The sequence below is a fragment of the Streptomyces odontomachi genome, assembly GCF_024435355.1.
Lineage (GTDB): Bacteria > Actinomycetota > Actinomycetes > Streptomycetales > Streptomycetaceae > Streptomyces > Streptomyces odontomachi.
The window spans coordinates 346,028-403,545 of sequence record NZ_JAMJWG010000006.1 but is presented as its reverse complement, the minus strand read 5'-3'; the positions used below and the strand labels follow the sequence as shown (position 1 = coordinate 403,545).

General features: G+C 71.3%; 48 protein-coding genes (1 of these 48 cut by a window edge). 21 read left to right on the top strand and 27 right to left on the bottom strand.

The features are described 5' to 3' along the window. Window positions 1–188: 188 nt before the first annotated feature. Window positions 189–494, top strand: a complete 306-nt coding sequence (locus NQO67_RS16325; protein WP_255950705.1) for a 4a-hydroxytetrahydrobiopterin dehydratase — start codon at window positions 189–191, stop codon at window positions 492–494. Between the two features lie 31 nt (window positions 495–525). Here the strand turns inward: NQO67_RS16325 and NQO67_RS16320 are convergent, their stop codons facing one another. After that, window positions 526–1,314, bottom strand: a complete 789-nt coding sequence (locus tag NQO67_RS16320; protein WP_374119005.1) for a phytanoyl-CoA dioxygenase family protein — start codon at window positions 1,312–1,314, stop codon at window positions 526–528. Between the two features lie 155 nt (window positions 1,315–1,469). Between NQO67_RS16320 and NQO67_RS16315 the strand changes: the two genes are divergently transcribed. Then, window positions 1,470–2,354 carry a class I SAM-dependent methyltransferase gene (locus NQO67_RS16315; RefSeq protein ID WP_255950703.1) on the top strand — a complete coding sequence of 295 codons (885 nt, stop codon included), beginning with the start codon at window positions 1,470–1,472 and terminating at the stop codon, window positions 2,352–2,354. A 1-nt stretch (window position 2,355) separates the two neighbouring features. Here the strand turns inward: NQO67_RS16315 and NQO67_RS16310 are convergent, their stop codons facing one another. From NQO67_RS16310 to NQO67_RS16295, 4 genes are all read right to left on the bottom strand, one after another. Next, window positions 2,356–3,057 (bottom strand): glycoside hydrolase family 75 protein, encoded by a 702-nt coding sequence (locus NQO67_RS16310; RefSeq protein ID WP_255950701.1) that lies wholly within the window; start codon window positions 3,055–3,057, stop codon window positions 2,356–2,358. Window positions 3,058–3,314: 257 nt separating this feature from the next. Next, on the bottom strand, window positions 3,315–4,106 hold the full coding sequence (locus NQO67_RS16305) for an aldo/keto reductase (protein ID WP_255950729.1): 792 nt from the start codon (window positions 4,104–4,106) through the stop codon (window positions 3,315–3,317). Between the two features lie 312 nt (window positions 4,107–4,418). Next, complete coding sequence (locus NQO67_RS16300; protein WP_255950700.1) at window positions 4,419–6,251, bottom strand: AMP-dependent synthetase/ligase; 1,833 nt, start codon at window positions 6,249–6,251, stop codon at window positions 4,419–4,421. Window positions 6,252–6,505: 254 nt separating this feature from the next. Continuing rightward, window positions 6,506–8,005 carry an MFS transporter gene (locus tag NQO67_RS16295; RefSeq protein WP_255950699.1) on the bottom strand — a complete coding sequence of 500 codons (1,500 nt, stop codon included), beginning with the start codon at window positions 8,003–8,005 and terminating at the stop codon, window positions 6,506–6,508. A gap of 234 nt (window positions 8,006–8,239) precedes the next feature. Between NQO67_RS16295 and NQO67_RS16290 the strand changes: the two genes are divergently transcribed. Both NQO67_RS16290 and NQO67_RS16285 read left to right on the top strand, forming a co-directional pair. After that, window positions 8,240–9,247 (top strand): Lrp/AsnC family transcriptional regulator, encoded by a 1,008-nt coding sequence (locus NQO67_RS16290; RefSeq protein ID WP_374119004.1) that lies wholly within the window; start codon window positions 8,240–8,242, stop codon window positions 9,245–9,247. A gap of 135 nt (window positions 9,248–9,382) precedes the next feature. After that, on the top strand, window positions 9,383–11,602 hold the full coding sequence (locus NQO67_RS16285; protein WP_255950698.1) for an NADP-dependent isocitrate dehydrogenase: 2,220 nt from the start codon (window positions 9,383–9,385) through the stop codon (window positions 11,600–11,602). A 109-nt stretch (window positions 11,603–11,711) separates the two neighbouring features. Here NQO67_RS16285 and NQO67_RS16280 read toward each other — a convergent pair whose 3' ends face one another. Continuing rightward, on the bottom strand, window positions 11,712–12,581 hold the full coding sequence (locus NQO67_RS16280) for a LysR substrate-binding domain-containing protein (RefSeq protein ID WP_255950697.1): 870 nt from the start codon (window positions 12,579–12,581) through the stop codon (window positions 11,712–11,714). A 218-nt stretch (window positions 12,582–12,799) separates the two neighbouring features. Between NQO67_RS16280 and NQO67_RS16275 the strand changes: the two genes are divergently transcribed. Further along, window positions 12,800–13,873 (top strand): bile acid:sodium symporter family protein, encoded by a 1,074-nt coding sequence (locus NQO67_RS16275; protein ID WP_255950696.1) that lies wholly within the window; start codon window positions 12,800–12,802, stop codon window positions 13,871–13,873. Here the strand turns inward: NQO67_RS16275 and NQO67_RS16270 are convergent. Together NQO67_RS16270 and NQO67_RS16265 are read right to left on the bottom strand one after the other, a co-directional pair. Next, window positions 13,857–15,824, bottom strand: coding sequence for a sialidase family protein (locus NQO67_RS16270; RefSeq protein WP_255950695.1), 1,968 nt, complete (start codon window positions 15,822–15,824; stop codon window positions 13,857–13,859). The two genes, NQO67_RS16275 and NQO67_RS16270, sit on opposite strands and share 17 nt — an antisense overlap. 254 nt (window positions 15,825–16,078) lie before the next feature. Next, a complete protein-coding gene (locus NQO67_RS16265; RefSeq protein WP_255950694.1) occupies window positions 16,079–16,996 on the bottom strand; it encodes a quinone oxidoreductase family protein in 918 nt (305 codons plus the stop codon). A 187-nt stretch (window positions 16,997–17,183) separates the two neighbouring features. Here NQO67_RS16265 and NQO67_RS16260 point away from each other — a divergent pair, with 187 nt between their 5' ends. Then, the gene (locus tag NQO67_RS16260; protein ID WP_255950693.1) at window positions 17,184–17,624 is read left to right on the top strand and encodes a MarR family winged helix-turn-helix transcriptional regulator; all 441 of its coding nucleotides are present in this window, start codon (window positions 17,184–17,186) and stop codon (window positions 17,622–17,624) included. Window positions 17,625–17,732: 108 nt separating this feature from the next. On the opposite strand, the gene NQO67_RS16255 is transcribed toward NQO67_RS16260, so the two are convergent. The 4 genes from NQO67_RS16255 to NQO67_RS16240 all read right to left on the bottom strand — a co-directional run bounded on the left by NQO67_RS16255 (window position 17,733) and on the right by NQO67_RS16240 (window position 23,432). Next, window positions 17,733–18,998, bottom strand: a complete 1,266-nt coding sequence (locus NQO67_RS16255) for an MFS transporter (protein WP_255950692.1) — start codon at window positions 18,996–18,998, stop codon at window positions 17,733–17,735. A gap of 150 nt (window positions 18,999–19,148) precedes the next feature. Further along, window positions 19,149–19,850: a flavoprotein gene (locus tag NQO67_RS16250; RefSeq protein ID WP_255950691.1), complete on the bottom strand. Its 702-nt coding sequence runs from the start codon at window positions 19,848–19,850 to the stop codon at window positions 19,149–19,151. After that, a complete protein-coding gene (locus NQO67_RS43830; RefSeq protein ID WP_305125905.1) occupies window positions 19,847–22,033 on the bottom strand; it encodes a B12-binding domain-containing radical SAM protein in 2,187 nt (728 codons plus the stop codon). Before NQO67_RS43830 ends, NQO67_RS16250 begins: the two co-directional genes overlap by 4 nt. A 1-nt stretch (window position 22,034) precedes the next feature. Continuing rightward, window positions 22,035–23,432 (bottom strand): radical SAM/SPASM domain-containing protein, encoded by a 1,398-nt coding sequence (locus NQO67_RS16240; protein ID WP_255950690.1) that lies wholly within the window; start codon window positions 23,430–23,432, stop codon window positions 22,035–22,037. A 468-nt stretch (window positions 23,433–23,900) separates the two neighbouring features. Between NQO67_RS16240 and NQO67_RS16235 the strand changes: the two genes are divergently transcribed. Beyond that, complete coding sequence (locus NQO67_RS16235; protein WP_255950689.1) at window positions 23,901–24,854, top strand: NAD(P)/FAD-dependent oxidoreductase; 954 nt, start codon at window positions 23,901–23,903, stop codon at window positions 24,852–24,854. Here the strand turns inward: NQO67_RS16235 and NQO67_RS44275 are convergent. From NQO67_RS44275 to NQO67_RS16205, 6 genes are all read right to left on the bottom strand, one after another. Further along, on the bottom strand, window positions 24,847–25,467 hold the full coding sequence (locus NQO67_RS44275) for a helix-turn-helix transcriptional regulator (RefSeq protein WP_255950688.1): 621 nt from the start codon (window positions 25,465–25,467) through the stop codon (window positions 24,847–24,849). The genes NQO67_RS16235 and NQO67_RS44275 overlap by 8 nt on opposite strands. Window positions 25,468–25,860: 393 nt before the next feature. Further along, window positions 25,861–26,721: a formate dehydrogenase accessory sulfurtransferase FdhD gene (gene fdhD, locus NQO67_RS16225; RefSeq protein ID WP_255950687.1), complete on the bottom strand. Its 861-nt coding sequence runs from the start codon at window positions 26,719–26,721 to the stop codon at window positions 25,861–25,863. A 16-nt stretch (window positions 26,722–26,737) separates the two neighbouring features. Then, a complete protein-coding gene (locus NQO67_RS16220; protein ID WP_255950686.1) occupies window positions 26,738–27,652 on the bottom strand; it encodes a 2Fe-2S iron-sulfur cluster-binding protein in 915 nt (304 codons plus the stop codon). After that, window positions 27,649–29,505: an NADH-ubiquinone oxidoreductase-F iron-sulfur binding region domain-containing protein gene (locus NQO67_RS16215; RefSeq protein ID WP_255950685.1), complete on the bottom strand. Its 1,857-nt coding sequence runs from the start codon at window positions 29,503–29,505 to the stop codon at window positions 27,649–27,651. Before NQO67_RS16215 ends, NQO67_RS16220 begins: the two co-directional genes overlap by 4 nt. A 19-nt stretch (window positions 29,506–29,524) precedes the next feature. Beyond that, entirely contained in the window at window positions 29,525–31,483 is a 1,959-nt protein-coding gene (locus tag NQO67_RS16210) for a molybdopterin oxidoreductase family protein (protein ID WP_255950684.1), read from the bottom strand. Beyond that, the gene (locus tag NQO67_RS16205) at window positions 31,480–32,457 is read right to left on the bottom strand and encodes a 2-dehydropantoate 2-reductase (RefSeq protein ID WP_255950683.1); all 978 of its coding nucleotides are present in this window, start codon (window positions 32,455–32,457) and stop codon (window positions 31,480–31,482) included. The genes NQO67_RS16210 and NQO67_RS16205 overlap by 4 nt, the downstream gene beginning before the upstream one ends. A 356-nt stretch (window positions 32,458–32,813) precedes the next feature. Between NQO67_RS16205 and NQO67_RS16200 the strand changes: the two genes are divergently transcribed. The 3 genes from NQO67_RS16200 to NQO67_RS16190 all read left to right on the top strand — a co-directional run bounded on the left by NQO67_RS16200 (window position 32,814) and on the right by NQO67_RS16190 (window position 35,237). Beyond that, entirely contained in the window at window positions 32,814–34,187 is a 1,374-nt protein-coding gene (locus NQO67_RS16200; protein WP_255950725.1) for an OFA family MFS transporter, read from the top strand. Then, window positions 34,180–34,323, top strand: coding sequence for an MFS transporter small subunit (locus NQO67_RS16195; protein ID WP_255950731.1), 144 nt, complete (start codon window positions 34,180–34,182; stop codon window positions 34,321–34,323). The genes NQO67_RS16200 and NQO67_RS16195 overlap by 8 nt, the downstream gene beginning before the upstream one ends. Before the next feature lie 227 nt (window positions 34,324–34,550). After that, window positions 34,551–35,237: a GntR family transcriptional regulator gene (locus NQO67_RS16190; protein WP_255950682.1), complete on the top strand. Its 687-nt coding sequence runs from the start codon at window positions 34,551–34,553 to the stop codon at window positions 35,235–35,237. Between the two features lie 151 nt (window positions 35,238–35,388). Here NQO67_RS16190 and NQO67_RS16185 read toward each other — a convergent pair whose 3' ends face one another. Beyond that, the gene (locus NQO67_RS16185; protein WP_255950681.1) at window positions 35,389–36,189 is read right to left on the bottom strand and encodes a FadR/GntR family transcriptional regulator; all 801 of its coding nucleotides are present in this window, start codon (window positions 36,187–36,189) and stop codon (window positions 35,389–35,391) included. Between the two features lie 404 nt (window positions 36,190–36,593). Between NQO67_RS16185 and NQO67_RS16180 the strand changes: the two genes are divergently transcribed. Next, window positions 36,594–37,913 (top strand): NAD(P)/FAD-dependent oxidoreductase, encoded by a 1,320-nt coding sequence (locus NQO67_RS16180; RefSeq protein WP_255950680.1) that lies wholly within the window; start codon window positions 36,594–36,596, stop codon window positions 37,911–37,913. A gap of 36 nt (window positions 37,914–37,949) precedes the next feature. Here the strand turns inward: NQO67_RS16180 and NQO67_RS16175 are convergent, their stop codons facing one another. From NQO67_RS16175 to NQO67_RS16165, 3 genes are read right to left on the bottom strand one after another with little or no spacing between them, the layout of a single operon-like run. Then, window positions 37,950–38,969 (bottom strand): amidohydrolase family protein, encoded by a 1,020-nt coding sequence (locus NQO67_RS16175; RefSeq protein ID WP_255950679.1) that lies wholly within the window; start codon window positions 38,967–38,969, stop codon window positions 37,950–37,952. Then, window positions 38,966–39,718 (bottom strand): 4-carboxy-4-hydroxy-2-oxoadipate aldolase/oxaloacetate decarboxylase, encoded by a 753-nt coding sequence (locus NQO67_RS16170; protein ID WP_255950678.1) that lies wholly within the window; start codon window positions 39,716–39,718, stop codon window positions 38,966–38,968. The genes NQO67_RS16175 and NQO67_RS16170 overlap by 4 nt, the downstream gene beginning before the upstream one ends. Next, window positions 39,715–40,845, bottom strand: a complete 1,131-nt coding sequence (locus NQO67_RS16165) for a zinc-dependent alcohol dehydrogenase (RefSeq protein ID WP_255950677.1) — start codon at window positions 40,843–40,845, stop codon at window positions 39,715–39,717. The genes NQO67_RS16170 and NQO67_RS16165 overlap by 4 nt, the downstream gene beginning before the upstream one ends. Before the next feature lie 185 nt (window positions 40,846–41,030). Between NQO67_RS16165 and NQO67_RS16160 the strand changes: the two genes are divergently transcribed. Both NQO67_RS16160 and NQO67_RS16155 read left to right on the top strand, forming a co-directional pair. Beyond that, window positions 41,031–41,954 carry a substrate-binding domain-containing protein gene (locus tag NQO67_RS16160; protein WP_255950676.1) on the top strand — a complete coding sequence of 308 codons (924 nt, stop codon included), beginning with the start codon at window positions 41,031–41,033 and terminating at the stop codon, window positions 41,952–41,954. 26 nt (window positions 41,955–41,980) lie between these two features. Continuing rightward, window positions 41,981–42,442, top strand: coding sequence for an RpiB/LacA/LacB family sugar-phosphate isomerase (locus NQO67_RS16155; protein ID WP_255950675.1), 462 nt, complete (start codon window positions 41,981–41,983; stop codon window positions 42,440–42,442). Between the two features lie 36 nt (window positions 42,443–42,478). Here NQO67_RS16155 and NQO67_RS16150 read toward each other — a convergent pair whose 3' ends face one another. From NQO67_RS16150 to NQO67_RS16130, 5 genes are all read right to left on the bottom strand, one after another. Continuing rightward, on the bottom strand, window positions 42,479–43,327 hold the full coding sequence (locus tag NQO67_RS16150; protein ID WP_255950674.1) for an alpha/beta fold hydrolase: 849 nt from the start codon (window positions 43,325–43,327) through the stop codon (window positions 42,479–42,481). 505 nt (window positions 43,328–43,832) lie between these two features. After that, window positions 43,833–44,696 (bottom strand): 3-methyl-2-oxobutanoate hydroxymethyltransferase, encoded by an 864-nt coding sequence (locus NQO67_RS16145; protein WP_255950673.1) that lies wholly within the window; start codon window positions 44,694–44,696, stop codon window positions 43,833–43,835. Window positions 44,697–44,736: 40 nt separating this feature from the next. Continuing rightward, a complete protein-coding gene (locus NQO67_RS16140; protein WP_255950672.1) occupies window positions 44,737–45,246 on the bottom strand; it encodes a 3-methyl-2-oxobutanoate hydroxymethyltransferase in 510 nt (169 codons plus the stop codon). Between the two features lie 11 nt (window positions 45,247–45,257). After that, entirely contained in the window at window positions 45,258–46,544 is a 1,287-nt protein-coding gene (locus NQO67_RS16135; RefSeq protein WP_255950671.1) for an aromatic ring-hydroxylating dioxygenase subunit alpha, read from the bottom strand. A gap of 165 nt (window positions 46,545–46,709) precedes the next feature. Then, the gene (locus tag NQO67_RS16130; RefSeq protein WP_255950724.1) at window positions 46,710–47,024 is read right to left on the bottom strand and encodes a 2Fe-2S iron-sulfur cluster-binding protein; all 315 of its coding nucleotides are present in this window, start codon (window positions 47,022–47,024) and stop codon (window positions 46,710–46,712) included. Between the two features lie 407 nt (window positions 47,025–47,431). On the opposite strand from NQO67_RS16130, the gene NQO67_RS16125 reads away from it, so the two are divergent. The 8 genes from NQO67_RS16125 to NQO67_RS16090 all read left to right on the top strand — a co-directional run. Next, window positions 47,432–48,556, top strand: a complete 1,125-nt coding sequence (locus NQO67_RS16125) for a cupin domain-containing protein (protein ID WP_255950670.1) — start codon at window positions 47,432–47,434, stop codon at window positions 48,554–48,556. Window positions 48,557–48,809: 253 nt separating this feature from the next. Continuing rightward, a complete protein-coding gene (locus tag NQO67_RS16120) occupies window positions 48,810–50,390 on the top strand; it encodes an ethanolamine ammonia-lyase reactivating factor EutA (RefSeq protein ID WP_255950669.1) in 1,581 nt (526 codons plus the stop codon). 204 nt (window positions 50,391–50,594) lie between these two features. Then, complete coding sequence (locus tag NQO67_RS16115) at window positions 50,595–51,698, top strand: ABC transporter substrate-binding protein (RefSeq protein WP_255950668.1); 1,104 nt, start codon at window positions 50,595–50,597, stop codon at window positions 51,696–51,698. 40 nt (window positions 51,699–51,738) lie between these two features. Continuing rightward, window positions 51,739–52,851 carry an ABC transporter substrate-binding protein gene (locus NQO67_RS16110; protein WP_255950667.1) on the top strand — a complete coding sequence of 371 codons (1,113 nt, stop codon included), beginning with the start codon at window positions 51,739–51,741 and terminating at the stop codon, window positions 52,849–52,851. Between the two features lie 4 nt (window positions 52,852–52,855). Further along, window positions 52,856–54,652 (top strand): ABC transporter permease, encoded by a 1,797-nt coding sequence (locus NQO67_RS16105; protein WP_255950666.1) that lies wholly within the window; start codon window positions 52,856–52,858, stop codon window positions 54,650–54,652. 20 nt (window positions 54,653–54,672) lie between these two features. After that, window positions 54,673–55,854: an ABC transporter ATP-binding protein gene (locus tag NQO67_RS16100; protein WP_255950665.1), complete on the top strand. Its 1,182-nt coding sequence runs from the start codon at window positions 54,673–54,675 to the stop codon at window positions 55,852–55,854. 57 nt (window positions 55,855–55,911) lie between these two features. Beyond that, complete coding sequence (locus tag NQO67_RS16095) at window positions 55,912–57,240, top strand: MFS transporter (RefSeq protein WP_255950664.1); 1,329 nt, start codon at window positions 55,912–55,914, stop codon at window positions 57,238–57,240. Window positions 57,241–57,263: 23 nt separating this feature from the next. Next, on the top strand, window positions 57,264–57,518 hold the 5' portion of the coding sequence (locus tag NQO67_RS16090; RefSeq protein WP_255950663.1) for a cupin domain-containing protein. It continues 813 nt past the right edge of the window; only the first 255 of its 1,068 coding nucleotides appear in the window; the start codon lies at window positions 57,264–57,266; the stop codon falls past the right edge of the window.

The window sequence follows — 57,518 nt, the reverse complement described above, 5'->3', positions numbered from 1 at the left end:
CCGCACACGGAGTACCCGATCGGCGGAACCGGATGGGGTGTCGCCGGTGCACCGGATGCCGTACGCGCCGAGACCGACGCGCGGTCCCTGTGGCAGTCTGGATCACGGTCGGCCGGGCGGTCCTGACCCGCCTCAGGCCGGCCCGCCGAGGCCGGAGCGGGCACCGGGCGTACGAGAGGAGTGCGGGCATGGCCGTCGAAGCGTTGTCGCAGGAGGAGATCACGGACCGGCTCGCCCGGTTGCCCGGCTGGACCCTGGACGGCGACCGGCTGGCCCGTTCCTACCAGCTCGGTTCGCACTTCGCCGCGACCGCGATGGTGGTGCACATCGCGCAGGTGCAGGAAGAGCTGGGCCACCACTCCGAGTTGACGCTCGGTTACAATACCGTCGCCCTGACCGTGAACACCCACAGCGTCGGCGGCAAGGTCACCGAACTCGACTTCGGCCTGGCCGGGCGCGTCGAGGAACTCGCCTCGAGCCATGGCGCGCTCTGACCCGTACGCCGCCCTGCCGGCCGGGTGCCGCTCACCGGGCCCCGGCCGCGAGACCCCTGCGGATGGCCCGCTCGACCGGTGAGTAGTCCCCGTCGGGCCGGTCGAGCTCGTACGGCACCGCCGGGTACAGCGGCGGCTGCGCCATGAACCGCGGCCGGGTGCCGTGGTGCGGCTGCGCGGCGTGCACCAGGAACGGGTGACAGAGGTAGACGTCGCCGGGGTGGCCGGTGGCGTGCACGACGGGCCGGTGCGCGGACGCGGCGTCGATCCGTGCCGCGATCCTGAGCCCCGAGACGCCCGCCTCCCCGTACGGCTCCAGCAGCGGCGGTATGTCGATGTGCGAGCCGACCCGGATGCGGGTCGGTGCGTCCTGCTCGCGTACCTCGCTGAACAGGAACAGCATCAGCAGGGCGCGGTCCTTGGAACGGAGGTTGGTGTAGTACCAGTTCGCGCCCTCGGGCTGGTAGCTGCCCTCGATGTGCCACCCCGCGTCGTCCGGTTCCTCGGGGTGCGGGAAGCGCAGCGGGAAACTGCCCAGCGAGTACCGCGGCTCCCAGCGGCCCGGGCCGACCAGGACGTCGTACGCCGCGTGCAGGGCGGCCGAGTTGGGTGCGGCTGCGAACGGGCCGTCGGACAGGCCGCCGATCCAGTGCACCGGGCGGTTCCAGGTGGCCGGATCCTCCGGGTCGCAGCCGGTCTCCCGCCAGAGGAGCCGCGCCGCGTCCGCGGCGACCCGGGTGGGGAACGCCTGCTCGATCTTGACGAAGCCGTCCCGGAGGAACCGCTCGGTCAGTGCGGTGGCGTCGATCATGTCGTCCATGGCCGCCATCGTGGGGGAGGGGGCGGGCCGACCGCATGCCGTTTTCTGTCCGCCGGGCGTGTACGGGCGTGCGGGGGCGCGTGCCGGCCGAGCGCTGCTCCGGACGGCACCTCGTTATCCTCGTCTCTCCTTCTCTCCGCACGGAGGCGGCGACCATGGGACACGGGCACCACCACGACCACACGCAACCCGACTGGGCCGCCATGGCACCGATGCTCGAGCGGCAGGCCGAGATCGCCGCGCCGGTGCACCTGCAAGCGGCCACCTGGCTGCGTGAGCTACGGCCGCATCCTCGGCTGATCGTCGACGCCGGCAGCGGTCCGGGCGTCGTCACCTGCCTGCTGGCGCAAGTCTTCCCGGACGCCGAGGTGGTGGCCGTGGACTCCGCCGCACCGCTGCTGGAGCTGGCCGCGGAGCGCGCCGCCCGTGCCGGGCTCGCCGACCGGGTGCGCACCCTGCACACCGAACTCCCCGCTGGTCTGGAGCGCCTTGCGCCCGTGGACATCGTCTGGGCCGGCCGCTCGCTGCACCACATCGGTGACCAGCAGGCCGCCCTGGCCGCCTTCGCGGAGCACCTGGCCCCCGGCGGGGTGCTGGCCCTCCAGGAGGGCGGCCTGCCGACCCGCTGGCTGCCGCGTGACATCGGCTTCGGCAGGCCGGGGTTGCAGAGCCGGCTGGACGCCGCCGAAGAGAACTGGTTCGCCGAGATGCGCGCGGCGCTGCCGGGCAGCGAGAACGTCACGGAGGACTGGCCGGCGCTGCTGGCCGCCGCCGGACTGCGGCACGGCGGCACCCGGTCGTTCCTGCTCGACCTGCCCGCCCCGCTCACCCACGACGCGCGCAGCCACGCGATGGACGTCTTCACCCGGATCCGTGAGGCGCTGGCCGAGCAACTGCCCGCCGACGACCTCAGCGCACTCGACCGGCTGCTCGACCCGGCCGACCCGGGCGGCCTGCGGCTGCGCCCCGACGCGTTCGCGCTGGGTGCCCGGACCGTGCACCTGGGCGTGCGGCCGGGCGCCGAGCCACCGGTGGCGTGAACTAGTTGTTCGCCACGAACTGCTTGGCCAGCGAGTCACCCAGGGACACCGCTGCGCTGTGGCTCTCGATGGGCTTGACCTGGGAGCCGGTGAAGAGGATGTAGGTGACACCGGATTCGGCGCCGCCGAACTCCGGGTCGGGGTCGATGCCGAGCGCGTTCGCGGTGGCGTAGGAGGCCTCGCCGATGATCGCGGTCGGGCCGGTGTCGCCCACCACGGCGTACTCGACCTTGTTGTTGTAGATGACGGCCACCACGCCGCCGCCCTTGATGCCGGCCTGCTGGTAGTTCCAGGTGCTGCTGGTGCTCGGCACCACCACGTACGGCAGCTCCGAGGCGGTCAGCGGGTCGTCGCCCGAGGTGTGGAAAGCGGTGTCGTCCTGGAACCACGGGTCGGTGTCGCCGTTGCACTCGTCGGTGACCTGGCCGTCGCAGTCGATGTCCATGTCGGCCTTCCAGAACACCGCCCCGGTGGCTCCGCAGACCGGGATCGTGGCGCTGGTCTCCTCGTCGGTCCGGTACTTGCCGTTGGAGACCTGGTTGCAGCTGGACACCTTGGCCAGCAGGTCGGCGGCGCTCACCGAGCCCTCCCGTACGGACGCCGGGGCGGGGGATCCGGCCGGCGAGGCCAGGGCGGGAAGGGTGGCGGTGGCCAGCAGTGCGGCACTGGCTGCGGCGGCGAGCGTCAGGGTGCGAGCACGCATGTGGGGGGTCGCCCTTCTGTTAGGAAAGTTTCCTTACTGGGTCAGCCCAATGTGGCGCGCTCTCATGTCCACGTCAAGACACCGGACGGCGGGGGACGGCGCACTTTCGGTCATGGGCCCGCCATCCTGGTGCGGACCCGCAGATGGCCCGCAGCCCGCCCGCAGGACAGGCGGCAGCCCCGCACCCGGGAAGGGGTGCGGGGCTGCTCACGCGACGGGGACCGGGATCGAGCCCGGAGCCGGGGCGAAGGGGACGCTCAGGCCACGTTCATCGACGCCGGGTCGGACCCGATGCGGCGGTTCTCGTTCAGCGCGCTGATAGCGGCGATGTCCTCGTCGTCCAGCTGGAAGCCGAAGACGTCGATGTTCTCCCTGATCCGGGACGGGGTCACGGACTTGGGAATGACGACGTTGCCGAGCTGGAGGTGCCAGCGGAGCACGACCTGGGCCGGGGTCTTGCCGTGCTTCTGGGCGATCGCGGCGAGCGCCGGCACGTCGAGCAGGCCCTTGCCCTGGCCCAGTGGCGACCAGGCCTCGGTGGCGATGCCCTGCTCGGCGTGGAACTCGCGGGACTCGCGCTGCTGGAGGTGCGGGTGCAGCTCGATCTGGTTGACCGCCGGGATGATCGACGTCTCGTCGAGCAGTCGCCGCAGGTGCTCCGGGAGGAAGTTGGAGACGCCGATGCTCTTGGCACGGCCCTCGGAGTGGATCTTCTCGAAGGCCTTGTAGGTGTCGACGTACTTGTCCCGGGCGGGGGTCGGCCAGTGGATCAGGTAGAGATCGACGTAGTCGAGGCCCAGCTTCTCCAGCGAGGCGTCGAAGGCACGGAGCGTCTCGTCGTACCCCTGGTCGCCGTTCCACAGCTTGGTCGTGACGAAGAGCTCGCCGCGGGCGACGTCGGAATCGGCGATCGCCCGGCCGACGCCCTTCTCGTTGCCGTAGATGGCTGCCGTGTCGATGCTGCGGTACCCGGCGTCCAGAGCCGTGCTGACCGCTGCGACGGCCTCGTCGTCGGGGACCTGCCACACGCCGAAGCCGAGCTGGGGCATCTCGACGCCGTTGTTCAGGATGATCGGGGGGACCTTGCTCACGAGCTCTCGATCCTTCGGTGGTTGATGAGTACTGCCCTCCTCAACGATCACGACCTGGCCTGCATTCCTCTGCTGGTCGTGACCGAGTGAGGCAAAGGTCTCAGCTGCCGGTCGGCCGTGCGGCGACCGAGGGCCGCGCGTCCGGATCGTGCGGGTGCCGCGGAGTCCGGCAGCGCACGACAGGACCCAGCCTGCCCCGCCACGCCGTGGGCACACCCCGGCGGGCCGCACCGCGCCGCCGGCCGGTGCGGTGGGAAGGCGGGCGCGACCTCAGGAGTGGTACAGCGCCTCGACCTCCGTCGCGTACGCCTGCTCGATGGCCTTGCGCTTGAGCTTCAGCGACGGCGTCAGGAGGCCGTGTTCCTCGGTGAACTGGTGCGCGAGTATGCGGAAGGTGCGGATCGACTCCGCCTGCGAGACGAGCGTGTTGGCGGCCACCACGGCACGCCGCACCTCGGTCTCCAGGTCCGAGTCCCTGACCAGGTCGGCCGGTGCGGGCATCGATCTGCCGCGCATGCCGAGCCAGTGCTCGACGGCCTCCGAGTCCAGGGTGACCAGGGCCGCGATGTACGGGCGGTCGTTGCCGACGACGATGCACTGCGCGATCAGCGGATGCTCCCGCACCCGCTCCTCCAGCGCCAACGGCTGCACGCTCTTGCCGCCGGAGGTGACCAGGATCTCCTTCTTGCGGCCGGTGATGGTGAGGTAGCCGTCCTCGTCCAGCGAACCGAGGTCGCCGGTGGCCAGCCAGCCCTCGTGGAGCGTCCCGTCGGTCGCCTTGGGATCGTTGAGGTAGCCCTGGAAGATGTTTCCGCCGCGCAGCCAGATCTCGCCGTCGTCGGCGATGTGCACCGTCGTACCGGGAATCGCCCGACCCACGGTGCCGAACCGGATCCGCTCGGGCGGATTGGCGGTCGCGGCCGCCGACGACTCGGTCAGCCCGTAGCCCTCGAAGATGGTCACGCCGGCGCCCGCGAAGAACAGCCCCAGCTTCCGCTCCATCGCCGAGCCGCCGGACACCGCGTAGCGTGCCCGGCCACCGAGCGCGGCCCGGAGCTTGCCGTAGACCAGCTTGTCGAAGACCTGGTGCTGCATCCGCAACGCGGCCGAAGGCCCGGGCCCGGTGCGGAACATCTTGGCCTCCACGGCCTCCGCGTAGCGCACGGCCACCTCGACGGCCTTGTCGAACGGGCCGCCCTTGCCCTCCCGCTCGGCCTTCCGGCGCGCCGCGTTGAAGATCTTCTCGAAGATGTACGGCACGGCGAGGATGAACGTCGGCCGGAACGCCGCGAGGTCCGGCAGCAGCGCCTCCGCGTTCACCCGGGGCTGGTGGCCGAGCTTGACCCACTCACGGATGGCGGCGACCTCCACCATCCGGCCGAAGACATGGGCGAGCGGCAGGAAGAGCAGGGTGCTCCCCTCGCCGTTCTTCGTGAAGAACGCCGACTCGAAGGCCTTGAGTACCGTGTCCGTCTCGAAGATCAGGTTGGCGTGGGTGATCACGCAGCCCTTGGGGCGGCCCGTGGTGCCCGAGGTGTAGATGATCGTGGCGATGGAGTCGGGGGTGACCGCGGTGCGGTGGCGGTGCACCACGTCCTCGTCGAGGTGTGCGCCGGCCTCGGTCAGTTCGGGCACCGCGTCGGCGTCGAGCTGCCACAGCTTGCGCAGCTGCGGCAGCCGGCCGATGACCGACCCGATCGTCATCGCGTGGTCCTCGTGCTCGACGATCGCGGCGGAGACCTGGGCGTCGTGCATCATCCAGCAGACCTGCTCGCCGGACGACGTCGGGTAGATCGGCACCACCTGGCAGCCGATGGTCCACAGGGCGAAGTCGAAGAGGGTCCACTCGTAGCGGGTGCGCGACATGATCGCCACGCGGTCACCGAACCGCACGCCCTGCGCCAGCAGGCCCTTGGCGAGCGCCACGACCTCGTCGCGGAACTCGGCCGCGGTCACGTCCTGCCACTTGCCGGCCTTGTCCTTGCGGCCCAGTACGACGCGCGTCGGGTCCTCGAGGGCATGTTCGAACACGACGTCGGCGAGACCGCCCGTAAGTGGCGGCGTCGACGCGGTGGCCAGGGGTGGATTGGTGAACTCGCGCAATGGTGCTCCTCGTGGCGCTCCCGCACAGCGCCGGTGACGGTACCCCACCGGTGGCTGTGGCGGGAGGGGTGCCCACGGTGCCGGAACCGTGGGCGTATGCACTGGTCAGCGGGGTAAATGTGGCCACAAGGGTAAGGGTCGGACAGAATTACTTACGGCATAGTAAGTTTCGCTGCCGTAATCTCCACCGAATCTGTACGACCTGGTCACGGTGGAGTGGCGTCATATGCCCCGGTATTCCCGCTGCTTCCGTTTCACCCTTGGGTGACCGTCGCATCCGCCTGGGAAGGCTGCGCCCCGGTGGGGGCCACCACCGCCGCCGGCTCGTCCGTGCGGCGCACCAGCAGCAGCACCAGCACGCCTGCCACCAGTGCCGTCACGCCGGCCGCCAGCGCCGCCGCGTCCAGACCCGCGGCGAAGGCGGAGCGCAACAGGTGCGCGGGCATGCTGGCGCGCAGTTGGTGTCCGGCGCCGCCCGCCAGGGCGTGTGCCGCACCCGACGGCAGGGTGTGCTCCATGCGCGCGGTCAGCACCGTGCCGTACGCCGCCACCCCCAGCGCGTAACCCAACTGCCGGAAGGTGTTCACGGCGCCGCCCGCCATGCCCGCCCGGGCCGCCGGCACCGCCGCAAGCGCCGCACCCGAAATGGCCGGAGCGACCAGGCCCGTACCGACGCCCATCAGCACCAGACCGGGCGCCAGCGCCGTCCACGTGGCGTCGGCGTCCAGCAGTGCGAGGCAGAAGGCGCCGGCGGAGGTCAGCAGCAGGCCGCCGCCTATGGTCAGCCGAGGCGACACCCCGTGCAGCAGCCGGCCGCCCGCCCCGGCCACCACGAAGGACGCCGCCGACAGCGGGACCACCGCGAGACCGCCGCGCACCGGCGACATGTCCAGCATCGTCTGAAGCCATATGGAGATGTACGGCAGCACGCCGAACGCGGCACCGTTGAACGCCACCGCAGCCACCAGCACCCCGACGAACGACGGCCGCCGGAGCAGCGACAGGTCCAGCAGCGGATCGGCGCGCCGGCGCTCCACCGCCACGAACGCCACCAGCGCCAGTGCCGCGACCGTGAACGCCGCCGTGGTCTCCGGCGTGGTCCAGCCGTCCTCGCCGGCACGCACGAACCCGTAGGTGACCGCCGCGGCGAACACCGCGAACGTGACCGTGCCCGCCGTGTCGATCCGGCGTCCCCGCGGCATCCGCGACTCGGGCACCACGGCCAGCGACAGCCACACCGCCGCCACGCTCACCGGCAGGTTCACGAAGAAGATCCAGCGCCATCCGGGCCCCTGGGTCAGCAACCCGCCCAGCACCGGGCCGACCGCCGCCGCGGCGCCGCTGACCGCGCCCCACACCCCGAGCGCCACCGAGCGCTGCCGTCCTTGGTACACCGAGCCCAGCAGCGGCAGCGTGGTCGCCAGCATCGCCGCACCACCCGCCCCCTGCACGGCGCGCGCGGCCACCAACGCGCCCGGACCGGGCGCGAGGCCGCAGGCCAGCGAGGCCGCCGCGAAGAGCACGGTGCCGACCACGTAGATGCGGCGCCGGCCCAGCACGTCGGCGGCGGCGCCGATGGCCAGCAGCAGCGCGGCCAGGGCCAGCGCATAGCCGTCGATGACCCACTGCAGATCGCTGAGCGAGGCGCCCAGCGCCCGCGCCATGTCCGGCAGCGCCACGACACAGATCGTCACGTCGACCAGCAACATGAACGTCCCCAGGCAGACCGCCGTCAACGGCCCCCATGCACGCATGCGTTCCCCGTCCCCTCGTCATTCCACGTCGTTGCTTCACGGCGTCCTCGGTGCGCCCGGTGTCCTGGACGCGCTCGGCGTGCTCGGTGTCCGTCACCTGCCCGTCGTGCCCGTCGTGCCGCGGTCCGGCGGCACCGTTCCGTCTCCGCCGGATCGTAGGATCGGGGATGCGGCGGCCGAAGTGCCGACCCCGGCCCGGTTGGGCGGAGGAATCCGACAGGAAAGGGCCGTCTGGTGGTGGAATTCGACATCGCGCAGCTCGCTGACGGGTTCGATCGGCTGGACGCCAAGCTGCTGCACGCCCTGGAACTCGACGCCCGCGCCCCCTTCAGCCGGATCGCCGCGGTGCTCGGCGTCTCCGACCAGACCATCGCGCGGCGCTACCGGCGGCTGCGGTCCAGGGCGGGGCTGCGCGTGGTCGCCGTCCGCGACCTCGACCCGCTCGGCCGGTCCCAGTGGACGCTGCGGCTGCGCTGCGCGCCCGAGGCCGCCCCGGCGATCGCCGCTGCGCTGGCGCGCCGCCCGGACACCGCCTGGGTCGAGCTGACCTCGGGCGGCACCGAGGTGGTGCTGCACGCCAAGCCGCGCAGCCGCGGTGACGAGCAGGACCTGCTGCTCGGCAGGCTGCCGCGCACCCCCCGCATCGTCGAGATCCGCGCTCACCAGGTGCTGCACCGCTTCTACGGTGGCCCGTCCGGCTGGTTGCGCAAGAGCGGGGCGCTGAGCGAGGCCGAGGCGGCGGCGCTGACCGGCCCGGCACGGTCGGACCCGCCGTCGGGCACGCGGCCGTGGCGCATCGCGGCCGAGGACGAGCCGCTGGTGAGGGCCCTGGAGGAGGACGGGCGCGCGAGCCACGCGGAGCTGCAACGGGCCACCGGACGACCGGAGGCATCCGTCAAACGCCGGCTGGCCGCGCTGCTCGGCTCCGGCGCCATCTACCTGGACGTCGAATACGACCCCGAAGTGCTCGGGTACCACGCCGCGTTCCTGCTGGGCATCACCGTCCGGCCCAGCGCCCTCGACGAGGTGGGCCGCGCCCTCGCAGAGCACCCGGAGATCGCCCATGCGGTGGCGACCACCGGTCCGTCCAACCTCATGGCGACCGCCGTCACCCGGGACACCGCCGACTTCTACCGCTATCTGAGCACCCGGCTCGGCACGCTCAAGGGTGTCCAGCACGTGGAGACGGCCCCTTTCATGAGCCGCGTGAAGCAGCTGACGTATCCGCGGCCGCGGAGGTAGCCGGCGAAGGTGGGGAGCGCCCCGTGCGGCGGGGCGTGCGAACGTCATCCGGCCAGGGAGCGGGGTGAGTGTCCGGGCGGGACCTGCCAGGGGTATCTTGATGTCGAGAAGAATGTAGACGTGAGCGGAGTACCGGTGACTGACTCGACCATCATCTACACGCAGACGGATGAGGCCCCGGCCCTGGCGACGTACTCGTTCCTGCCCGTCGTCCAGGCGTACGCCCGGGCGGCCGGTGTCGGCGTCGAGAGCCGCGACATCTCGCTGGCGGGGCGGATCATCGCCGCCTTCCCGGAGTACCTGGACCCCGGCCTGCGCATCGGCGACGCGCTCGCCGAGCTGGGCGAGCTGGCCCAGCGTCCCGAGGCGAACATCATCAAGCTGCCGAACATCTCGGCCTCGGTCCCGCAGCTCAAGGCGGCCGTAGCCGAGCTCCAGGCGCAGGGCTACGCACTCCCTGACTACCCGGACGACCCGAAGACCGACGAGGAGCGGGAGGTCGGCGCCCGCTACGACAAGGTCAAGGGCAGCGCCGTCAACCCGGTGCTGCGCGAGGGCAACTCCGACCGGCGCGCCCCGGCGTCGGTGAAGAGTTACGCCAGGAACCACCCGCACACCATGGGCACCTGGGAGCCCTACTCGAAGACCAACGTGGCCACCATGGGCGTGGACGACTTCCGCTCCACCGAGAAGTCCGCCGTGGTCGCGGCGGACGACGCCCTGCGCATCGAGCTGGTGGGCGACGACGGCACCACCACCGTGCTGCGGGAGTCCGTGCCGGTCAAGGCGGGCGAGGTCGTCGACGCCTCCGTCATGCGGGTGGCGGCGCTGCGCGAGTTCCTCCAGCGCCAGGTGGCCCGTGCCAAGGACGAGGGCGTGCTGTTCTCCGTCCACCTCAAGGCCACGATGATGAAGGTCTCCGACCCGATCATCTTCGGCCATGTGGTCCGGGCCTTCTTCCCGAAGACGTTCGCCGCGCACGGCGACGCCCTCGCCGCTGCGGGCCTGACCCCGAACGACGGGCTCGGCGGCATCCTCAAGGGCATCGAGGCGCTGCCCGAGGGCGCCGCGATCAAGGCGTCCATCGAGGCCGAGCTGGCCGAGGGCCCGGCCCTGGCGATGGTCGACTCCGACCGCGGCATCACCAACCTGCACGTGCCCAGCGACGTCATCGTCGACGCCTCCATGCCGGCGCTCATCCGCACCTCAGGACACATGTGGGGCCCGGACGGGCAGGAGGCCGACACCCTCGCGGTGCTGCCCGACAGCTCGTACGCCGGCATCTACCAGGCCGTCCTCGACGACTGCCGGGCGAACGGCGCCTTCGACCCGGCCACCATGGGCACGGTGCCCAACGTCGGCCTGATGGCGCAGAAGGCCGAGGAGTACGGCAGCCACGACAAGACCTTCGAGATCCCGGTCACCGGCCAGGTGCGGGTCGTCGACTCCGCCGGTCTGGTGGTCCTCACGCAGGCGGTCGGCGCCGGTGACATCTTCCGGATGTGCCAGACCAAGGACGCGCCGATCCGCGACTGGGTGAAGCTCGCGGTCACCCGCGCCCGTGCCACCGGCGACCCGGCGGTGTTCTGGCTGGACGCCACCCGCGCCCACGACGCGCAGCTGATCGAGAAGGTCAGGGCCTACCTGCCCGAGCACGACACCGAGGGCCTCACGATCGAGATCATGGCCCCGGTCGACGCGATGGCCTACTCGCTGGAGCGCATCCGCCGCGGCGAGAACACCATCTCCGTCACCGGCAACGTGCTGCGCGACTACCTGACCGACCTGTTCCCGATCATGGAGCTGGGCACCAGCGCCAAGATGCTCTCGGTCGTGCCGCTGATGAACGGCGGTGGTCTCTTCGAGACCGGCGCCGGCGGCTCGGCGCCCAAGCACGTGCAGCAGCTGGTCAAGGAGAACTACCTGCGCTGGGACAGCCTGGGCGAGTTCCTCGCGCTGGCGGTCAGCTTCGAGCAGTACGCGAAGGTCACCGGCAACGCCGGCGCCCAGGTGCTGGCCGACACCCTCGACCGTGCGACCGCCACGTTCCTGAACGAGAACAAGTCGCCCAGTCGCCGGGTGGGCGGCATCGACAACCGCGGCAGCCACTTCTACCTGGCGCTGTACTGGGCGCAGGAGCTGGCCCGGCAGTCCGACGACGCCGAGCTGGCCCAGAAGTTCGCCGCTCTCGCCGAGACGCTCACGGCGCAGGAGCAGACCATCTCCGACGAGCTGATCGGGGTGCAGGGCACCCCGGTGGAGATCGGCGGCTACTACCGTCCCGACCCGGCCAAGGCCGCGGCGGTCATGCGCCCGTCGAAGACGTTCAACGAGGCCCTCGCGGTGCTCGACTGACGGGTACACCGACGGGCAAGCGTCGCTGACGGCCCCGCATCCCCGGTCGATCTGCCGGGATGCGGGGCCGTTCGCCGTCCGCGTGCGGGTCGTCGGGTGCCCCGGCCGGTCAGCTCCGCCCCCGGTGCAGCCGGTCACCGCCCGCAAGGATCGCCGCCGCCAGGGCGTCCGCGGCTCCCTTGGCCGGCGTGGGGCGGGGGCCGTGCAGCAGCACGAAGTCGACCTCGCCGAGGTCGGGGAGCCCGGCGCGCTCCGGTACCAGGGTCAGGCCCGGGGGGATCAGGCCCCGCGCGTGCGCCATCACGCCCAGGCCGGCGCGTGCCGCCGCGAGCAGGCCGTTCAGGCTGGCGCTGGTACAGGCGATCCGCCAGGGCCGGCTCTGCCGGTCCAGGGCCTCCAGGGCGCGTGCGCGGGTGATCCCGGGCGGCGGGTAGGCGATCAGCGGCACCGGCCGGTCCGGGTCGAGCCGGAGCCGCTCAGCGCCGATCCACACCAGACGGTCGTGCCAGACCGGCTGGCCGCGCGGACCGTTGGGACGTCGCTTGGCGAGCACCAGGTCCAGCTTGCCCGCGGCGAGCTGCTCGTGCAGCGTGCCGGAGAGCTCGACGGTCAGCTCCAGGTCGACCTCGGGATGGTCGTGCCGGAACGCCTCCAGGATGTCGGTGAGGCGGGTCAGCACGAAGTCCTCGGACGCGCCGAAGCGGAGCCGGCCGCGCAGCCGTGTCCCGGTGAAGAACGCCGTGGCCTGCTCGTGCACCTCGACGATCCGGCGCGCGAAGCCGAGCATCGCCTCGCCGTCCTCGGTGAGCTCCACCGCGTGCGTGTCGCGCAGGAAGAGCTGCCGTCCCGTGGCGGCCTCCAGGCGCCGCACGTGCTGGCTCACGGTGGACTGCCGCAGGCCGAGCCGCCGGGCGGCCTGGGTGAAGCTGAGCGTCTGGGCCACCGCCAGGAACGTACGCAGCTGCGAGGGGTCGTACACGCTCCTGACCCTAGGCCCTGTCGTCAAACTCCCGTCTGCCCGGCGACGTCGGATCGCCCAGCACGACGCCTATCACGATGTGCGATCACAGTGAGTTCCGTATGCAGGATTCCCGATCATGAGGGTGAGGAGGATGATGGAACGGGCACGTTGCGTGCCCGCCCGGTGGCTCACCGCCGCCCGTGCCGCAGCACACCGATCTCGTTCATGAGGAGCGCATGCGTAAGCGCCTGACCTGGCCGTCCCGGCTACCGGTCGACCCGTTCATCCTGCTTCTGCTCGCCACGGTCGGTGTGGCGGCACTGCTCCCGGCCCGGGGTGTGGCGGCGACGGCTGCCACCGACACCTCGACCGCGGCGGTGGCGCTGCTCTTCTTCCTCTACGGGGTACGCCTGTCCACCCGCGAAGCGATGGCGGGGCTGGCCCACTGGCGGCTCCACATCACCGTACTGGCCTGCACGTTCGTGCTCTTCCCGGTGCTCGGCATGGCCGCGCGCGGGCTGGTGCCGGTGCTGCTCACCCCCGCCCTGTACAGCGGGTTCCTGTTCCTGACGCTGGTGCCTTCGACGATCCAGTCGTCGATCGCCTTCACCTCGATCGCGCGCGGCAACGTCTCCGCAGCGATCTGCGCGGGCTCCTTCTCCTCGCTGGTGGGCATCGTGGTGACCCCGCTGCTCGTCGCCGTGCTGCTGGGCGGTGGGGCGGAGGGCGCCGGCGGGTTCTCCGGGGCTGCGGTGGCCCAGATCGTGCTCCAGTTGCTGGTGCCGTTCGTGGCCGGGCAGGTGCTGCGGCGCTGGCTGGGCGGGTTCGTGCTGCGGCACAAGAGGGTCCTGGGCCTGGTGGACCGCGGCTCGATCCTGCTGGTGGTCTACACCGCGTTCAGCGAGGGCATGGTGCGCGGCATCTGGCACCAGGTCACCTGGGGCCGGCTCGTCGCGCTGCTCGCCGTCGAGGCGGTGCTGCTCGCCGCCATGCTGGCCCTCACCTGGTACGGGGCCCGGCGGCTCGGCTTCGGGCGTGCGGACCGGATCGCGATCCAGTTCGCCGGGTCGAAGAAGTCGCTGGCCGCCGGGTTGCCCATGGCGAGCGTGCTGTTCGGCGCGCAGGCGTCGCTGGCGGTGCTGCCGCTGATGCTCTTCCACCAGATGCAGCTGATGGTGTGTGCCGTGCTGGCCCGGCGCCGGGCCCGTGACACGGAGCCCGCGCAGCCGGCGCCCCGGGACCCGGTGGCGGGCCCCAGGACGCCGGCCGAGGACGCCGAGGACGCGGTCCGGGTCAGCGCCGTCCGCTGACCCGGTCGAGCGGCAGCCAGAACACCAGGTCCCGGTCCTGCCCGCGGTGGTCCAGCGGTGAGCCCAGCGCGGCCAGCTCGGTGTCGTCCAGGGCACGGTCGTAGACGCGCACGTCGTCGAGCGCGCCGGTGAAGAACGCCCTGCTGTCCATCCGCTGCCCGATGTGGATCCCGAAGGGCGAGTTGCGGCTCACCGAGCCCGGCACGTCCGGGCCGCTCACCGCGGTGCCGTCCACGCTCAGCGTGAGCGTGCCGGCGCTGCGGCGCAGGGCGAGGTGGTGCCAGCGCCCGTCGTTGTGGGCGGCCGTGGTGCGCAGGTAGGCCGTGGCGGGCTTCGCGGCACCGTCGCGGGTGGTGATCAGCCCGGTGATGCGGTGCGAAGCGGGCTCGGCGCGCAGCCACACCTGCGGTTGGGTGTCGCCGATGCCGCCCATCCACAGCAACGGCTGTTCTCCGGTGGTGGCGGTGTAGCGGAACCACAGGGACGCCGTGAAGTCCTTGCTGCCCAGCCGCAGCTCCTCCCGGTACGGCAACCGCACCGCGTCGTCCTTGCCGTCGAAGGCGAGCGCGTCACCGAACACCCCGGACGTCTCCTCGGGCCCGCCGAGCACCTGGGCGCCCGGTGCGCGCCGGACCCCGTCGGTGGTCGTGGGGTAGCCGCCGTGCCGGTCGGCGAGCCAGTCCCCGGTGAAGCGTGCGAAGCGGATCTCGTCGCGGGCGTCGACCGCCCCGCCCTCGTACTCCAGGCCGACCGTCCGGGAATCGGCCTGGACCAGGTCGGAGTAGCCGGACCAGTCGGTGGTGACGGTGCTGCCGCGGTCGACGGCGTCCCAGGTGCGGCCGCCGTCCCAGGAGGAGCGGATCATCATGGTCCTGCGCCGGTCGGGGTCGGCCGGGCAGGACATCAGCAGGTGGTCACCGCCCACGTTCAGGATCGCGCCCTGCACCATCGGCGCGTACAGGTCGGGGATCGCGCGGAACGGTGCGACGAAGCTGTCGCCGCCGTCCCGGCTGACCGCCTCGGTGCGGTGGCCCAGGTCGCTGCCGTCCTGCTCGCGACCGCTGACGTAGACGGTCCCGTCCGCGCGCTCGGCGAGCGTCATCTCCGACGGCTTCTGACGGAACGTTCCGTCGCCGGCGATGGGCCAGGAGTCGTGTGCGCCGATCCGCCAGTGCCCGCCGTCGTCGTCGCTGACGATGAGCGCCGCGTTGTTCGCTGTGACCCGGCTGCCGTCCCAGGTCTCGGTGTTGACGGCGAAGAGCAGCCGGCCGCGGTGCCTGCCGTGGGTGAGCTGGATGCCGTGCACCGGGCCGGTGGCGTACCAGGAGTTCCAGTTCGCGGGCAGGATCTCGCTGCTCAGGTCGCGCGGCTGCGACCAGGTCAGGCCGTCGTCGTCGCTGGACTGAAGGTGCGGGGTGCGGTCGCAGGGCACGTCGCAGCTCTTGCCGTCGGTGCGGCCGGGGTTGTACGTCTCGGCGACCAGGATCCGGCCGGTCCTGCGGTCCACGACGGGCGCCGGGTTGCCGTGCGTGTCGCCGCCTCCGTGGTTGACCACCGACAGCGGGCTCCAGGTGCGCCCGCCGTCCGTGGAGCGCTTGACGACGATGTCGATGTCGCCGGCGTCACCGCAGTCGTGCACCCGGCCCTCGGCGAAGGCGAGCAGGGTGCCGGCGTTGGTCCGTACGACCGCCGGGATGCGGAAGCACGCGTAGCCCGGGTCCTGGGAGGCCTTGAAGAGCACCTGCTGCGTGAAGTCGGCGGCGTCCGCGGCCTGCCGGGGCAGGCCGGCCGCCGGCGCGGTGGCCACAGCGACGGTGGCGGCGAACGCGGTGACCAGGAGCGCGATCCCTTTCGCAGGTCTGCGGGCCCGCGCGAAGGCCGCGACCTTCGGCAGCCCCCTGGGGCCTCCGGCCCGGGAGGATCTCAGACGTGCACGGAGACTGGACGGCATGGTGCGACTCCTGCCTTGGTGACATCCGGGCATCTGAACATCCGAGCGTGGGACGTTGGACATCCCACGTCCGACATTCATAAGAACAAACGCTACGGGTGCGGGAGCGCCCCCACAAGGAGCGCGCGGTGCGAAGCGGGATCGTCTCTGGTGGCGTCCGGGAGCCGAGGGGGTGTCAGGGCGCGGACAGGCGTGCGGGGTTTGCGTCCGGTGGTGGGCGTGGGGCGGTGCGCGGCGTGGAGCAGAGGGGTGGGTCACGGGATGAGGACGACTTTGCCGAGGTTGCCGCGTGACTCGATGGCCGCGTGTGCCGCCGCCGCGTCGGTCAACGCGAACTGCCCGTGCACCCTGGGCCGTAGCGTGCCGTCGAAGAACAACCGCCACAGCTCGCCGCGCCACGCCTCGTACCGTGCGGGCTCCTCGCGTGCGATGCGCGCCATCTGAAAGCCTGTCACCGTCTTGGCGCCGACCAGCAGGTCGTACGCCTGGACGGTGCCGCCGCCCGAGCTGTAGGCGACGAGCCGCCCGCCGGGTGCCAGGGCGGCGAGTGCCGGGCCCAGCAACTCGCCGCCGACCGCGTCGAGGGCGTAGTCGGCCGGCTCGCCCCAGGACTCCTCCGCATACGTCACGACCTCGTCGGCGCCGAGATCGTGCAGGAACGGGGCCTTGGCCGCGTCGGAGACGGCCGCGACGACACGGGCCGCGCCGTGCGCTCGGGCCAGCTGCACGGCGAGGTGTCCCACGCCGCTGGCCGCCGCGGTGACGAGCGCCGTCTCGCCCGGCTGGGGGCGTGCTGCGCTGAGCGCGCCGAGGGCCACCAGACCGCTGCGGACCAGGGCGACCGCGTCGACGGCGGACGCGCCGGGTGGCACCGGGGTCGCCATGGAGGTGTGCAGCAGGGCGTGGTCGGCGTAGCCGTGGCCGAAGCAGAGGCCGGTGACCCGCTCGCCGGGTGCGAACGCGGTCACGCCCTCGCCCACCTCCGTCACCTCGCCCGCGATCTCGCCGCCGAGCGGGATCGGTTCGGCGGCCTCGCGGACCTTACGCACCACGGGCAGCGTCACGCCGATCGCCTCGGTGCGCACCAGTAGCTCGCCGGGGCCGGGGGAGGGTGCGGGAACCTCCTCGGCCAGTAGGGGGCCACCTGGCTTTGCGTACCGGATGCGACGCATCCGCACCTCCCGGGAGTTGGATCCGATCCGTACGTGCGGATCCACACGTGCATGGGTTTCACAAATCATTGGAGTTCCCAACGATCTGGGAGGCTTATACAAGCATGGAATCATGGGGGAGTCCAACGGTTTTGGTCACGACTTCTTCGCTCTCGTCGTCTCCCCGGTCCCTGGAAGGTGCCGTCGTATGCCCGTCACCCCGCCCGCGCCGCGCAGCATCCGAACCCTGCCCAGCTGGCTCCTCGGCCGGGCGGCCGCGCGCGGTCGCGGCCTGGTCGCCGAGGCGCTGGCGGCGGAAGGGGTGCGGATGTGGCATCACGTGGTGCTGGCCGCGACCCATGACCTCGGGCCCGTCGCCCAGGCCGAGCTGGGCCGCAGCATCGCGCTCGACCCCAAGGACCTGGTCGGGATCCTGAACGACCTCCAGGACGCCGGACTCGTGGTGCGCGCGCCGGACCCGGCGGATCGCCGCAAGAACGCGGTGACGCTCACCACTGAGGGGCGGCGGGTCGTCGAACGGTGCGCCGAGGTGGCGCGGCGCGCCAATGACGCCCTTCTGGCGCCGCTCAGCCCTGCCGAGCGCGAGCGGTTCCTGGAGATGCTGGGGCGCATCGCCATGTCACAGTGAGGGCGCCGGTGGTCGCGCGAAGCGGGCCGGGAGCGTGTTCCGTCCCCGGGGGTCTCGCGCCGTTCCTGGCGTCGGCTCGTCAGGGTGGCTGCGGCGGCTGCTCCGGTGTCAGGAGGCCCGTCGGTCCGCCCCGCCGGGCCGTGGCAGTTCGGCACGGCGAACGGTGGGGGACGCCAGGCGGACCGCAGCGCCCAGAGCGGTGATCAGCGCGGAGGCGAGGAACGCGGGTCCGGTGCCCCAGAGCCCGACGGCGGCGCCGAACACCGCGTACGTGAGGGGCCCGAGGCCGAAGGTGGCCAGGCTGATGACCGACATGACACGGCCGAGGAACGCCGGCTCGGCGGCGGCCTGGACGAGCGCGGAGGTCAGGCCGCCCGCCACGCCGAACACCAGCCCGGACACGGCGCCCAGACCGGCGGCGAGGGGCAGCGCCCCGGTACCGGCCAGGCCGCCGACCGCCACGGCACCGATGGCCAGCGCGCCGACCTGCACGGCCCCGGCCCTGGGCAGTCGGCCCACCACGGTCAGCAGCAGAGCACTGGCACCGGCCCCGCCGCTGAACGCGCCCACGATCCAGCCCACCCCCGCGGCTCCCCAGCCCCGCTCCCCGGCCAGCAACACCAGGCCGACGTTGAGGGGGCCGCTGGTTCCCGCGGTCACCAGGAAGCTGCCCGCGGCAAGAGGGCCGATCAGCGGATGGCGGCGGATGTAGCGGAAGCCGTCGGCCAGACCGCGGCGGCCGTCGGCCGGGGCGCCGGCGGACGGCCCGGCGGCGACCCGCACCGTCACCAGCAGGGCCAGCGACAGGGCGAACAGCCCGCCCGCGAGGGCGAACGCGGCGGGCGGACCGCTCACCGCCATCGCCACCCCCGCGGCCGGCGGGCCCAGCGTGCCGCCCAGCCGCATCCCGAGGGCGTACATGCCCTGGACACGGGAGAGTTGGGACGGCCGCGTGATGCGGGGCGGAAGGGCGCTCACCGACGGGATGAACACCGCGTCGACCACGCCGAAGACCAGCGCCACGACGAGCAACAGCCATACCCCGGGCGACGTCAGCGCCAGCGCGGCGGCCACCGCGAGAACGGTCAGACAGCGCACCGTGTCACTGGCGATGACGACGCGACGCAGCCCGAACCGGTCGGAGACCAGGCCGCCGCCCAGCATCAGGACCGCACGCGGCAGGGCACCGGCGGACATCACCAGCCCGACTTGCGCAGGACTGGTGATCTGGTGGGCCGCCCAGCCCAGCGCGAGGAAGTAGACGCTGTCCCCGACGGCCGAGGCCGTGTACGCGGTCAGCCAGCGCAGGACGTTCGCGTCGCGGTAGGCGGGCTTCGCGGTGTCCGCCGGTGCGGCTGTCTCAACGGGCGGCACGTGGCTTCCTCCTTCGGCCGTTCGTTGGCGGGACCGTTAGTGCGGGGGACGGGGCCCGTCGTGCGGGGGGCCTCGGCGTGCGTGGGGACCTGACCCGGCCTGCGGGCGAGCCCGCCGGCCGGGGTTGCACCTTCGGTTCAGGCGGCGGGTTCAGGCGGATCCTTCGACGGCGGGAGCCGGAGCCGGGCGCGCCCCGTCGGGTCCGGCGTCGGCCTCGGCGGCAGCGGCGCCGTCGTATCCGGCGTCGGTCCCGGCGGCGGCATCAGCCGCGGCGCGGGCGCGCAGCGCCTTGCCCGCATAGCGGGCCACGGCGTCCGGGCCGGGCAGGCTCAGCGCGTCCTGGTAGGTGCCGCTCGCCGCCTCGAAGGACAGGGCGGGGCGGGGCAGCACGATCTGGTGGCCGTCCTCCCGCACCGTCCTGATGTTGCGCTGCACGGCCGGGTTCCTCAGCATCTGCTCGTTCATGCTGGGGAAGAAGGTGACGGGCCGTTCGTGGGCCAGTAGCGTCGTGGTCAGGAAGCTGTCCGCGACCCCGTGCGCGGCGGCGGCGAGGGTGTGAGCGGTCGCCGGCAGGACGAGCAGCAGGTCGGCCCAGCGCGCCCAGGAGACATGGTTGTGCGCCAGCCGGTCGTCCTGTGGGCCCGCCACCTCGCTAACCAGCAGCCGGAGGGCGTCGGCCGGCAGGAACGCACCGGCGCTCGCGGTGAGGACCACCCGGATCTCCGCCTGGCACGCGTGGGCGAGCGTTGTCAGGTACGCCGGCAGGTTGAGGACGTTGGCCGATCCGCACGCGCCGACCAACACCCGAGGCCGCCGGGCGCCGATCCCGGTAGCTCCCGTCGCGCCCGTCATCCGGCCCCCACCGCCAGCCACTCCGGGGCGCGGGGCCCGGCGACCCGTACCAGGATGTCCGCCTCCAGCGCCCTGGCCAGCCACGCCGGTACCGCCCCGGCGCCGGTCGGGCCCGCTCCCGGGTCCGCCACGGCTGCCTCCTGGCCCGTCCCGTCGGACTCCGGCGCCCCGGAGGGAGGAGCGGCTACGTAGGTGCGCAGCTTCTCGGCCAGCACCCTCGGCAGCGCGAACACCGCGCCGTCGCAGCGGACGAACGGCACCTTGGCCACCTCATCGGGCGCGGTGGGGCGCACGGCGGGGGTGCCCGTGGCGGGGAAGCCGTCCACCGTCCACCCCGGCGGCAGCGCTGCCAGGTGCCCGTTGAGCAGGTACCGGCCGGGCGCCGTCAGGTGCCGGCCGGACCGGTCGGCGATGACGTCGAGCACCCGCAGGCCGTACCGCCGGTGGTAGAAGTAGGAATGCGGGGTGTCGGTGCCCCCCACCCAGGGGCGGTCGAACTCGGCCCTCTGGAGCGCGCGTTTGCCCTGCCTGACCCGGGCGTGCTCCTCGTCCGACCACTCCACCTCGTGCCGGTAGCGCAGCAGCCGGTGGATGTCCGTACCCGGCACCGGCGACACGTCCCGGAGGCCGAAGCGCTCGGGTTCCTTGGCGATGATGGCCCCCGAGGTCAGGTCGAAGCTGCCGAGGCCGCCGAACGTCCAATCCTCGCGCACCTGCGACAGGAACCGCACGGAGTCCAGCGCCTCCTCCGCCGACTCGTCGGGGAAGCCGGTGAACCCCATCATCTGCACGGCGATGCCCGCCCGGGCGAGGTTGTGGACCGTTCGGCGGGTCTGCTCGACGGTGACGCCCTTATCGATCAGCTTGAGGACGCGGTCGTTGCCCGACTCGAAGCCGACCGACACGGCCACGCACCCGCTGCGCCGCAGCACCTCGCACTTCTGTGGCGACCAGTACTTCTCCAGCCGGATCTCCGCTCCCCAACTGATGTCGATGCCGCGTTCCACGACGGCCTCGGCGAACCTCAGCATCATCGCGGGCGCGAGCACGTCCACGGAAAAGTAGACGAACCGTGCCTCCCGGGAGATCTCCGCGACCTGGTCGACGACCCTCACGACGGGGTCCTGCCGCCACGGGCTGGTCGGCCCGTCGCCGTTCAGCCCGTAGTCGCAGAACGTGCACTTGTTCCAGTAGCAGCCGCGGGTCGGGCTGAAGTAGACGAACCGGTGCGGCGAGAGGTACAGGTGCCACGGCAGGCCCCCGTAGTCGGGGGTGGTCAGGTCTGCCAGCCGCTCGACCCGCAGTGCGAGGGAGGAGCGGCGGGCCCCGGGCCGGCGGTGCCGGGCGGCCAGGCGCACGCTGTCGTCGTCCGGCCACCCACCGCGGGAGCGTGACCGCAGCAGCGCGAGGAAACCCGACTCGCCCTCGCCGATCACCGAGGCGTCGAAGGCGGTCAGCAGGTCGTCGTAGGTCCGCTCGCTCGCCTTGTACTTCCAAAGGTCCGAGACCTCGGTGCCGCCGCAGACCAGCGCGGTGCCGGGACATCGCTCGCGCAGCAGTGCCGCCTGCCGCAGCGCGAACGGCAGCTGTGCCGTGTAGGTGATGTTGAAGCCGACCAGGTCGTACTCCGCCGCCTCGATCTCGGGCAGCAGGACCTCGTCGTAGTAGGACGCGAAGGGCGCGTTGACACGGGCCAGCACCGACTCCGAGCGGAGGGTGCGGGTGTCGGAGAGGTCCAACTGGGGCGCACCGCGCAGCTCGAACCCGCGGAACTGGCCGGGGTAACCGAGTGTGGACAGCAGCCCCAGCCACGCCTCGATGCGGCCCACGGCGGCGCGGTAGCGCGCGTAGTCGTAGAAGTCCTCGGCCGACTGGAGGGTGGCGACCGCGTCCAGCAGCGCCTGCCGGTCGCTGACCTCGGCGGTCAGCAGCAGGGCCAGTTCCCGCCGGTCCTGCGCCGTCGGTTCGGGGCAGGACAACAGCCGGGCGCGGCGCCGGCGGGCCCGGGCGACGACCGCGCGGTGCTGCTCCGGCCGCAGCGTGTGGTGGAACGCCTCCACGTTGGTGTCCCGGATGTGGACGTCGGTGAAGCCGTGCGCGGCGGCGTGGCTGCGCAGATAGGTGAGGCTGTGGTAAGGCGCGGTCGGATCGGTCAGCGGGGTGTAGAGCAGCAGCACCCTCATCTCAGGCACCGCCGGACCGTGCGCCACCGCCGGCCGCGGACTGCGCTTCGTCCGCCACCGGCCGCAGGTTGTTGAGCACAGCGACCAGGTCCATGCGGGCCTGGATGTTGCTCTTGAACGGCGGGCATGGCGGATCGCTCTCGCTCCAGTGCTTGGGGCAGGAGCCGCCGCACACGGGCAGGAAGACGCAGCCGGAGCAGGGTACGGACGAGCTGCTCAACCGCTCGTGCCAGTCGTCGAACTGCCCGGCCGGGCGCAGCCGCGGGGTGGGCAGCATGACCACGGGCGACAGCGCGTCCTCTCGCTCGTGCCTGTCCACCAGCGGGTGCTCGGTGCAGCTGAAGACCGACCCGGTGGAGCTGATGACCTCCTGGGAGCGGGTGACCGCGGGGCAGATCTTCCCCGCCCGCGCACGGGGGAGGACGGCGTGGTTCATCCCCAGGCCGAGGATCTCTTGGATCCACTCGACCTCCTGCCGGGCCAGCTCCTCGCGTCCCAGGCGCACGTCGGAGACGTCGTTGCTCCAGGCATACACTCCGTGCAGGTCCAGCTGCACCATCCGATGGTCCATGCCGGCGTCCTTGAGGTCGCGCAGCAGCTCGGAGACGTGGCCGTGGTTGCGCACGTCGATGTTGACCCGCAGGATGACGGACAGCTCCTCGAACGCGTCGGCCTCGGCCACCACACCGCGCAGCAGGTCCAGGATCCGCGCGTAGGAGCGCTGTCCGGACTTCAGCGGCCGGTGCGCGTCGTGGACCTCGGCCGGGCCGTCGAGGGTGACACACACCTCGCGGACCGCGCAGTCGTCGTAGAGACGGCGCATCTTGCGTAACGTCAGCAGAGCGCCGTTGGTGGTCATCGTCGCCCGGTAGGGTGTGCCGGTCGCGGCGGAACCCGCGGTGAACTCCTCGGACATAGCCAGCAGCACCGCGTAGGCCATCATCGGCTCCCCGCCGAACCAGCGGACCTCCACCTGCTCGGTGCCGGGCTGCGCCATGGCGGCGAGCACCCGGTCGGCCACGTGCCTGCGGTGGTCGGGCGCCAGCCCGCCGCGCACGTGAGTTTGGCCGCAGTAGTCGCAGCCCATGTTGCAGTAGGAGGTGGGCACCAGGACGAAGGCCCGGCTCGCGGTGTCGTCGGCGGTGGCCTTCTGCGCGGCGACCACGGACTGCATCTCCTGCTCCGGATCCTGCTCGGTCAGCAGCCCGAGCCCGCGCAGCCGGTCGGCCAGCGCGGTCGGCATGTCGTCCGGCGCGACCTGCTCCAACTGCCGTGCCGCCGCCGTGCCCAGCAGCGAGACGCGGGTCGTGGCGGTGTTGTACACCAGGCGACCACGCCGGCCCGCCGGATCGGTGTAGGTGTTCTCACTGACAATCACATAGCGGCTCTTAGTCAGCACGGTGCCTCCCGGATCGTCGGACCGCCCTGGGGCGGCACCACCGGCACCGCCCCAGGGTGAGGAACGTCAGCAGCAGATGTTGTTGCTGCGCGCCTCCTGCATGCTGGCCGAGGTGTCGAAGACCTCGTCCGCCAGGATGTCCAGGCTCTCGGATTCGGTCTCGGCCACAATGATGTCTGCGTTCATTGCCATTCCTCTCTGCCGGCCGATACCGGACGGCCCGGTATCGGATGCGTGCGGCACCGGAGTTCAGCACCGATCGGCAGCCATGCTAAAAACACGGCGGTCATGCGTCTCAAGGCACAACTGGGCACCGGGCCGGGGTAGTTTCGTGAACTCCGGAAAAGCCCCGCTGTCGGTTAGCATCACGTCCCACCCGACAGGTAATCCCCGAGCCGTGGCTCGTCCAGTTCCACGGGTCTTCAAGAAAAGGCAGGGGATTCACGTTCTGGCCACCGAGGAGTCGACATGTACGAAGTGGCGATCGTGGGCGCGGGGCCCGCCGGCCTCACCGCAGCCCTGGTGTGCGGCAGGCAGCAGCGCCGGGTCCTGCTGCTCGACAGCGGCCGGCCGCGCAATGCACCGGCGACGGAGCTGCACATGCTGGTGGGCCGGGACGGGCACGCGCCCGCGCAGTTGCGGCGCACCGGACGCGAGGAAGTGGCTGCGCACCCCAACGTGCACATCCGCGACGAGGTTGTGCGCTCCGCCGCGGTGCTTCCCGACGGCTTCCGGCTGGACCTGGCAAGCGGCACCGAGCGGGCCCGGAAGCTGATCCTGGCCACCGGACAGGTCGACGTGCTGCCCGACGTTCCCGGTCTCGCCGAGCGGTTCGGCAGCAGCGTCTTCCACTGCCCGTACTGCCATGGGTACGAGGTCAAGGGCCAGGCCCTCGCGGTGCTTGGCGGCGGCTACGTGCACTGTATGCAGGCGCTGTACCTCGCCGACCGGCTCTCCTCCGACGTGGTGGTCTGCACCGACGGCGTCACTCCCGAGGAGGAGCACCTCAAGCTGCTCGCCGGCGCCGGTATCGCCGTGCACACCGAGCCGCTGACCGGCATCGGCGGCGGACTCGGCGATCTACGGCTCTCCTTCGACTCCGGGCGTACCCTGCGGCGTGCCGCCATCTTCCACCGCACGGCCACCCGGCAGCACTCGGACCTGGCGGAGCAACTGGGTTGCGAGATGTTCCCGGACGGCCGGGTCAGGGTGGACGCGGTCCAGCAGACCACGGTGCCGGGCGTCTGGGCGGCGGGGGACATGGCCCGGCAGGAGGCGCTCGCCGAAGCGACGGCCTTCCTCGCCACCGGCGCCGCGGACGGCATGCGTGCCGCGATCTGGGCGGACCAGGAGCTGCTGAACGAGGACGCGGAACGGGTCGGCGCGGACGAGACGGCCGAGGGGGAGCGGCCGGTCAGATGAGCCCGGCGCGAATGGCCCAGGAGACGGCCTGGGTGCGGCTGCGACAGCCGAGACGGCCCATGACTCCGTAGAGGATATTCTTCACCGTGCGTTCGGAATAGCAGATGCGTGCGGCTATTTTCCTGAGACTGTGGCCTTCGGAGAGCAGTTGCAGTATTTCCGTCTCACGTGGACTGAGTGTGTAGGGGTCGGGATTCTTCTGACCGGTGCGCCGAATCCGGTCGAGTAATTTCCCCTGCAATGTGGCCGGGAGCGCTCCGCCGCCGTGACCGAGCATGAGCACGGTCTTGACCAGCGTCGCTGTCGAGCAATTCTTCCGGTCGAGCACGGCGCGGACCCCGCGTTCGACCGCGGTCGGGACGTCCGCGCGCCACTGCTCCTTGCACACCACGAGGGTGGCGGCGCGCGTGGGCAGGGCGCTCAGCTCGCTCAGTGTGCGGTCGGTGACGGTGTCCATGGCCACCACGACGACCTCCGCCTCGCCGTCCGCCGGCGGGACGAGCCTCAGGCGCTCCTCGTTCTGCAGTAAGTGGATCAGTCCGGCCTCGGTGACGGTGTCGGGGGCGACGACGGCGACGCGCACCTGCTGCCTGACAACGTTTTCCTCGGGCACTAAATCCCTCCAGGCCGTGCATTGTGGGGGTGTGTGCCGACGCTGCACGCTCCGTCAGCACTGTCCATTAATGGAGACGGTGGCGTGGGGTGTCAATGATTGGAGTGGCAGAGGCGTGGCGGAGTGGCATCGGGACGGCCTTCTGGCGTTGCCTCCCGGCGGGCCCGGCGTTCTGCCTGGTCAGGGCCCGGGCGCGGGCAGCGGTCGGCCCGATTCGGCCCTCCGGGAGCGATCCCGTGCCCGTTTCGGGCACCGTGCCATGAAGGCGGGCGCCACCCCGGCTACGGTGTGTCCTCGCAGGCGCGGTCCCATAAGGCGGCGGGGCTCCGCCGGCGCAGGGGGCGCTCCCCGCCGGCGGGAGCCCCGCCATCGTGTCCGCTGGGCGCGCGCGGGTCAGCCCCGGGGGGCCGCGGCCCGCAGGGCGATCCGGTGCTCGCCCGCGTACACGTTCATGGAGGTGCCGCGTAGGAACCCGACCAGGGTCAGGCCGCTCTCCTCGGCCAGGTCGACGGCGAGCGAGGACGGCGCCGAGACCGCCGCCAGGACCGGGATGCCCGCCATCACGGCTTTCTGCGCCAGCTCGAAGGAGGCCCGCCCGGAGACCAGCAGCACCGTCCGGGCGAGCGGTAGCCCCCCACTCTGCAAGGCGCGGCCGACCAGCTTGTCGACCGCGTTGTGCCGTCCGACGTCCTCGCGGACGTCCAGCAGTTCGCCCTCGGGCGTGAACAGCGCCGCCGCGTGCAGCCCCCCGGTCCGGTCGAAGACCTGCTGGGCGGCGCGCAGCCGGTCCGGCAGCTCGGCCAGCAGGTCGGGTTCGAGCCGGACCGGCGCGCCGCCGCCCGCCGTGTCGTCGATCGGGAAACGGGCGGTCGTGCGCACCGCGTCCAGGCTGGCCTTGCCGCACAGGCCGCACGACGACGTGGTGTAGACGTTGCGTTCCAGGGTGATGTCGGGGAGCTGCACATCCGGGGCGGTCACCACGTCGACCACGTTGTAGGTGTTGCTTCCGTCCACGGTGGCACCCGCGCAGTACACGATGTTGCGCAGGTCGTCGGCCGAGGCGAGGACGCCCTCGCTCACCAGGAAGCCGGCGGCGAGCGCGAAGTCGTCGCCGGGGGTGCGCATGGTGATGGCGAGTGGCTTGCCGTTCAGCCGGATCTCCAGCGGCTCCTCGGCGACGAGGGTGTCCGGGCGCCGTACGATCCGGCCGTCCCGCACGCGGATCACGCGGCGTCGCTCGGTGACACGTCCCATGGTGTGATCAGTCCCGTCAGTCCCTGTTCTGTACGTGCTGGTAGCCGAAGCGACCCTTGATGCAGAGGTTGCCGTGGGTCACCGGGTTGTCGTGCGGAGAGGTGACCTTGACGATCTCATTGTCCTGCACGTGGAGCGTGAGGTTGCAGCCCACACCGCAGTACGCGCACACCGTGGTCGTTTCGGCCTGCCTGGACTCGTCCCAGGTACCCGCGGCGCGCATGTCGAACTCCGACTTGAAGCTGAGCGCCCCCGTCGGGCACACCTCGATGCAGTTGCCGCAGTACACGCACGCCGAATCCGTCAGGGGCGCGTCGTGCTCCACCGAGATCCGGGCGTCGAAGCCGCGTCCGGCGACCGAGATGGCGAAGCTGTTCTGCCACTGCTCACCGCAGGCGTCCACGCACTTGTAGCAGAGGATGCACTTGTCGTAGTCGCGCACGTACAGGTCGTTGTCGATCTTCGGTTGCTCGTTCAGGCGTGCCGCTTCGGGCCCGAAACGGTCCGGCTTCGCCTCGTACTCCTTGAGCCACTCCGCGACGCGCGGGGTCGTGGAGAGGTCGACGGAGGAGGCCAGCAGCTCCAGGACGATCTTGCGGCTGTGCCGGGCGCGCTCGGTGTCGGTGTGCACCGTCATGCCCGCCTCCGCGCGCCGCGAGCAGGCGGGCACGAGGGTGCGCGAACCCTCCACCTCGACCATGCACACCCGGCAGGCGTTCTTCGGGGTGAGGGTGTCGCCCTGGCACAGCGTCGGGATGTCCTTCCCGGCGGCCCGGCAGGCGTCCAGGATCGTCGCACCCTCCGGCACCCGGGCCGGCTCGTCGTCCAGGATGAACTCCAGCAGCCGGCGCGGCGGCGCCAGCGGCACGGGGGAGTGGCGCCCGGCGGCGGGCGCGGGGGCGGTGTTGTCGGTGCTCTGTGCGGTGGTCATGCGTAGGCTCCCAGACGGTCGATGGCTGACTCGACGGCGTTCCACGCGGTCTGGCCGAGACCGCAGATGGACGCGTCCCGCATGGCGCGGCCCACTTCGCGCAGCAACGCGATGTCATCGGCGGCCGCGTCCCCGGCACGTTCCAGGAGCCGGGTGAGCGCCTCCTCCTGCCGGACCGTGCCCACCCGGCACGGCACGCACTGCCCGCACGACTCGTCCCGGAAGAACTCCGCGATCCTGAGCAGGATCCGCGGCAGCGGCACCGAGTCGTCCAGCGCCAGCACCACCCCGGACCCCAGCGTGGTGCCCGCCTCGCGGGTGCCTTCGAAGGTGAGCGGGATGTCCAGCTCGTCGGGGCGCACGAAACCACCCGCGGCGCCCCCGAGCAGCACCGCGCGCAGGTTCTCGGGCGGGCCCGCCAGTTCGAGCAGCTCGCCGAGCGTGGCGCCGAACGGCAGCTCGTAGATCCCCGGGCGTGCCACCGAGCCCGACACGCAGAACAGCTTCGGACCCGTCGACTTGTCGGTGCCGATCGCCGCGTAGGCCTCGGCGCCCATGGTCAGGATGGGCAACACGTTGACCAGCGTCTCGACGTTGTTCGCCGCGGTCGGCTTGCCGAACAGGCCCTTCTCGACGGGGAACGGCGGCTTGGAGCGCGGCTCGCCGCGGTAGCCCTCGAGCGAGTTGAACAGCGCGGTCTCCTCGCCGCAGATGTAGGCGCCGGCGCCCCGGCGGATCTCGATGTCGAAGGAGAACCCCTGGCCGAGGATGTCGTCGCCCAGCAGGCCGCGGGCGCGGGCCCGCTCGATGGCGTGCGTCAGCCGGGCGAGCGCGCGCGGGTACTCGCCGCGCAGGTACAGGTAGCCCTTGTGGGCGCCGACCGCGTACCCCGCGATGGTCATGGACTCGATCAGGGCGTACGGATCGCCCTCCATGATCACCCGGTCCTTGAAGGTGCCGGGCTCGGACTCGTCGGCGTTGCATACCAGGTAGTGCGGGTGGTCGGGCTGCGCGGCGGTCGCCTGCCACTTGCGGCCGGTGGGGAAGGCCGCGCCGCCGCGTCCGACCAGGCCGGCGTCGGTGACCTCGCGGATCACTCCGGCCGCACCGATGGCGAAGGCCCGGCGCAGCGCGGTGTAGCCGCCGTTCGCGCGGTAGTCGTCCAGCGAGGTCGGATCCACCCGGCCGATCCTGCGCAGCAGCACCAGGGAGTCGTCGCCGGCCTGCGGTACCGCGAGGGCGGCGGGCGGCTCCTCGTCGGCGGAGTCCGGGGAGGTCGCGGCGAGGGTGGCGGACTCCACGGTGGCGGGCGCCGCGACCGCGGTGCGCACCGGGTCACCGGCGCGCACCGCGAGCGCCGCGGGCGCCCGTTCGCACAACCCCAGACAGGGGCTGCGCTGGACCTGCACCCCGCTACCGGCGACGAGCCGCTGCTCGAGCCCGGCGCACACCTCGGAAGCGCCGTGCGCCGAACACGCCAGATCGGTGCAGACGTGCAACACCGTCGCCGGGCGTGGCCGCAACGAGAACATCGCGTAGAAGGAGGCCACCCCGTACCCCTCCGCAGGCGGCACCGTCAGCCGCCGGCACAGGTAGTCCAGGGCGCCCTCGCTGATCCACCCGATGCGGTCGTTGATGGCGTGCAGCCCCGGCAACAGCAGGTCACGCCGCTCCCGTGCCGGACGCCCGCCGCGCGCCCAGCGCAGATCCGTCTCGGAGCGTTCGGCGCCCCAGGCGCCCTCGGCGCCCCAGCTGACAGGCGCCTCCCACGACGAACCGGGCGGGCCGAGTACCGCGTCGACGGCGGCCCGCTCCTCGTCGGTGGGCTTGCTGTCACCGAAGTGCAGATCCATGGTCGTGCCTCACCCGCCCCTACCTGATCGCCGCGATGGGCAGCTTGTCGATTCGGATGGCCGACGCCTTGAACTCCGCGGTGCCGGCGATGGGGCAGTTGGCCTCGATCGTCAGCTTGTTGGTGTCCACTTCGTCGGGGAAGTGCATGGTCATGAACGCGAGCCCGGGGCGCAGCCCGGGATCGACCCACACCGGCGCGCGCACCGAGCCGCGCCGCGAGGTGACCTGGACCTCCTCGTCCACCTCGACGCCGTAGCGCCGGGCGTCCTCCGGGCACAGCTCCACGTACTCGCCGCGCCGCAGCGGGGAGGCGAAGCCGCTGGACTGCACGCCCGTGTTGTACGAGTCGAGGCGCCGTCCCGTGGTCAGCCGGAGCGGGTACTCCTCGTCGGTCACGTCGACCGGCGGGTCGTGCTGCACCAGGCCGAACGGGGCGAGCCGACCGCGCCGCGCGGGATCGGCGTCCCAGAGCCGGCCGTGCAGGTACGGCGGTTCGAGGGCGTCGGTGTCCGGGCACGGCCACTGGATGCCCTGGTGCTCGTCGAGGCGGTCGTAGGTCATGCCGAAGTGCAGGGGGGAGACGGCCCTGAGCTCGTTCCAGACCGCTTCGGCGTCCGCGTACTTCCAGTCGTGGCCGAGCCGGCTCGCGACGTCGCAGATGATGTCGACGTCCTCGCGGGCCTCGCCCGGCGGGACCACCGCCTTGCGTACCCGCTGCACCCTGCGCTCGCTGTTGGTGGTGGTGCCGTCCGTCTCGGCCCAGCCGGCGGTGGCGGGCAGCACCACGTCGGCCAGCTGTGCCGTCTTCGTCATGAAGATGTCCTGCACCACCAGGAAGTCCAGGCCGGACAGCCGGCGCACGGCCTGCTCGCTGTCGGCCTCCGACTGCGCCGGGTTCTCCCCGATGCAGTAGACCGCCCGGATCGTGCCGTCCTCCATGCCCTCGAACATCTCGGTGAGGTTCAGCCCGTAGTGCGGCACGAGCGTGGTGCCCCAGGCCTGCTCGAAACGGTGCCGGATGTCGGCGTCGAGGATGTCCTGGAAGCCGGGCAGCCGGTTGGGGATGGCGCCCATGTCGCCGCCGCCCTGGACGTTGTTCTGCCCGCGCAGCGGCTGGAGCCCGGAGCCGTAGCGGCCGACGTGGCCGGTGAGCAGGGAGAGGTTGATCAGGGCCCGGACGTTGTCGGTGCCGTTGTGGTGCTCGGTGATGCCGAGGGTCCAGCACAACTGGGCGCGCTCGGCCCGGGCGTAGGCGTGCGCCAGGTCCCTGATCGCCTCGGCGGGCACCCCGGTGACCTTCTCGGCGAGCGACAGCGTCCAGGGCTCGACCAGCTTGGCGTACTCGTCGAAGCCGGTGGTGGCCCGCTCGATGAACGCCATGTTGGCGAGTCCCGCGTGGATGATCTCGCGGCCGATGGCGTGCGCCATCGCGATGTCGGTGCCCACGTTGAGCCCGAGCCAGCTCTCCGCCCACTGGGCCGTGGAGGTGCGGCGCGGGTCCACCGCGTACATCCGCGCGCCGTTGTGGATCCCCTTCAACACATGCTGGAAGAAGATCGGGTGCGCGAAACGGGCGTTGGAACCCCACATCACGATCAGATCGGTGTGCTCGACCTCCTCGTACGACGACGTGCCGCCGCCGGAGCCGAACGCCGCCGAGAGCCCCGCCACGCTCGGTGCGTGGCAGGTGCGGTTGCAGGAATCCACGTTGTGGGTGCCCATGACGACCCGGGCGAACTTCTGCGCCACGTAGTTCATCTCGTTGGTGGCGCGGGCGCACGCGAGCATCGCGAACGCGCCGCGGTGCGCCGCGAGGCCCTCGGCCGTCCGGGTGAGCGCCTCCTCCCAGGTGGCGCGCCGGAACGGCTCGTCACGGGAGTCACGCACCAATGGGTGGGTGAGCCGGGTGTAGGTCTTGGGGACGCGGTCGCGCCTCCCCTTGGTGGCCTGGCCCCGAGGGCCGTTGGTGCCGCTCATGCCGCGCTCCTCATGCGGTCTGCCAGCAGGTCCGAAATGGCGTGGACGGTGTGGAGCGTCGGCACCGGAACACCGGTGATCTCCGCAAGTTCCACGACGGCCGCGAGCAGCACGTCGAGTTCGAGCGGTTTGCCGCGCTCCAGGTCCTGGAGGGTGGACGTGCGGTGGTCGCCGACGCGTTCGGCGCCGGCCAGTCGCCGTTCCACGGAGATGCCGGGGCGGCAGCCGAGGGCCTCGGCCACCGCCAGTGTCTCGTTCATCATGGTCTCGATGACGCGTCTGGTGCCGCCGTGCAGGCACATCTGCCGCATCGTCGCCCGGGAGAGCGCGCTGATCGGGTTGAAGGAGATGTTGCCCAGCAGCTTGACCCAGATGTCGCCCCGCACGTCGGTCTCCACCGGGCACTTCAGCCCGCCGTCGCGCATGGCGGCACTGAACCGGTCGCAACGCGGCGACAGCGAGCGGTCCGGCTCGCCGATGGAGAAGCGGGTGCCTTCCAGGTGCTTCACGACGCCCGGCTCCATCAGTTCGGTGGCGGCGTACACCACGCAGCCGATGGCGCGCTCCGGGGCGAGTACGGCACTGACCGTGCCACCGGGGTCCACGCTCTCGATGCGTGTGCCGTCCCAGGAACCGCCGTGCCGGTGGAAGTACCACCAGGGGATGCCGTTCTGAGCGGCGATCACCGCGGTGGAGGAGTGCAACAGGGGCTCGATCAGCGGCCCGCACGCCGCGTACGAGGTGGCCTTCAGGCCCAGGAAGACGAAGTCGACCGGGCCGACCTCGGCCGGGTCGTCGGTGGCGTGGGCGCGCGCGGAGAAGTCACCGCGCGGGCTGAGCACCTGCACTCCGTGCTGCCTCATGGCCGCCAGATGCGGTCCACGGGCGATCAGGTGGACATCGGCGCCGGCGCGGTGCAGCGCGGCGCCGACATAGGCGCCGATTGCACCGGCGCCCAGAACTGCGACTTTCACGTGGGGCGCTCCGTTCGGTTGAGGGGCCTCAGCCGTTTGAGGGGGAGTGTGTCCCGACGAGCGGAAGAAGACGGTCCAGAGCCGTGCTCTGCCGGTCTCCGGCCAGTCTTCCATTGTGTCGACGAAATATTGTCTACAGTATGGACCTTGCGGCAGCAAGGGTTTGCGCAGCGGTCGCGGCGCCTCTTGACATAGTCATTGCATACCGTCGACGGCTCGGTGGATACCGTCGACGGATTTTCTGCGCGATGTCTTCCCAAGCCTTTGACCCGTTCCTATGGTTCCGGATCATGAGGCCCTCTTCCGCTTCTTCTGGTTCTCCTGGTTCATCCGGTTCTTCGGGATCTGCCGATGCGCTGCGCGGTGGCGGGCCCACGGCACCGCCCGGTTGGAGCCGCTGGCTGGTGCCGCCCGCTGCGCTGGCGGTCCATCTGTCCATCGGGCAGGCCTACGCCTGGAGCGTGTTCAAGCCCCCGTTGGAATCCGCGCTCGGGCTCAGCGGCACCGAGAGCGCCCTGCCGTTCCAGCTCGGCATCGTGATGCTGGGCCTGTCCGCCGCGTTCGGCGGCACGCTCGTGGAGCGCAAGGGGCCGCGCTGGGCGATGTCCGTCGCCCTGGTCGCGTTCTCGTCCGGCTTCCTGCTCGCCGCGCTCGGCGCCGCCACCCGCCAGTACTGGCTGATCGTGCTCGGTTACGGCGTCGTCGGCGGGATCGGCCTCGGCATCGGCTACATCTCCCCGGTCTCCACGCTGATCAAGTGGTTCCCCGACCGACCCGGCATGGCCACCGGGCTCGCCATCATGGGCTTCGGCGGTGGCGCGCTGATCGCCTCACCGTGGTCCCAGCAGATGCTGGACTCCTTCGGCACCGACTCCTCGGGCATCGCGCTGGCGTTCCTGGTGCACGGCCTCGTCTACGCCGTCTTCATGGCGCTCGGCGTCCTCCTGGTGCGGGTGCCTAGGGCTCGGGACGTCGGGGGTGCGACGGACCGGCCGGCGGGCGGGCCCGCCTCCGCCACCGGTGTGCAGGTCTCGGCGAACACGGCCCTGCGCACCCCGCAGTTCTGGTGCCTGTGGCTCGTGCTCTGCCTGAACGTGACCGCCGGGATCGGCATCCTGGAGAAGGCCGCCCCGATGATCACCGACTTCTTCGCCGACAGCAGCACCCCCGTGTCGGCGTCCGCGGCCGCCGGCTTCGTCGCGCTGCTCTCGGCGGCCAACATGGCCGGACGGTTCGGTTGGTCCACCATCTCCGACCTGATCGGGCGCAAGAACGTCTACCGCCTCTACCTGGGCGTGGGTGCCTTGATGTACCTGCTCATCGTGGAGTTCGGCGACTCCTCCAAGGCGCTGTTCGTGCTCTGCGCCGTGGTGATCATCTCCTTCTACGGCGGCGGCTTCGCCACGGTGCCCGCCTACCTGAAGGACCTCTTCGGCACCTACCAGGTGGGTGCGATCCACGGACGGCTGCTGACGGCCTGGTCCCTCGCCGGGGTGCTGGGCCCCTTCATCGTCAACTGGGTGGCCGACAGCCAGGAGCACGCGGGCAAGCACGGCTCGGGGCTCTACGGCGTGTCGTTCGCCATCATGATCGGGCTGTTGGTCGTCGGCTTCATCGCCAACGAACTGATCCGCCCGGTGCACGCCCGCCACCACGTCACCGCCGTGAGAAAGGCCGAATCCGATGTCGACTCCGTCAGTCCCACCTCCGCCGACCCCACCGGTGCCTGACGCCGGGGGCGCCGTGCCCGGGGCCGGGTCCGGGCGCCGCGCGTTGGTCGTCTTCTCCTGGCTGTGGGTGGGCCTGCCGCTCGCCTACGGGATCTACGAGTTGGTGCGCAAGGCGACCCAGCTGTTCACGGGCTGAGGGCCGGTCGCCGGGCCGTTTTCCGCACTTCTATCCTGATATGTAAGTCTCTCCGGCCGGTGGCGCGTGCGTGCGCCGCCGGCCGTTGGTGTGCATCGGCGGGTGTTGATGTGATAGGAGCCACTTCACGACATCGTCGGCTTCTCTACCCGGAGTGCTGTATGCGATCGGTAGACTGTAGACGATAGCCAATCCGCTGGCTTGTTCCTGGCCCAGAGGGGGAACTGATGTTGTCCACAGGTCTGCCGCCGGGGGCGGTGCCCAGGCTCGAGCGTCCTGGACCATTGCGTGAGCGGGTCTACGAAGCGCTGCTGGAGCTCATCACCACCCGCTCGCTCCAGCCTGGTCAACACCTGGTCGAAAGCGAACTGGCAGGACACCTCGGCGTGTCGCGGCAGCCCGTGCGCGAGGCGCTGCAACGGCTCAACACCGAGGGGTGGGTTGATCTGCGCCCCGCCCAGGGCGCGTTCGTCCATGAACCGACCGAGGACGAGGCGGACCAGCTGCTGACGGTCCGTACCCTCCTGGAGGCCGAGGCCGCCCGGCTGGCTGCCGTGCACACCGGCCCGGAGGGCGTCGAGGCCCTCGAAGAGCTCTGCACCCGTGGCGAGGAGGCCGTGGCGGAGGGCGACGTGGACCTCGTCGTGGCCACCAACGCCGCGTTTCACGCCAAAGTCATGGCGCTGGCCGGCAATCCGGTACTGGCCGAGCTGGCCGGGCAGGTCGATCGCCGTGTGCGCTGGTACTACACGCCCGTCGCCCGCCAGCGTGGCGAGCAGTCCTGGATCGAGCACCGCGAACTCATCGCGGCGATCGCCGCCGGCGACGAGGCGCGTGCGACGCAGGTCATGCGCACGCACACCGAGCACACGCGCACGACGTACCACCAGCGTGCGGCCGCCGGAATGGCCTGAAAACGGCTCCGGGGAGCCGGCCGGCCTGGCGCAGCGCGATCCGCAGCCCGGCGGCAAGACGTGCATGCACCTGCGAAAGATGCGCGTGGGAGGCGAAACACGGCCCTAGGCGTACCAAGACGCACGCCTGGGGTTGCTGTTCGGGCAGGCCCTACTCTTCCCCGGACGCGTCGGCGTCCGCGCGTACGCGGGAGGCGGTGCGCTCCAGGTGGGCGCGCATGGTCGCGGTCGCGCCGGCCACGTCACGGGCGGCGACCGCTTCCACGAACGCCCGGTGCTCGCGCGACCCCAGCTTCCCCATCTTGGGCTCCACGCTCTGCGCCTGGCGCAGACTCATCAGCAGGGGGCCGTGGAAGGACTCCACCAGCATGCGGATCGCCGCGTTGTGGGTGCTGGAGGCGACTTGGATGTGGAAGGCGGCGGACATCTCCATCGTGTACTCGCCGCGCTCCATCGCCTCGATGTGCTGGTCGCACAGGGCGAGCAGGGCCTCGATGTCCTCTTCGGTGGCGCGCTCCACGATCAGCGGCACGATGCCCAGCTCGAACACCAGCCGCGCCTCGGTGACCTCCGCCGCCGTCAGCGGAGACAGGGACAGCAGGGTCGCGAGACCCTCGCCCACCCGGCGGGAGTCGGGTGTGGTGACGAACGCGCCGCCACGCGCTCCCACCCGGATCTCCACCAGCCCGCTCGCTTCCAGGATGCGCAGCGCCTCGCGGACGGTGACACGGCTGACCCCGAAGTGGACGCAGAGGTCGCGCTCGCTGGGCAGCCGGTCGCCCGGCTTGAGCCGCTCCTCTTTGAGCAGCATCCGGATCTGCTCCACGATCACTTGGGAGACACGGCTTGAGGAGACGGTCTTGAACAGGTCGTCCGGCACGGCGTTCCCAGCGGGGGGCGCGGTGTCGCCGGGCTGAGCGGCCTGAGATTGGCTCCTGGAGCGGGGTGGCATGCGTTCAGTCTCCCATGGGCGCCTGGTGGTTGACCTTGGATCTGGAAACGGTTTAAGGTCATACCAAATTACCAACTTGCTCCTAGCGTAGCCGATGGTTGCGGCGCGGCGCGTGCCGGCACCTTGAGGTCCGTGTGGCACGCGAGGGGCCGGGTGTTGCGCTCTCGCCCCGAGCGGTCTGCCGGGCGCTGGCAAGTGGAGGCGGTCTGCTGCCTCCTGGCGGCTGAATGCCCTGATTGGTGCACTTTCTTCCTGTTTACTCTCCGTTCTTCCTGGTTTCTCTTCGCTGTCCGCGTGCCCGCCGTCGCCTCTGGGGCTGCCCGGCGTCCGCCTGCCTCTCCGTGTCCCCGCGACTCCCTATGGTAGAATGGTATGACAGTTAGTCGCACAAGGGAGGGCGCCCGATGGTCGGTGACGAACGGCCGGTGCCCGAGGCCGCGGCGGGTGGCACGCTGATCGTGGGCGCCAGCCAGGCCGGTCTTCAGCTGGCCGTGTCACTCAGGCAGTTGGGCGACAGCTCACCCATCACCCTGGTGGGCGAGGAGCCGTACGCCCCCTACCAGCGCCCGCCCCTGTCGAAGGAGTACCTCTCCGGTGCGAGCGATCTGACCTCCGTCGACTTCCGCGCGCCCGGCTTCTACGAGGAGTCCGGCATCGATCTGGTCGTCGGCGAGCGTGTCACCGGCGTCACGCTGTCCGGCAACGGCAACGGCAGCATGGCCGGGGCCGGTTCGGGTGTCGCCCTCACCGCGTCGGGGCGCAGGCTGCCGTTCGCACGTCTCGCCCTCACCGTGGGTGCCGCCCCCCGGCGTCTCGCCGTTCCCGGTGCCGAGCTGGCCGGCGTCTGCCTGCTGCGTGACCGCGACGACGCCGTCCGGTTGCGGGCCCGGCTGCACGACGCCGCCCGGGTGGTCGTGGTCGGCGGCGGATTCATCGGTCTGGAGGCGGCCGCGGCGGCACGTGGCCTCGGCAAGGAGGTCACCGTCGTCGAGAGCGCGGCCCGGTTGATGGGTCGCGCGGTGGCGGAGGTGCTGTCCGCGTTCTACCTCGCGGCGCACCGTCGCAGGGGCACCCGGGTGTTGCTCTCCACCACCGTCACCGCGTTCACCGGCGACCGCGACGGCCGGGTCACCGGCGTTCGCCTGGACGACGGCACCCTGCTCCCCGCCGACCTGGTCGTGGTGGGCGTCGGCGCCGCGCCCCGCACCGAACTCGCCCGAGCGCTCGGGCTCGTCTGCGAGGACGGCATCGTCGTCGACGTCGACGCCCGTACCAGCAACCCGGCGATCTGTGCCGCCGGCGACTGCACCACCCAACCGCATCCGATGACGGGCGAGGGGCGGGTGCGCCTGGAGTCCGTGCAGAACGCGGTCGCGCAGGCCCACACCGCCGCGGCCACCCTGCTCGGCGCGCCCCGACAGGCGCGGCCGGTGCCGTGGTTCTGGTCGCACCAGGGCGATCTGAAGCTCCAGATCGCCGGACTGGCCATCGGCCACGACGACCACGTGGTGCGCGGCGATCCGGACAGCGAGCGGTTCTGCGTCCTGTACTACCGCGGTGGCACGCTGCTGGCCGCCGACGCGGTCAACAGCCCGGCCGACTACATGGCGGTACGCACCGCACTGACCCGAGGTGTGGCGGTGCCACGCGAGGCCGCCGCCGATCCGGGGGTTCCGTTGAAGTCGGTCCTCACCGCGCGGCCCGACGCCGTACTGCCCACCTGAGCGGCCCGCCGTGGGGCCGCCCCGGGCGGGGAGCGCTCACCTGCCCTGAGCGGTGAGCCGTGCGTCGAGCCGGGGGTAGACGCGCCGGGCGTTGTGCTCGTAGACCTGCTGCCGTTGCTCATCGGTGAGAGCGGCGCGGTCGACGTACCGCTTGGTGTCGTCCCAGTCGATCCCGGTGGCGGGGTCGGCGCCGCGTACCGCGCCCAGCATCTCGGAGGCGAACAGCACACGCTCCGGGGCGATCACGCCGAGCAGCAGGTCGATGCCCGGCTGGTGGTAGACGCAGGTGTCGAAGGAGACGTTCGCCAGCAGGCCGGCCGGGTCCGGGCGGTCCATGCGGACCGCGAGGCCACGGTAGCGGCCCCAGTGGTAGGGCACCGCGCCGCCACCGTGCGGCACGACGAGGCGGAGCCGGGGGAAGCGGGTGAACAGGTCGCCCTGCACCAGCTGCATGAACACCGAGGTGTCGGCGTTCAGGTAGTGCGCACCGAGGGTGTGGGCGGCCGGGGCGCACGACGTGGAGACATGGATCATCGCCGGGACGTCCAGCTCCGTCATCGCCTCGTACAGCGGGAACCAGTAAGGGTCGGTGAGCGGTGGGGAGGTCCAGTGGCCGCCGGCCGGGTCGGGGTTGAGGTTGCAGCCCACGAACCCGAGGTCCTGCACGCAGCGCCGTAGCTCGGCGACGGAGGAGTCCAGCGTCCCGCCCGGGGTCTGCGGAAGCTGGCAGACCCCGGCGAAGTGCCGCGGGAACAGTTCCACCACGCGGTGCACGAGGTCGTTGCTCGCGCGCGCCCAGGCGTCGGCGGTCGGCTGGTCCGGCACGTGGTGGGCCATGCCGGACGCCTTCGGCGAGAACAGCGTCAGGTCGATGCCGCGCTGCCGCATCACCTGGAGCTGGTGCTGTTCGACGCTGTCGCGTATCGCGTCGTCGGACGGGGCGGCGGGGCTGGGGACCGGGAGTGCGGGATCGTCCAGGCGGGCCAACTGGGCGTCGCGGAAGGCCTGGTGGGAGGGCGGTGCCGTGGTGTAGTGACCATGGCAGTCGATGATCATTGCTGCCTCTCGTGGAGGGGGTGGGCGTGCTGCTGCCGTGGCCGTGCCGGCGCACCGTCGGAAGCGGTGTCGGTCCGGTCCACGTAGGTGAGGCCCTTTGCCGCGAGGCGCTCGCGCATGCCGCCGACGTCCAGGCTGAGTTCGCCGCGCCGGTAACGGGCGCGGGAGGAGGCCTCCTTCGCCTCGCGGGCCTCGCACGCCACCAGCACGTCGGGGGCCGACCCGCGCGGAACCACCACCACCCCGTCGTCGTCGGCGACGATCACATCACCCGGCTCCACCCGCTGCCCCGCGCACACCAGTGGCAGGTTCACATCACCCAGAGTTTCCTTGACCGTACCGTACGCACAGATGTGCCGGGCCCACACCGGGAACCCCATCGCCTGCAATTCGGCCACGTCACGGCAGCCCGCGTCGATGACGGTGCCGCGCACACCGCGGGTGGCGACGGCGGTGGCGAGCAGCTCGCCGAAGTAGCCGGCCTCGGACGGTGAGGTGGGGGCGATGACGAGCACATCGCCGTCGCGGCACTGCTCGACCGCGACATGGATCATCCAGTTGTCGCCGGGCGGCACGCTCACCGTGACCGCGGTGCCGGAGATGTGCGCGCCGGGGTAGACGGGGCGCAGCCGGGGGGCCAGCAGCCCGGTGCGGGACTGCGCCTCGTGCACGGTGGCGACGCCGTACCCCGCGAGCGCGTCCACCGTCGCCCGGTCGGCGCGGGCCGGATGGCGCACCACCATGCTCATGCCGTCCCCGCCCAGGGCAGCAGGGACACGTGCACCGCGCCGGCGCCACCGCCCGCGTCCAGCTCGCCGGCGACGGTCCTGATCGCGCGATCGGTTTCCGCGAGGCCGAAGGTGTGGGTGGCCAGCCGCTCCAGCGGGAAGCGGCCCGACGCCAGCTGTTCCAGGGCCAGTTCGCAGGAGCGGTAACTGTGCCCGCGTGCACTCTTGAGGCTGATGGCCTTCTCCGTGAGCTTCTTCAACGGGAAGTCGGGGAACGCGGCCAGCTCGCCCTGCACCACCATGGTGCCCTCGCGCCGCTTGAGCGCGTCGATGCCGAGCAGCACGGGGGCGGTGCCCGCGCCGGCGGTGCAGTCCAGCACCACGTCGACGCCCCTGCCGCCGGTCAGTTCACGCACCCGGGTGAGCGGGTCCTCCTGGGAGACGTCGATGACGTGGTCGGCGCCCAACTGCTTGGCGAGTTCCAGGCGGGCGGCGTCCCTGGTGGTGCCGGTGACGACGACCAGGGCGGCGCCGGCCTGCTTGCAGGCCACCACCTGGGACAGGCCCTGCTGGCCCGGGCCCTGGATGAGAACGGTGCCGGCATAGCCCACGCCCGCGGTGACCAGGGCCCACTCGATGCCGTTGGACAACGGTGTGACCAGTCCCGCCAGTTCGGGCGAGACACCGTCCGGCACCCGGTGGGTCACCGCGTTCCACGGCACGTAGAGGTATTGGGCGAAGCCGCCCCACAGGTGGTACGGCTTCTCGGCCGAGGTGTAGCCGTAGCGGCGCGCGTCGGGGTTGGTGCGCCAGTCGGTCGCCTCGCAGTGGCGGTACTCGCCCTGGTGGCACCAGGCGCAGCGGAAGCAGCCCACGTAGTGCTCGACGAAGACCCGGTCGCCCTCGGCGAGGCCCTTGCGTGCGGTGAAGGTGCGGCCGGCGCGGGCGATCACGCCGACGTTCTCATGCCCCATGATCACCGGATCGGGGAAGGGTGGCTTGCCGTACATCTTGACGTCCGTGCCGCAGATCCCCGCCACTTCGACCTTCAACAACGCCCCGTCGTCGGGGATGTCGGGCATCGGGAACTCTCGCAACTCGGTGGTGCCGGGCGCCGTACGCACCGCAGCGAGCACCTGCTCGGCCATGGCGATCTCCTCACCCTCGGGTGGTTCCGACCGGACCTTATCCCATGGCCTTATGGACTGACCATGGTACCTTTAGACCATCCCCCCTTCTTCCTCCATCCCCTTTGGCCTCCCGCAGGTCCGTGCCGCCAGCCACCCACGCACGAGAGCCGAGCAGACGCATGGCTGTACCGAAGTTCACAACCGTGACCCGAACCCAGGGCAACAACGCGGCCCTGAAGACCGGGGAGGTGACCCCGCGCGGCTTCCGTTTCGCCTTCGAAGAGGTGCCGGTGCTGGTCAGAGCCTTCCGGCGGATGGTTCGCGATCTGGAGTTCGACATCAGCGAGATGGCGCTGACCACCTATCTGGTGGCGAAGGAGCATGGCGTCCGGTTCACCGCGGTGCCGGTCTTCCTGGTGCGCGGCTTCCACCACGGCGCGATCCTGTACGACCCCGACTCCGGTCTGCGCGGGCCGAAGGACCTGGAGGGCCGCAAGGTCGGCGTCAACCGCGGATACACCGTCACCACCGGCGTGTGGGCGCGCACCGTGCTCCAGGAGGAGCACGGCGTCGACCTGGACCGGGTGACCTGGGTGCTGTCCGGGGACGAGCACGTGGCGCCCTACCGGCCGCCGGTGAACGTGGAGCCGATGTGGGGCGAGCGCAGCCTCGGTGAGCGGCTCGCGGACGGCGAACTGGCCGCGACCGTCGGCGCACCCGCCGAGGACCCCCGGATGGCGCCGCTCATTCCGGACGCCGCCCAGGCCGGCTTCCGGGCGTTGCGCGACCGCGGCCACTACCCGATCAACCATCTCGTGGTGATACGCGACGACCTGCTCGCCGACCGACCCGAGATGGCCGCCGAGGTGTTCGACGCGTTCGCCCGTGCCAAGCGCGACTACGTGGAGCGGCTGCGCGGGGGCGGGATCGAGCAGCCCAGCGCCACGGACCGCACCCACCAGAAGGTCATGGAGATCACCGGAGCCGATCCGCTGCCGTACGGCATCGAGCCCAACCGCGTGGTTCTGGAGTCCCTCATCAAGCACGCCGTGGACCAGCACATCCTCGACCGTGCCCCCGCCCTCGACGAGCTGTTCGCCGAGAGCACCCTCGATCTCGTCGGCTGACCGGCGCCCCAGCCCCAGGAGGACAGTTGCGCATCGCCATCGCAGCGGACCACAACGGCCTGGCGTTGAAGACCAGGCTCATCACCCGGCTGACCGAGGCCGGGCACACCGTCGACGACCGAGGTGCCCGGGGTGACGACGTCACCGAGGTGGTGGACTACCCACCGCTCTGCGCGGACGTGTGCGGACGGGTGCTCGACGGTTCGGCGGAGCGCGGCATCGTGCTCGGCGGCAGCGGACTCGGCGAGACCATCGTCTGCAACAGGTTCACCGGCATCAGGGCCGGGCTCTGCCACGACCTGTGGAGCACCGGGATCTCCCGCGGCAACAACGACTCCAACGTCCTGGTGCTCGCCGCGAAGGTACTGGCGGCCGAGGCCGCGGAAGAGATCGTGACGGCCTGGCTGACCACCCCGTTCAAGGGCGGGGTGCACCGCCGCAGGCTCGACCAGATCGAGGCGCTCGAGCGGGGGCTGCGGTCCGGGTGAGAGCGGCGCCGGTGTGGAGACCTCGCGCACCGGCGTTCACCCCGCCACGCCGTCGAGGAACCGGAGCACCCGGGCGGGCGCGCTGGCCGCGGTCTGCTCCTCCACCGGCACGTCCCAGTATTCCGCCAGCGGCAGGCACTCCTGGAGGTACCGTGCCGCGGACGGGGCGTGCGAATCGTCCTGGCCGGGCACGATGAGGGCCGGCACGTCGAGCGTGAGCAGGTCCTCCGGCTCCGGTCCCGGCACGGTGTCCCGGTCGAAGAGCAACCGCGCCATGCCGTCCACCAGGGTGACGTAGCGTTCGGTGCGCAGGCCCGCGTACCGCTGGGCGAACGCGTCGTCGGCGCGCAGCACGCGCACCCAGGGGCCCACCCGCGGATCGGCGGTGAACCCGTCGTCGGTGCCCCGCGCCAGCTCCACCACCCCCTCCAGTCCGTGCTCCGCCACGTACGCGAGGTGCGTCCGAAAGCGTGCGTGCTGCTTCATGCGGTACCGCACACCGCCCGCAGGGGAGTACAGCACCATGCTCAGCACCCGTCCGGGATGTCCGACGGCGAGCTGGACCGCGGTGGAACACCCCACGCAGCCGCCCATCACATGCGCACGCTCGATCCCCAGGTGATCCAGCAACCCCGCACCCTGCCGCGCGTAGTCGCCCCAGGAGACCCGCTCCACACGCCCACCCGAACGACCCGACTCACGCCGATCGAACGTGATGCACGTGTACCGCGACGCAAGCCGCTCCAACAACCCGAGCCGCCGGTAGATCCCCGTCTCCCGCCACCCCTCCAACCGCGAGTCGAACCCCCCGGGCGAGAACATCAACAACGGCGCTCCCGTCCCCACCACTTCGTAGCGGGTCGCGATGCCATCGAGCCGGGCCATGGGCATGAACGGTGTCCTCTCTCTTGCTCGTCACCAGGAACAGGGCCCCCGAGACGCGATACCCCCGGGCCGGGGCGAAGCCCCGCTCAGGGGGCGCGGGGAACCGCGCGCCAAGCCACGGCGAGACGATCAGCCAGCCACCGTCCTGAGAGGGCACCTCGATCCGCATCGGGCCACCGGCCCGCTGTTCCGGCCGGGGCGAAGCCCCGCTCAGGGGGCGCGGGGAACTGCGCGCCAAGCCACGGCGAGACGATCAGCTAGCCACCGTCCTGAGAGGGCACCTCGATCCGCATCGGGCCACCGGCCCGCTGTTCCGGCCGGGGCGAAGCCCCGCTCAGGGGGCGCGGGGAACTGCGCGCCAAGCCACGGCGAGACGATCAGTCAGCCACCGTCGTGAGGGGGCACCTCGATCCGCATCGGGCCACCGGCCCGCTGTTCCGGCCGGGGCGAAGCCCCGCTCAGGGGGCGCGGGGAACTGCGCGCCAAGCCACGGCGAGACGATCAGCTAGCCACCGTCCTGAGGGGGTACCCCCACCCCCTGCGCACCCCCGCGAAGCTGCCGCCCGCCCCGCACATCCGCCGCATACGCACCGATCGCCTCGAGCGCGACCCGCGCCACGTCCGCATACGTCCCGACCGGCCGGTCCCCCACCGGCCGGTCGACCGTGGTGGCCGGATACCCGATCGCCGCATGCGCCATCCGCATCCGCCCGTCGAGCCACGGGCCGCCCCCGAAGCCGCCGAGCACCGGCACCGACACCGCGGCGGCGACGGCGGCACCGACCACCGGCCCGGAGTTGGTGAAGTTCAGCAGTGCGGCGCCCGCTTCTTCGAGCCGCCTGGCCTCGGCGACCAGGTCGTCCAGCATCTCCTCGGGCACCTGGTCGGCCGCCGACGGTACGGCGTGGTACTCGACGCCGTACCGCAACGCCGTCTGCGGGGTGATGCCGAACTGCGCGAACACCGGAATCCCGGCGCGCGTGACCGCCTCCACCGCCGCCGGGAAGTCGGCGGCGCCGTCCAGCTTGACCAGGTCGACACCGGCCTCCTTCACGCACCGGATCGCCGCCCGCACCGCGGCGTCGGTGCCCTCCTGGAGCGGGCCGAACGGGAAGTCGACGCTGACGAGCGCGCGTTGCACGCCGCGACGCACCGCGCGTGCGACGATCAGCATCTCCTCCAGGGTGATCTCGAACGGGTTGGCGTGGCCCCAGAGGTTGACCCCGACCGTGTCGCCCACCGACACGAGGTCGACGCCCGCGCGGTCCACGATGCGGGCCATCTGGTAGTCCCAGGCCACCACGCCGACGATCTTCCGGCCCTGGTCCTTCATCCGCCCGAGCGAGCGGATCGTGATCCTTTCGGTCATGCTGTCCTTCTTCAGGGGTGGTTGGGGGTCACGTGCGACCTCAGACGCGTAGTGCCGTCAGCAACTCGAACGCATCGCTCTCGTCGGCGGTCAGCAACAGCACCCGGGCGTACGGCCGCAACGCGGCGACCGCGTCGTCGGCCTCGAAGCCGTCTCCGAGGACGATCCCGGCGGTGGTGCTGCCGTTCCGCCCGCAGTGCCGCCCGATCTGCGCCGCGGCGTCCCGGCCGTGGTCGTCGGTGGCGAGCACGACGACCACGTCGGCGCCGTCGAGCGCCTCGGCGAGGGGCACCGGCAGACCGTCGAAGGTGGCCAGCCGTGCCCCGCCCCCGGCGCCCGGAGTGCGGTTCACGTAGAAGCGCGCGGCGGCCCAGCGGGCGGCGGCGAGACGGTGCGCGACACCTTCGGCGCGCTCGTCCAGGGCGATCACCCGGGCCGCCCGTGCGGGCCGGATGGGCACCTGGATGCGGTACGACGACTCGTGTGCCGAACTGGCGCGGACGCAGGCGCCGGGGTCCGTCGGGGCGTTGGTGCGGGTGTTGAGCGGCATGGCGCGCCCCGTCAGACGCTGGACTGGCGGACGCCGGGCGTGACCTTGACCGCGTCGCGGCAGGAGTCCAGGAACGACTCCGCCTGCGGCAGCACCACGGCGGCGGACCGCACCCGGTGGTGCGCCGGGTCCACACCGGGCGGTGTGATGCCCTCGTCCCGCAGGGCGACCGCGGCCTTCCGCAACTTCTGGCGGGCCTTGATGATGCCGCTGTCGGCGGGCACCAGACGCTCCTTCGTGCGGTCCACGATGGGACCCATGCTCTCCTGGAGGGAGGCGTCCTGCATGGCGATGCCGGCGACACCCGAGTACGTCTCGCCGCGCCGCTGGGCCTCGCGGTCGATCAGGTAGTCGTTGTCCATGTTCGCCGCCGGCCGGTAGGTGCCGGGGATGTTCTTGCTGTGCACCCCGAACCCGTCGACCATGGCCTGCCGTTCGGTCGCGGTGAGCGGGCGCACCGGGTGGTAGTCGAACGAGTAGGCCCAGCAGTTCTCGTCGTCGATGGGCACCCAGAAGTGGCCGTGGATGGGATGGTCGCCGCGCGGCGGCACCATGGTGAAGTTGGGCATCACCCAGGGCGTGATCCGCCAGTAGTACGTCCCGTCCTCCGCGTTGCGCCGGGCGCCCACGAAGAGGCCGCCTTCGCTGTCGGCGACCTCGAAGAACGGCTTGGTGTCCTTCATGTTGTACTCGTTGCCCTTGGCGCCCCTGAACAGCGGATCGCTCCTGAGGCCACCGGAGTGCAGGAACGTGACGTGGCTGGAGTCGATGCCGCCTTCGAACGCCTGGAGCCAGTTGCACTGCTGCCACCGCTTGGAGGAGTACGTCTGCTCGGGTGGCACCTGCGCGAACTCGAACTCCGGCAGGGGCGGCCGGGTGGCCGCGTCGCCCATGTGGGTCCACAGCACGTCGCCGATCTTCACCAGCGGATAGGACGTCAGCTGCACGTTCTCGCAGAAGCTGCTGTTGCCCGCCTCGGAGGGCACCTCCACGCACTGGCCCGTGACGTCGTACTTCCAGCCGTGGTAGGGGCAGCGCAGACCGGCTTCCTCGTTGCGGCCGAACCAGAGCGAGGCGCCGCGGTGCGCGCAGAACTCGTCGATGAGGCCGTAGCGGCCCTCGCTGTCGCGGAAGGCGACCATCCGCTCGGAGAGCAGCTTGACCCGCACCGGCGGGGAGTCGTTCTCGGGCAGTTCCTCGGCCAGCAGGGCGGGGATCCAGTACTGCCGGAAGAGCTCTCCCATCGGCGTTCCCGGACCGGTCTGCGTGAGTAGCTCGTTGATGTCCTGTCGAAGCACAGCCGTTTCCCTTTCGGATGCCGACCTGCCGCCGGGCGACGAGGGGTGCGTGGCCCGGAGCGGCGCGGGGTGTGCGGTGTGGGGGTCTGCCGGGTGTGGGGGCGTGGGGGTGCGGGGCGGTGGGGGCGGGGAGTGTGGGGCCCGGTGCGGGCCGCGGTGCGACGGTCAGGGCTGCTCGGGGGGAATGTCGACGGTCAGGCCGGCCAGTTCGTCGGTGACGACGATCTGGCAGGACAGCCGGCTGGTGTCCCGGCGCTCGGAGACACCCATGTCGAGCAGGTCCTCCTCCATCTCGCCGGGCGGCCCGACGAGCGGCGCGAACTCCTCGCGGACCCAGACGTGGCAGGTGGCGCAGGAGCAGTTGCCCCCGCATTCGGCCACGATGCCGGGCACGCCGTGCCTGACCGCGGCCGACATGACCGTGTCGCCCGGGGCGGCGTCAATGGTGTGTTCGGAACCGGCGCTGCCGACGTAGATCACCTTGGGCAAGGTCTTCCTCCCTCTCAAGGTGCGGCTGCGATCTGGCGAGGTGGCTTGGTCCGACCATTAGACCAGATCGCTTTCGGTGGAACAAGAAACGATGTGTCGTGGCTGGTCGTCCGGGTTCCGGTGTCCTGGTGGGGCGCCTCGGCCGGCGTTGACATGGAAAAAATCTCGGACTTATGGTTCTACCAATCCGCCACGGTTCCAGCGACCCATCCGCCGGCCCCATCCGCAACGGCGTGACGGACCACGGCGTGCGGGATCGATCGGGCCCCAGGACCCGCTGGAACCCCCGAAGTTGCCCACCGAGGCCGTTCACCTCCCGCCCCGTCGCCCCCGCGGCCGGGTGTGGAGCCGCCCGGCACGTTTCCCCGGCAGGGCACGCCGATCAGGAAGGCCGTGGTATGGCCAAGGACGCGATCGTCGATGACACATTCGCGGCAAGGTTCGCCACCGAAAAGGACTCCCCCTACACGCGCTGGGTCGCTTCCGAAGGGCTCGACATCATCTCCGCGCACTACGTGCGGGACCTGCGCACCGTCGAGCTGAAGCGGTGGGAACGGCGCGGCGGCAGCGGCGTGTTCATCAACCATGAGGCCACCCGCACGTCGAACGACTGCTACGTCTGCGAGATACCGCCCGGTGGCGCGCTCGCCCCGCAGCGGCAGCTGTTCGAGGAGATGGTGCTGGTGCTCGACGGGCACGGCGCCACCCGGGTGTGGAACGACGCCGGTGCCGAGGTCTCCTTCGAGTGGGGTCCCGGATCGATCTTCGCCATCCCGCTCAACGCCCACCACCAGCACTTCAACGGCTCCGGGCGGCAGCCTGCGCGCTATGTCTCGTCCACCAACCTGCCGCCGGTCCTCAACCTCTACGACGACGTCGACTTCGTCTTCCACACCGCACGCGACTTCCCCGACCGCTTCAACGGCGAGCCCGACTACTTCTCCCCGAAGGGTGAGCAGAAGGGCCTGCTGCTCGACACCAACTTCGTGGCCGACGCGATCAACCTGCCGCTCATCGAGGCCAAGGAACGCGGCGCAGGCGGCGGGCACATCCGCTTCGCGATGGCCAAGGGGTCGATGAACAGCCACATCTCGCAGTTCCCCACCGCCACGTACAAGAAGGGCCACCGGCACGGCCCCGGCGCCCACGTGATCATCCTGTCCGGCGAGGGCTACAGCCTGATGTGGCCCGAGGGCGAGGAGCCGCGCCGCTACGAGTGGGGTCCAGGTTCGCTGATCGTGCCCCCGAACATGTGGTTCCACCAGCACTTCAACACCGGTAGCGAGCCGAGCCGTTACCTCGCCTTCAAGCACGAGGCGGTCTCCATGCGCAACGCCCAGGGCGTTCCCAAGGCCTGGATCAGCATGCGGATCGGCGGCGACCAGATCGACTACGCGGACGAGTCGTCGCTGGTCCGCGAGACCTTCCGCGAGGCGCTCGCGAAGCATGGGATGGAGCCGCGGATGGACGAGGCGTATGCGGCAGAGCTTGCTGCTCTGCCGCCCAAGCCGGTTGGTCGGTGATCGGCCGATCCTTCGCCACGGCCGGTTGTCCGGTCGCGAACCGGTGCCTGTTCGGGACGGGGGCGATCCGTCCGTATCGTCGTGGCTTGTCGCGCAGTTCCCCGCGCCCCTCTAGTCGGGGCGCAGCCCCGACCTAAGGGGCGCGGGGAACTGCGCGAGCAACCCACCACCGGCCCGGAGATCCGTATGCGGCCGGAACCAGCCCTCCCGGGCGGTGACGGCCGCAGGTCGTCAACCCTCGAGAGGGCAGCGCATGGACAACCACCCGCACAACCACGGTCACGGCGACGCCGCCGCAGGCACCCCGCTGGAGGAGAACCCCATCTGGCAGCAGGACAACGTCATGCTGCGCAGCGTCGGCATGGACATCGGCTCCTCCGGCACCCAGGTGGTGTTCTCCCGGCTGCATCTGCGGCGCATCGGTGAGGAGCTGACCAGCAGGTATCTGGTGGTGCGCCGGGACACCGACTACCGGTCCCCGGTCGTCCTCACCCCGTACGCGAGCGCCGAGCACATCGACGCGACCGCGCTGGGCGCCATCATCGACCGGGCCTACCAGGCGGCGGGTGCCGCGCCCGGCGACATCGACACCGGGGTCGTCATCCTCACCGGTGAGGCGCTGCGGCGGCGCAACGCCGAGGTGATCGCCGGGGTGCTCGCCGAGCGCGGCGGCGATCTGGTCACGGCGACCGCCGGGCACCACATGGAGGCGATGCTCGCCGCGTACGGCTCCGGCGCGGCGAAGGCGTCGTACGACCAGGGCCTGCGCATCCTCAACATCGACATCGGCGGCGGCACCACCAAACTCGCGGTCCTCGAGGCGGGGCAGGTGGTGGCGACCGCGGCCGTGCACATCGGCGGGCGGCTCCAGGTCGTCGACGAGGCGGGGCGCATCACGCGGCTCGAACCGGCCGGCCGGGCGCACGCCGTGCGCGCTGGCCATGACTGGCACCTCGGTTCCGTCGCACGCCCCGAGGAGATCGAGAAGGTGGCCGACGGAATGGCGGACGCGCTGGTGGCCGCGCTGGGCGGGGCGCCGCCGCCGGAGGTGGCCGAGCTGTTCCTGACCGCGCCGCTGGGGGAGTTGGGCCCGATCGACGGGGTGATGTTCTCCGGCGGGGTCGCCGAGTACGTCTACGGCCGCGAGCAGGCCTCGTTCGGCGACTTCGGGCGGCCGCTGGGGCGTGCGGTGCGCCGCCGGGTGGAGTCGGGCGCGCTGCCGTACCCGCTGCTGCCCGCGGGCGAGTGCATCCGGGCCACCGCGCTCGGGGCCTCCGAGTACAGCGTCCAACTCAGCGGCAACACCGGCTTCATCTCCGACCCGGACGCCCTGCTGCCGCGCCGCAACCTCCAGGTGGTGCGTCCGCTGCTCGACCTCGGTGAGCGGGTGGACGCGGTACGGGTGACGGCTGCGGTACGGCGACGGCTCGCCGACCTCGACGTCCTGGACGTGGCGGACGCCGAGTTGGTGCTCGCGGTGCCCTGGAGCGGTCTGCCCAGCCACGCCAGGCTGCTGCCCTTCGCCCGCGGTCTGCGTGACGCGCTCGCCGACCGGGTGGCGCACGGTCGGCCGGTGTACGTGGTGCTCGACGGCGACGTGGCGATGACGCTGGGCCGGCTGCTCCGCGACGAACTCGGGGTCACCGGGCCCCTGCTGGTGGTGGACGGCCTGCGCCTGCACGACTTCGACTACGTCGACATCGGCCGGGTCCGGCACCCCTCGGGCACCGTCCCGGTCACGATCAAGTCGCTGGTCTTCGCCGAGGTCCCGCCCGACGGGCCCGTCCGCGAGAACGGTGGGGAAGCCCCGGAACCGGCGCAAAAGCAACGGTAACAATGAGGTAACGTCGACGTCCCATGGTTAGACCATAAGACCGAAGCTGGTGTTGTATGCAGTCACCGAAGCGTTCTGCTCGGCACCCGTCTCGACCCACCAACCCACCGCACGAACATCCCGACCGCCACCCGGTCACCCCCTTGCTGCCTGCGCCAACGCCCGCCGACGAGGGCCGCGACCGGCTTCGCCCAGGAGTGCGCGATGCGTCATGGTTCGCTTGCCGCCGGTCTCGTGGTCACCGGACTGATCCTCGCGGGGTGCGGAAACGCCCCCACCACACAGACCACGGGCAACGCCGCCGCTTCCGATCTCTACGCCGACTACGCCTCGCTGACCGGAAAGCAGCGCACCGACCGTCTGCTCACCGACGCCAAGAAGGACGGCTCGGTACTCGACCTGTACACCTCGAACACCGACATCCAGGACCTCGTGGACGGCTTCGAAAAGGTCTACCCCGCCATCAAGGTCAACGCCTTCCGGGCCAACTCGGAGACCGTTCTGCAACGGGTCACCCAGGAGAACCAGGCGAACAAGCCCCAGAACGACGTGGTGGACACCAACGACCTCGAACTGCGCGAGATGGACAAGGCGCACCTGCTCAGCCCCTACGAGGGCCCCTCCAAGGACGGCCTCAGGGCCGCGGCGAAGGGCCTGGGCGGATGGACGGCGGAGCGCTTCAACGCCTTCGTGGTCGGCTGGAACACCTCCCTCGTCCCCAAGAGCCGGCAGCCCAGGGACTTCACCGAACTCGCCGACCCCCGGTGGAAGGGGAAGGTCTCGTTGGAAGTCGGTGACTGGGACTGGTACGGGGCGATGCACACCTATCTCACGCAGGAGCGCGGGATGAGCGAATCCGCCACCGACGACCTGTTCAAGAAGATCGTGGCCAACGCCAAGGTGACCAAGGGCCACACGGTCCAGGGCGAACTCCTCAGCGCCGGCCAGTTCGGCGCCGCCGCGTCCGTCTACAGCCACACCATCGACAAGGCGGCCAGGAAGGGCGCACCCGTGGCCTGGCGGCCCGCGGCCGACCCGGTGATCCTGCGGCCCAACGGCGTCGCCCTGATGTCCAGCGCCCGCCACCCGGCGGCCGCCCTGCTCTGGGTCGACTGGGTGCTCGGCGCCGGTCAGAAGGACGTGGCCAAGTCCGAGCGGATCCCGGCGGCCAAGCACGTGCCCGGCGTGGCGAACCCCATTCCGGCAGGCGCCAAGACCTACAGCCTGCCGAAGACCGCCGAGGTCGACGACACCAAGTGGAGCGACGACTACGACGCCCTGTTGAGGGGTGTCCCCTCGGCCGGCTGAACCCACCACCTCGCACCCCCCGGTAGGAGCAACCCCCGTCATGAGGACCACCCGTAACCTGACCTTTCCGCTGTGCGGCCTGCTGGCCGTGACGCTCGTCGCGGGGTGCGGCGGTGCGCCGGGCCAGCGGGCCGGCAGCGCCCGGACCGACAAGGTCTACGACCAGCTCAAGGGGCTGCCGAAGAGCAAGCAGCTGGCCAAGGCGGAGGAGCTGGCGAAGAAGGAGGGCTCGCTCTCCGTCTACACCTCCATGACCGCCGACATCGCCACCCCGGTGGCCAAGGCGTTCGAGAAGAAGTACGGCATCAAGGTCGACGTCTTCCGCGGCAACTCGGAGACGGTCCTCCAGCGCACCCTCCAGGAGGAGCAGGCGGGCCGGCCCGGCGCCGACGCGGTGGAGACCAACTTCCTGGAGATGACGGTCCTCGCGGACAAGGGCAACCTGGCCGACTACACCGGTCCCGGCCTTGACAAGGTGGCCAAGGCCGGCAGGTTCGACCACTGGACGGCCAGTCGCTTCAACATCTTCCAACCCGCCTGGAACACCGACCTGATCAAACCCGGGCAGGAACCGCACAGCTGGGAGGACCTGGCGCTGCCCAGGTACAAGGGCAAGATCACCCTGGAGCTCAGCGACAGCGACTGGTACGAGAACGTCACCAAGTACTGGCTCGACCACGGCAAGTCCCAGGACCAGGTCGACAAGTTGTGGAAGGCGATCGCGGCCAACAGCAAGGTCGCCAAGGGCCACACCACGATGATGCAGTTCCTCGGTGCGGGACAGAGCCCGCTGGAGGCGATGAACTACACATACATCACCGATCGCGCGGCCCGCGGCGGCGCCCCCGTGGCCCATCTGCCGAAGAGCGGCCACTCCTCCGTACCCGCCTTCGCCCGCCCCAACGGCATCGGCCTGATCAAGGACGCCAAGCACCCCGCGGCCGCCTGGCTGTTCTACGCCTGGCTGCTCGGTGACGGCCAGAAGGAGCTGGTCGACCTCGGTCTGAGCCCGTCCACGAAGGTGCCCGGCGACAAGAGCCTCGACGGCATCAAGCTGACCCAGTTCGACGTCGAGGGCCTCTCTCGCAACGACACCGAGTGGGACAAGAAGTACGACGCGCTGCTGCGCGGCGTCGACCAGGTCAAGGGGTGATCACGTGGCTCTCGCGTCCACCACGACCACCCCGCACGACACCCCGCGCGGCCCCACCCCGCAGCCGCCCGAGTCCGCGGCCCCCGGCTCACTCGCAGGCCTCCTCAGGAGGCTCTGCACCCTCCAGGGCCTGCTGGTCGGCGGCTCCGTCCTCGTCGTCGGCTACCTGGCGCTGGTGCCGCTCGGCTACCTCGTCCACGACACCTTCCTGAGCGCCGACGGCAGCGGCTTCTCCGTCGACGCCTTCGCGCGCGCCTACGGCGGCAACTCCGAAGCCGGCTCGATGATGCTCAACTCGCTGGGCTTCGCCGTCGGCGCCGCCGCGTTCGCGCTGGTCCTCGGCACCGTGCTGGCGTACATCCAGGTGCGCACCGACACCCCGTTCAAGGGCCTGTTCTTCGCCGCGTCCCTGGTGCCGCTGATCGTGCCCGGCATCCTCTACGCCACCTCCTGGATCTTCCTCGGCGACCCCACCACCGGCGTGGTCAACCAGCTCGTCTTCAAGCCGCTGTTCGGCATCACCCCGATCAACATCTACAGCGTCTGGGGCATGATCTGGGTCCAGGGACTGCACCTGGCGCCCGTGGCGTTCCTGCTGATGGTGGCCGCCTTCCGGGCCATGGACCCGTCCCTGGAGGAGTCCGCGGCGATGTCGGGGGCGCGCCGGGTGACCGTGCTGCGCCGGGTCACGCTGCCGCTGATGCGGCCCGCGATGATCTCCGCAGCGCTGCTGATGTTCGTGCAGTCGCTGGAGAGCTTCGAGGTGCCGGGGCTGCTCGGCCTGCAGAACGGCATCTACGTCTTCACCAGCCGCATCTACTTCGTGCTGCGCGCCTACCCGATCGACTACGGTGCCGCCGGAGCGCTGGCCATCGGACTGCTCGCCATCGCCGCCGCAGGCGTGCTGCTCTCCGGCTGGTTGCAGCGCTCCACCCGCACCTTCCAGACCGTCACCGGCAAGGCGTTCCGCCCCCGGCCGGTGGAGCTGGGGCGGGCCAGGCCGTGGGTGGGGGCCTCAGTGGTCGTCTACTTCCTGGTCACGGTGGTGCTGCCGGTCGCCGTGCTGGTGTACGCATCGCTGCTCAGCCACTACACGGCGCCCACCCGCAAGGCGTTCGCCTCGATGTCGCTCGCCAACTACCGCCAGGTGCTGGACACCCCGCTCGCCTTCACCGCGTTGAAGAACTCGGTGCTGCTCGGTGTCGGCGCGGCCACCATCGTAATGGCGCTGACCTCGGTGGTGGCGTGGGTGGTGCTGCGCACCAAGGCACCCGGCCGGCGGCTGCTCGACCTGCTCGCCTTCACCCCGATCGTGATACCGGGCCTGGTCCTCGGCCTCGCCCTCGCCTTCGTCTACCTGCGGGTGCCGTTGCCGATCTACGGCACCCTGCTCATCCTGCTGCTGTCCTACTGCACCCGGTACCTGCCGTACGGGATGCGGTACGCCTCGGCCGCGATGTCCCAGATGGCACCGGAACTGGAGGAGTCCGCCGAGGTCTGCGGCGCGTCGTGGTTCCAGACCTTCCGGCGGGTGCTGCTGCCGCTGATGAGCGGCGGTGTGCTGGCCGGCTGGATCTACATCCTCGTGGTGTCCTTCCGCGAGCTGTCCAGCACCATCCTGCTCTACAGCCCCGGCAAGGAAGTGCTCTCCGTCCTCATCTGGGAGCAGTTCGAAAACGGCCAGTTCACCACGCTCGCCGCGCTGGGCGTCTGCATGGTAGCGATCCTCGTCGTCCTCGTCTGCGTCGCCTACCGGCTCGGGGCCCGCTTCGGGCTCCAGAGCGACGCCCCGAACCAGTAACCCCCGAAGGGACACCAGGGATGCTGACTGTCGAATCCCTTGCCAAGAGCTACGAGTCCACAGCGGGCTCCCCACGCCGCAGCCTCGCTCGCCGGCTCGGGGGACGGGGGAGCGGGGCGCAGGAGGACCCGGCCGCACCGCAGGCCCGGGTGTTCGCCGTCGACGGGATCGACTTCGAGGTCCACGACGGTGAACTGTTCACCCTGCTCGGCCCGTCGGGCTGCGGCAAGACCACCACCCTGCGCTCCGTGGCCGGACTCGAGCGCCCCACCGCCGGCCGGGTCAGGCTGGGCGAGCGGGTGCTGTTCGACGCGGACAAGGGCGTCAACCTGCGGGCCAACCGGCGCGGCTTCGGCATGGTCTTCCAGTCGTACGCGATCTGGCCGCACATGTCCGTCTTCAAGAACGTCTCGTTCCCGCTGGACGTCATGCCGCGCATCAAGCGCCCGGACCGCCGGGAGATCGAGGAGCGGGTCCAGCAGGCCCTGGAGGTCATCGAGCTGGGCGGCTACGCGTCCCGACCGGCCACCAAGCTCTCCGGCGGCCAGCAGCAGCGGCTCGCGCTGGCCAGGGCCCTGGTCACCCGGCCGGAGCTGATGCTGCTCGACGAGCCGCTGTCCAACCTGGACGCCAAGCTGCGCGAGTCCATGCGCTTCGAGCTCAAACGGCTCCAGCGGGAGCTGAGCCTGACCGCCGTCTACGTCACCCACGACCAGTCCGAGGCGCTGGTGATGTCCAACCGGATCGCGGTGATGAACGAGGGCCGCATCGAGCAGATCGGCAAGCCACGCGAGATCTACACCCGCCCCGCCACCCGGTTCGTCGCCGAGTTCATCGGCACCTCCAACTTCATCGAGGCCGACGTGCTGGAGGTGCAGGGCAACGACGTCGTGGTGGAGACCAGCCAGGGACGGCTGGTCGCGGCGAACTGTCCGCGCAAGCCGGCGCCGGGCGAGAAGGTGCTGCTGTCGATCCGCCCGGAGAGCGTCGACGTCTCCGAGAAACCGCACACCGACGGCACCAACACCTGGTCCGGCAAGGTGCGCAACCGAGCCTTCCTCGGTGACGCCATCGACCACATCACCGAGGTCGGCGACCTGAAGGTACGCAGCCGTTCCAACCCGTCCGTGTCCCTCGCCCCCGGGACCGAGGTGCACCTCGCCATCGCCCCGGAGAAGGTCGCCCTCGTCCCCGTCGACTGACCAGCCCGCCCCGGGCCCCGGCCGAGCGTGCGGGGGCCCAGGAAGCAGAGGCGTACCGTGCCCAAGGCGCTCCCCGAGGTGCTGCGCAACCGCGACTTCGACCTCTACTGGAGCGGGGTCGTGCTCTCCCAGATCGGGACCCGGGGAGCCGTCGCCGCCAATCTCTACCAGGTCTACCAACTCACCGGGTCCACCGCACAGGTCGGCCTGGTCGGCCTTGCCCAGGCCCTCGCGCTGCTGGTGCTCTCCCCGGCCGGCGGGATCTACGCCGACCGGCTCGACCGGCGGCGGCTGCTCCAGGCGGCCCAGGCCGTGGCACTCGTGGTCTCCGCAGGCCTGGCCGCCGTCACCCTCGCGGGTGTCGCCACCACCTGGACCGTGCTGGTGTCCGCGCTGCTCGCGACCGCGGCCGCCACCTTCGACCAACCGGCACGGCAGGCCCTCATCCCCGCCCTGGTGCCCCGGAACCAGCTGGTCGAGGCCTTCGCGCTGCTCAACCCCTCACGCGAACTGGCCGTCCTGCTCGGCCCTGCGCTGGCCGGGCTCCTCATCGCGGTGGCCGGGCCCGGCGCGGTGTACGTCTTCGACGCCGTCACCTACGCCGTGCTGGTGCTGGTCCTCGCCCTGCTACGGGTTCCGCCGCTGGCCGTCGACACCGTTCGCCGCTCCCTGCGGGAGAGCCTGCGGGAGGGTATCGGCTACGTCGCCCGGCGCCCCATCGTCTGGCAACTGATGGGACTCGACCTGGTGGCCACCCTGTTCGGCGCGTACCGGGTGCTGCTGCCGGCGTTCGCCGACCGGCTGGACGCCGGAGCCACCGGGTACGGGCTGCTGTCCGCCGCGCCGTCGGCGGGCGCCCTGGTCGGCTCGGTGTGGGTGTTCCGGCTGGTGCGCACCGCACGATCCGGCCACCTCGTGCTGAGCGGAACGGCCGCCTACGGTCTCGCGATCGTCGGTCTCGCCCAGGCCCCCTTCTTCGCGGTGGCGATCGTGATGGCGCTCGCCCTGGGCGCCGCCGACGCGCTCGCCACGACGGTGCGGCACGCCGCCGTCCAGGTGGAGACCCCGGACAGGCTGCGCGGCCGGGTCTCCGCGCTCTACCAGATGTGCTCACGCGGCGGACCGGCGCTCGGCGACACCCTCGTCGGTGCCGTCGCCGGCGCCGCAGGACCCGTCGCCGCGCTCACCCTCGGCGGCCTGGTGCCCACCGTCGTCTGCGGCCTGAGTGCGGTGCGCGGCCGCACGGTGCGCGACTACGACGTGCACCCACCCGCGAACGAGAAGTCGGCACCGAACCCACCCACCGACGACGACCACCCCGCCGGCCCCACCGACCCACCCGCCCCACCGCCGGAAGGCAGCCACGCGCCGCCCACCGCCGGCTGACCCCCGACCCCCAGGGAGACACCTTGGCCACCCACACCACCACCGAAGTCACCCACTACCACGTGCAAAAACGCCGCCGGGCCCGGTTCATCGAGGACTGGCGCGCCAACCACCGCACCATCGTCCACCACGAGGACGTCGCCCTGCACCCGACCGCACGCGGCAGCCGCGTCGGCGTGTACGTGGGTGCCGACGGCGACCGGCCCACCCGCACCATGGACGCCCTCGCCCACGAGTTCGACCCCGGCACGGTGACCACCGTGCACCGGCACTCCTGG

Bases quoted from the DNA above. Each gene is read 5' to 3' on its own strand.
- NQO67_RS16295 (WP_255950699.1), bottom strand. From the start codon at position 8,005: ATGCGTGCATGGGGGCCGTTGACGGCGGTCTGCCTGGGGACGTTCATG.
- NQO67_RS16100 (WP_255950665.1), top strand. From the start codon at position 54,673: ATGCTGACTGTCGAATCCCTTGCCAAGAGCTACGAGTCCACAGCGGGC.
- NQO67_RS16325 (WP_255950705.1), top strand. From the start codon at position 189: ATGGCCGTCGAAGCGTTGTCGCAGGAGGAGATCACGGACCGGCTCGCC.
- NQO67_RS16315 (WP_255950703.1), top strand. From the start codon at position 1,470: ATGGGACACGGGCACCACCACGACCACACGCAACCCGACTGGGCCGCC.
- NQO67_RS16145 (WP_255950673.1), bottom strand. From the start codon at position 44,696: ATGACCGAAAGGATCACGATCCGCTCGCTCGGGCGGATGAAGGACCAG.
- NQO67_RS16270 (WP_255950695.1), bottom strand. From the start codon at position 15,824: ATGCCGTCCAGTCTCCGTGCACGTCTGAGATCCTCCCGGGCCGGAGGC.
- NQO67_RS16250 (WP_255950691.1), bottom strand. From the start codon at position 19,850: ATGACGGGCGCGACGGGAGCTACCGGGATCGGCGCCCGGCGGCCTCGG.
- NQO67_RS16275 (WP_255950696.1), top strand. From the start codon at position 12,800: ATGCGTAAGCGCCTGACCTGGCCGTCCCGGCTACCGGTCGACCCGTTC.
- NQO67_RS16235 (WP_255950689.1), top strand. From the start codon at position 23,901: ATGTACGAAGTGGCGATCGTGGGCGCGGGGCCCGCCGGCCTCACCGCA.
- fdhD (WP_255950687.1), bottom strand. From the start codon at position 26,721: ATGGGACGTGTCACCGAGCGACGCCGCGTGATCCGCGTGCGGGACGGC.
- NQO67_RS16215 (WP_255950685.1), bottom strand. From the start codon at position 29,505: ATGGATCTGCACTTCGGTGACAGCAAGCCCACCGACGAGGAGCGGGCC.
- NQO67_RS16120 (WP_255950669.1), top strand. From the start codon at position 48,810: ATGGACAACCACCCGCACAACCACGGTCACGGCGACGCCGCCGCAGGC.
- NQO67_RS16165 (WP_255950677.1), bottom strand. From the start codon at position 40,845: ATGGCCGAGCAGGTGCTCGCTGCGGTGCGTACGGCGCCCGGCACCACC.
- NQO67_RS43830 (WP_305125905.1), bottom strand. From the start codon at position 22,033: ATGAGGGTGCTGCTGCTCTACACCCCGCTGACCGATCCGACCGCGCCT.
- NQO67_RS16265 (WP_255950694.1), bottom strand. From the start codon at position 16,996: ATGCGTCGCATCCGGTACGCAAAGCCAGGTGGCCCCCTACTGGCCGAG.
- NQO67_RS16115 (WP_255950668.1), top strand. From the start codon at position 50,595: ATGCGTCATGGTTCGCTTGCCGCCGGTCTCGTGGTCACCGGACTGATC.
- NQO67_RS16140 (WP_255950672.1), bottom strand. From the start codon at position 45,246: ATGCCGCTCAACACCCGCACCAACGCCCCGACGGACCCCGGCGCCTGC.
- NQO67_RS16185 (WP_255950681.1), bottom strand. From the start codon at position 36,189: ATGCCACCCCGCTCCAGGAGCCAATCTCAGGCCGCTCAGCCCGGCGAC.
- NQO67_RS16305 (WP_255950729.1), bottom strand. From the start codon at position 4,106: ATGCCCCAGCTCGGCTTCGGCGTGTGGCAGGTCCCCGACGACGAGGCC.
- NQO67_RS16310 (WP_255950701.1), bottom strand. From the start codon at position 3,057: ATGCGTGCTCGCACCCTGACGCTCGCCGCCGCAGCCAGTGCCGCACTG.
- NQO67_RS16175 (WP_255950679.1), bottom strand. From the start codon at position 38,969: ATGATCATCGACTGCCATGGTCACTACACCACGGCACCGCCCTCCCAC.
- NQO67_RS16125 (WP_255950670.1), top strand. From the start codon at position 47,432: ATGGCCAAGGACGCGATCGTCGATGACACATTCGCGGCAAGGTTCGCC.
- NQO67_RS16210 (WP_255950684.1), bottom strand. From the start codon at position 31,483: ATGAGCGGCACCAACGGCCCTCGGGGCCAGGCCACCAAGGGGAGGCGC.
- NQO67_RS16260 (WP_255950693.1), top strand. From the start codon at position 17,184: ATGCCCGTCACCCCGCCCGCGCCGCGCAGCATCCGAACCCTGCCCAGC.
- NQO67_RS16170 (WP_255950678.1), bottom strand. From the start codon at position 39,718: ATGAGCATGGTGGTGCGCCATCCGGCCCGCGCCGACCGGGCGACGGTG.
- NQO67_RS16320 (WP_374119005.1), bottom strand. From the start codon at position 1,314: ATGGACGACATGATCGACGCCACCGCACTGACCGAGCGGTTCCTCCGG.
- NQO67_RS16220 (WP_255950686.1), bottom strand. From the start codon at position 27,652: ATGACCACCGCACAGAGCACCGACAACACCGCCCCCGCGCCCGCCGCC.
- NQO67_RS16150 (WP_255950674.1), bottom strand. From the start codon at position 43,327: ATGGCCCGGCTCGATGGCATCGCGACCCGCTACGAAGTGGTGGGGACG.
- NQO67_RS16190 (WP_255950682.1), top strand. From the start codon at position 34,551: ATGTTGTCCACAGGTCTGCCGCCGGGGGCGGTGCCCAGGCTCGAGCGT.
- NQO67_RS16110 (WP_255950667.1), top strand. From the start codon at position 51,739: ATGAGGACCACCCGTAACCTGACCTTTCCGCTGTGCGGCCTGCTGGCC.
- NQO67_RS16180 (WP_255950680.1), top strand. From the start codon at position 36,594: ATGGTCGGTGACGAACGGCCGGTGCCCGAGGCCGCGGCGGGTGGCACG.